This window comes from Poseidonocella sedimentorum (genome assembly GCF_900116005.1).
Taxonomy (GTDB): Bacteria; Pseudomonadota; Alphaproteobacteria; order Rhodobacterales; family Rhodobacteraceae; genus Poseidonocella; species Poseidonocella sedimentorum.
In genome coordinates this window covers 1-55,244 of the sequence record NZ_FOYI01000013.1, presented here as the reverse complement: position 1 = coordinate 55,244, position 55,244 = coordinate 1, and the positions used below count along the sequence as shown (strand labels likewise).

Below are 55,244 nucleotides of genomic sequence, written 5' to 3'. Positions count from 1 at the left end.
GTGATCTGCGCGAAGGGGCGGCGCGCTTCGGCGATCTGAACTTCACCGTGATCGACACCGCCGGGCTTGAAGACGCCACCGACGACAGCCTTCAGGGCCGGATGCGCAAGCTCACCGAACGGGCCGTGGACATGGCTGATGTCTGCCTCTTCATGATCGACGCGCGCGCCGGGCTCACCTCGACGGACCGCGAGCTCGCCGAGCTGCTGCGCCGCCGGTCGGGCAATGTCCTTCTGGCCGCGAACAAATCCGAGGGCCGCGCCGCGGATGCGGGGATCCTTGAGGCCTATGAGCTTGGTCTGGGCGAGCCGCTGCGCATTTCCGCCGAACATGGCGAGGGGATGGGCGAGCTTTTCGCCGCGCTCGCGCCGCTGGCCGATGCCTTCGCCGAAGCCCGCGCCGACGAGGTCGCGCCGGAGGTGGACGTGGATGTCTCGGACGAGGACGGCGAGGATGGCGAGGCCGCCGCCACCCGCCAGCCAACGGTGGACCGTCCGCTGCAGGTCGCGGTCATCGGCCGGCCCAACGCGGGGAAATCCACGCTGATCAACAAGATCATCGGGCAGGATCGTCTGCTTACCGGGCCCGAGGCGGGCATCACCCGCGACGCGATTTCGCTGGCCGTCGACTGGAACGGCACGCCCTGCCGGGTGTTTGACACCGCGGGCATGCGCAAGCGCGCCAAGATTCAGGACAAGGTCGAGAAGCTTTCGGTCTCCGACGGGCTGCGCGCGGTCAAATTCGCCGAGGTGGTGGTGCTGCTGCTCGACGCGGCGATCCCCTTCGAGCAACAGGATTTGCGCATCGCCGACCTCGCCGAGCGTGAGGGGCGTGCGGTCGTGGTGGCGCTCAACAAGTGGGATCTCGAGACCGACAAGCAGGCCAAGATCCGCGAGCTGCGCGAGAGTTTTGAACGGCTCCTGCCGCAATTGCGCGGCGCGCCTCTGGTGACCGTCTCGGCCCGCACGGGCAAGGGGCTCGACCACCTGCACGCGGCGATCGTCAAGGCCTATGACGTCTGGAACCGCCGCGTCTCCACCGCCCGGCTCAACCGCTGGCTCAGCGGCATGCTGGAGGCCCACCCGCCCCCCGCGCCGCAGGGCCGCCGCATCAAGCTGCGCTACATGACGCAGGTCAAGAGCCGCCCGCCGGGCTTCGTTGTCATGTGCAGCCACCCCGACAAGATGCCCGACGCCTATTCGCGCTACCTCGTCAACGGGCTGCGCGAGGATTTCGACCTCCCCGGCACGCCCATCCGCCTCTACATGCGCGGGCAGGGCAGCGAAAACCCGTTCAAGGGCCGCAAGAAACCGGGGCCGTCGAAACTGCGCAAACATTTGGCGCCCAAGGGAAGATCGGGAAATTGACCTTGCGGTAAAGCCGCGAGCTTGGTTAATGTGTCTCTTATTTTCTAAAGGGCCCGTTGCGGGCCGGAATTTGAGGGACCATTGCGATGTCAATTCGTTCGGCTTCGCGCGCCTATGCGGTGCGCAGCAATGCCAAGGCCTGGTGCAGTCTACTTCCCACGCTGGCGCTGTTCTTCGGCGCCCTGATCGCCGCGATCGCCTGTCGCGCGCAGATTTGGATCCTCGTGCCCGGGGTGGTGCTGACGGCGGTGGCGGGGGTGCGGCTCTACATGCTCCAGCACGATTGCGGCCACGGCTCGTTTTTCGAGAGCCGCCGGCTCAATGACCGGGTCGGGGCGCTGCTCTCGCCGCTGACGCTCACGCCCTACAAGGCCGGGCGCTACAACCACAACCTCCACCACGCCCATATCGGCGACCTCGACGAGCGCGGCGCCTCTGAGATCTACATCATGACACTCGCCGAATTCGAGGCCGCGCCCCTGTGGAAACAGCTGGTCTACCGGCTCTACCGCTCGCCCGTCACGCTCTTTCTGGTGGGCCCGACGCTGCTCTATCTCATCCGCTTCCGCTGGCCGCGCAACGTGATGAAATCGGGCCTCGGCGATATCGTGCTGCACAACCTGTTGCTCGCGGCGCTCCTCGGCGGGCTGGTGCTTGCCTTCGGCTGGATCGCGTTGCCGATCTGGGGGGCGGCGCTGGTGCTGGCCGGCTCCTTCGGCGGGCTCATTCCCTACGTGCAGCACAATTTCGAAACGGTCTACTGGGCGGCGCATCAAGAGCGCGATTTCGAAGCCGCGGCGCTGGAGGGTTCGGCGGTGATCGATCTCGGGCCGGTCTTCGATCTGGCAACCGCCAACATCGCCTACCACGACCTGCACCACCTCAACGCCTCGATCCCGAGCTACGAGCTCAAGCGCTGCCACCGGGCGCTCCGGGCCGAACTCGATCCGGTTTACATCGGCTGGCGCGATGTGGTGGGCTGTTTCCGTTGGAAACTCTGGGACGAAACCAGCCGCCGCATGACCCGCTTCCCGCCGCTTTTCCAAAGCCTACGCCGCGCCGCGCCGGTCTGAAGGGGCGCGCGCGACCGAGGGTGCAGTCAGGCGCAAGCGCGCCTGACCCGCCCCGCTGTGCCTAAAACGGCCAGACCGATGACCAGCAGAGGCAGGGACGCGGGCAAGGGCACCGGCGCGGGGGTGAAGGTCACGGTCGCATCGAAATTGGTGAACACCAGTTCGGTATCGGGGTCATGCGCTGCGTCCGGGAAGTCGAGCCCGCCGTGGTCGGGGGCGCCGTTCCAGACGATGAGCCCGATGCCAAGGAAACCCGCGGGTGCGGTATCGTGCTCCGTGTCGGAGCTAAAGACCGGAATCCTGAGCCCCACCTCCCACCAGTACCGGTCGGAAGACCAGCGCAGAGAGCTGTCCACCCCGATCTCCTCGTCACCGTCGGAGGGGATGAGGATGAACGGCCGGAGCACGGGGGTAAAACCGGCGTAGCCCGGCGTGCTGTCGAATTGGAACTCGAGGGCAAACTCATAGCCGCTATCGATTGTCGAGTCCCATGGGCTTTGCGGGAAGTCGTTGATGAAGGGCGGATCGGTGGTCAGGTCATTGACCAGCGTGCCTGTGAGGTTGATCGAAACCGAGCTTCCGCCGCCTAAATCCAGACGGTCAAGAGGGAACGAGTACAGCAGCTCGCGCGCCTCCAGCGTCCCGTTCGTGTAAAAGCGAAGCGACAGATCGAAATCCCCGCCATCGTCTTCATCGTCATCATCGTCGTCGTCGTCGTCGTCATCCCCGCCGCCTCCGGAAGAAGAGGGTGAGACTCCGCCGCTCGAAAGGGCCGTGACATCGAGGGGGGATAGAGGCGCGGCCTGGGCCATGGGCGCTACTGTCATACCGAGGCAAATCAGTGCGATAGCGTATGATAAAACGGATTTTTCCATGATCGTACTCCTTCTCCTTGGGATCCTGAAAACAGTCGTGCCGAGCGAGAATAGATTGACCGTAGAATGCACCTCTATTGACGTAGGGTCAAATCTCGGGATCCGCGGACAGCGACCGCCGGCGCGAATTTCGTTGAAATTCTGCGCATTGCGCGGCGTTTCCGTGGGCGCGCTTCCGGATGGTGGAGGGCAGTTCCGCGTTGATCAGGGGCGAGTGGCGGGTCCGCTGTGGCTACCGCAGATTTGGACCTTGCAACGTGCCCCGCTCCTGCGCTATTTGCGCCGGGATCGGGTGATTAGCTCAGTTGGTAGAGCGCTTCGTTTACACCGAAGATGTCGGGAGTTCGAGTCTCTCATCACCCACCATCCCCGTCACAGCATCAGCGCCAGCGCGACCCAGCCGCCGCACTCCGTGAGGAGCTGCACCGCGCCAAGCACGTCGCCGGTCTGCCCGCCGATGCGGCGGCGGGCGAGGCGCGCGGTGGTGAAGACGATGAGGGCCATCGGGGCCAGCGCGGCGACCATTGCGGGCCCGGCGAACAGGATCAGCAGTGCGCAAAGCGCAAGGCCCGGAAGCAGAGCGCGCGCGCCGCTCCCGGCCGCGCTGTGGCCCAGCCCGTCCGCCCGCGCGGGCGGCAGCCAGGTCATCGCGCCGAGCATGAAGAGCCGGCTGGCGCAGGCCAGCGCGAGGAAGGGCGCGATCGTGGCGCGGTCCCCGAGCGCGGCGATGCTCGTGCCCATCAGGGCGAGCACGAGGACCAGCGCGAGGACGCCGTAGCTGCCGATCCGGCTGTCGCGCATGATCTCAAGGCAGTGGGCGCGATCCCGCCCGCCGCCGATTCCGTCGGCGAAATCGGCCAGCCCGTCATGGTGCAGCCCGCCGGTGAGCAGCGCGCCGGCCAGAAGCGCGGCTAGGGCGGCCATGCCCGGTGTGCCGCCGAGCGCCAGCATCAGAGCAAATCCCGCCCAGGTCCCGAGCCCGACGACAAGCCCCGCGAGCGGATAGGCCCACCGCGCCGCCGCGAGGCTGGGCGCCGGCTCCGCCAGCTGCCCCGAGGGCAGGCGCGTCAGTAGCATCAGCGCCAGTCGCAGCTCGGCCACGCGCTGACGCAGGGCGCTCATGCCTCCGCGCTCTCCGCGCCGGCGACCCCGGCCTGGGCGAAGGTCGCCATGCCGTTGTGACAGGCCAGCGCGCCGCGCAGGATGTTGAGCGCCAGCGCCGCGCCCGTGCCCTCGCCAAGTGCCATGTCGAAATTGAGGATCGCGGTCTTGCCCAGGGCATCGAGCAACCGCGCGTGGCCCGGCTCGGCGCTCAGGTGGCCGACGAGGCAATGGGCGAGAAGCGCCGGATCAGCCGCGTGCAGCGGCGCCACGGCGGCCGAACAGATGTAGCCGTCGAGCAACACCGGAATGCGCGCCGCCCGCGCCGCCAGAACCGCGCCGCAGATCGCCGCCTGCTCCCGCCCGCCAAGCGCCGCCAGAACCTGAATCGGCGAAAGGCCCGCGTGCCGCGCGACCGCGCGGGAGACGACCTCGGCCTTGTGCTGCCGCCCCTCGGCGTCGCTCCCGGTGCCCGGGCCGACCCAGTCGGCGGCGTCCAGCCCGAAAAGCGCGTGGCACAGCGCAGCGGAGATCGTCGAGTTGCCGATCCCCATCTCGCCCAGCAGCAGCACATCGGCGTTGGGATCCACGGCGTCCGCCCCCCGGCGCATGGCGTCCAGACAGTCGGCCTCGCTCATCGCGGGCGCCTCTGTGATGTCGGCGGTGGGAGTGTCGAGATCGAGCGCGATCACGGTGAGCGCCGCGCCTGAAAGGCCGCACAGCTGGTTGATCGCCGCGCCGCCGGCCTCGAAATTTGCGACCATCTGCGCCGTGACCTCCTGCGGGAACGGGTTGACGCCCTGAGCGCAGACCCCGTGGTTTCCCGCGAAAACAAGAGCTTGCGCCGTGTCGATCACGGGGCGACCCGTCTCGCGCCACCCGGCAAGGAAGCTCGCGAGCGCCTCAAGCTGCCCCAGAGAGCCCGGCGGTTTGGTCAGCGTCATCTGGCGCGCGGCGGCCGCCTCGGCGGAAGCCCGGTCGAAGGCGGGTAGCGTTTCGGCCCAGCCGGCGATGGCGTCGAGCGAGGAAAATTCAGGGCAGGATGGCATTCGGTTTCACTTTCACTGGGTAGCCCGCGACGGTCAGATAGACCTCGTCACAGGCGGCGGCGATGATCTGGTTCACCCGGCCCGCCGCGTCGCGGAACGCACGGGCGAGCGCGTTTTCGGGGACGATCCCGCCGCCGACCTCGTTGGTGACGAAGACAACCGGGGCGTTCAGGCCGGGCAGGGCGCGGGCGATCTCGGCCGCTTCGCCCGCCCAGTCGGCGCCGGCGAACATGCGGTTGCTGAGCCAGAGCGTGAGGCAATCGACGAGCCTCGGCGCCTCGCCATCGCTCTGCCGCAGCGCGGCCAGCAGATCGTCCGGCCGCTCCCATGTTTGCCAAATCGCGCCGCGGCGGGCCTGATGCTCGGCGATCCGCGCGGCCATTTCGGCATCGCCCGCCTCTGCCGTGGCGATGTAGATCGGCGCGGGCCCAAGGCCCAGCGTCAGCCGTTCGGCCAGCGCGCTTTTGCCCGACCGGGCCCCGCCGGTGATGAGGATCGACTTTCCCATGCGAACGTGACAAATCAAAAAGCCGTCCCGATGGAAAGCCCAGAATGCCCGCTGACGCCCCGTCCCCGAAGGTTTCCGAATTGATCCTCGTCCGCCATGCCCCGGCCGATCATGGCGGGCGGCTTTGCGGGCGGATCGATCCGCCGCTGGCCCCGATTGCGGAGGCGCCGCTTGCGCCGGTTCGGGCGGCGCTCGCGGGGGGCGGGGCGTGGTACGCGAGCCCCGCGCTGCGCTGCCGGCAGACGGCGGAGCGGCTTGGGGGGCCGGCCCCGGTGCTCGATGCGCGGCTCTGGGAGCAGGATTTCGGCAGGCATGACGGGCTGCGGTTCGAGGAGATCCCCGATCTGGGGCCTCTGAGCCGGGCCGAGTTGGCCGCGCGGCGGCCTCCCGGTGGTGAGAGCTTTGCCGAAGCAGCCGCCCGGATCGCCCCCGCCCTTGAAGAGATCGCCGGGGCCGGGCCCCGCGCCGTTGTCGTCGCCCATGCCGGGACCGTGCGCGCCGCGCTGGCTGTGGTGACCGGCGCGCCCGCCGCGCTCGCCTTCGAGATCGCGCCCCTGTCGCTGACGCGGCTGCGGCGGATTGGCGGCGCGTGGTCGATTTCCTGCGTGAACTGGGTGGCACCGTGACAGCGGCGCACACGGTTCGGGTGGCCGGCCATTTCGGCGAGTGGCTACAGGGGCGGCTTGGCCCGCAGGGGCCTGTCGTGCTGATCACGCTGCCTTGCGCGGCGCTCGGCGTCCGGGCCGAGGCCCTGGGGCCGGGAGATTTTTCGCTTGAGCAATATCCGCCTGCTTTGCTGCCGGAGGCGCGTGCGGCGGCGTTTTTGCGGGCGCTCGGCGGGCCGGTTTCGGGGCGCTACCGGCTGGAGGCCGAGATGCCCCCCGGCGGCGGGGCCGGGGCCTCGACGGCGGCGCTTCTCGCGCTGGCCGGCGCGGCCGGGCATCCGTGCGACGCGGCTCTGGCCGGCCCCTGCGTGGCCACCGAGGGGGCAAGCGATCCGCTGATGCTGCCGCGCCCCGATGCGGTGCTCTGGGCGCCGCGCGAGGGCCACGCTCTGGGCGCGCTGCCGACTCCGCCACGCTGCGAGATTCTGGGCGGTTTCTGGGGGCCGCCGCTGCGCACCGCGCCGCAAGACGCCGCCTTTCCCGACGTGGCTGACCTGATCGACGCGTGGCGCGGGTCCGGGGATCTCGCCGAGTTCGCGGCCCTCGCGAGCCAGTCCGCCGCCCGGACCACTGCTCTGCGCGGCCCCGAGGACGACCCGACGCCTGCGCTCTGCGCCGCGCTCGGCGCGCTTGGCCATTTGCGGGCCCATACCGGATCGGCGCGCGGGCTGATCTTCCCGCCGGGTGCCGTGCCCGAGGGGGCCGAAGCGCGGCTGGCAGAGGCCGGGTTCGAGGGGGTTTTGCGCTTCGAGACGGGCGCGGCATGAGCTTTGCCGCCGCCATGCTCCTCGCCCTGGCGATCGAACTCGCCATTGGCTGGCCCGATGCGCTATATCGGCGGATCGGGCATCCGGTCACCTGGATCGGCGCGCTGATCTCAGCGCTGGAGGGGCGGCTCAACCGGGGCGCGCCAAGCGTCCGCAACGCGCGCGGGATATTGGCTCTCGTGGTGGTGGTCCTCGCGACCGGCCTGCCGGCGCTCGTGATCGGACTTGCACTGCCCTCCGGCCCGCTCGGCGTGGTCCTGACCGGCCTCCTTGCCTGGCCCTTCCTCGCCCTCCGCTCGCTTCACTCTCACCTCCGCGCGGTGGACCGCCCGCTTTCGCGCGGCGACATCCCGGGCGCGCGTCAGGCCGTTTCGATGATCGTGGGCCGCGAGACCGCCGCGCTCGGTGAGGAGGGAATCGCCCGCGCCGCGCTGGAGAGCCTTGCGGAAAACACCTCCGACGGGATCGTTGCCCCGCTCTTCTGGGGCGCGCTTCTCGGGCTGCCGGGCATCGCACTCTACAAGGCGATCAACACCGCCGATTCCATGATCGGCCACCGCAGCGCGCGCTACGCGCAGTTCGGCCGGGCGGCGGCGCGGCTTGACGATCTGGTCAATCTCCTCCCGGCGCGGCTCAGCGGCATCGCCTTTGCGCTCGTGAGCGCCCGCCCGCTTGGCGCGCTCCGGACCATGCGCCGCGACGCGCCGCAGCACCGTTCGCCCAACGCCGGTTGGCCCGAGGCGGCGATGGCCGCCGGGCTCGGGGTGCGGCTTTCGGGGCCGCGCGAATATGGCGGGCAGCGCAGCGACGAGCCCTGGCTCAACCCCGGCGCGCCCGATCCCCTGGCCCCCGATCTCGCGCGGGGGCTTGCGCTCTACCGCCGGGCGATGGTTCTTGTCGCCCTGGGGCTGTTGGGCCTCGCGGCGATCTGAAGGGGCGGGATGATGCGCGATCATGGCGGTGATCTGGAGCGGGCGATGGCGCGGTTCGGCGGGGCGCCGGGCGACTGGCTGGACCTCTCGACGGGGATCAATCCGCGCCCCTATCCGCTGCCTGCCTTTCAGGGGTCGGACTGGGCGGCGCTGCCCTCTGCGGCGGCGCTTGACGCGCTCGAAGAGACGGCCCGCGCGGCCTATGGCTGCCCCGGTGCGGCGGTGGCTCTGGCGGGGGCGCAGGCGGCGATTCAACTCGTCCCCTGGCTCCGCCCCCCGGGCCGCGCCCGCGTCCTCGCCCCGACCTACAACGAACACGCCGCCGCTCTGCGCGCGGCTGGCTGGGAGGTCTCGGAGGTCTCCAGCTTGAGCGATCTTGCCGGGGCCGATCTGGCGGTGGTGGTCAATCCCAACAACCCCGACGGGCGGGCCTTTGCGCCGGATGATCTTCTGGCGCTGCGCCGCGCGGTGGGCTTGCTCGTGGTCGATGAAAGCTTTGCCGACCCGACGCCGGAGATATCGCTCGGCCGGTGGGTTGACGGCGGCACGGAGGACCTGCTCCTGCTGCGGTCCTTCGGCAAGTTCTACGGGCTTGCGGGCCTGCGGCTCGGCTTCGCCCTGTGCGGTGCGGACATGGCGAACCGGCTGCGCGAGCGGGCGGGGCCTTGGTCGGTGAACGGCCCGGCGCTGCGCGCGGGACAGGCTGCGCTGGCGGATCGGGCCTGGGAGGCCGAGACAACCGCGCGGCTGCTGCGGGATGCGGGCCGGCTGGACCGGTTGGCGGAGGCAGCGGGCTGGCGGGGCGTCGGCGGCACGGCGCTCTTCCGGACCTATGAGACTGGTGGGGCGCAGGCCGCTCAGGATCGGCTCGCCGCGGCCCATATCTGGAGCCGCATCTTTCCCTATTCGCCAAGCTGGATTCGGCTCGGACTGCCCGGCGATGCGGCGGGTTGGGCCCGGCTGGAGGCGGCGTTAGCGGGCCGCTGAGAGGAGCCCCTTCACGTCCAGATGCGCCTCCATGTGATCGGCGAGCGCGTCGAGCGTCTCTTCCACAGTCGCGTCATAGGACAGGCCCGAGGCCTCCGCGCCCAGCCCAGAGAGCCACGCCGCGCGGAACCCGTCATCGCGGAACATCCCGTGCAGATAGCTGCCGCAGACGCGCCCGTCCGCGCGGGTGGCGCCCTCGGGGCGACCCGCCACCCGGGCAAAGGGCCGGGCGCGGTCGGGCCCCTCGCTCCGCCCGATGTGGATCTCGTAGCCGGCAAAGGCCGCGCCGCTTGCCACATGCACCGCGCGGGTCTCGGTGAGGCGCTTGTCCCCGGTCATGACCGTCTCGATATCGAGCAGACCGAGACCGGGATCGGAGCCCGGCGCGCCCTCGATGCCGTCCGGGTCCGCCACCACGCGGCCCAGCATCTGGTAGCCGCCGCAGATCCCGAGCACGTGCCCCCCCCGCCGGATGTGGGCGTGGAGGTCCACGTCCCAGCCTTGCGCGCGCAGGAAGGCCAGATCGCCACGGGTCGATTTGCTGCCCGGCAGGATCACCACATCGGCATCCCCGGGGATCGCGCGGCCCGGCTCCAGCATCGTGAGCCGCACGCCGGGCTCCATGGCGAGCGGGTCGAGATCGTCGAAATTGGCGATGCGCGAGAGGCGCAGGCAGACGATATGAAGCCCGTCGCCGCGCGCGCCGCTGGAGATGTCGAGCGCGTCTTCGGCGGGCAGGCGGGCAGCGCCATCGAACCACGGCAGCACCCCGTAGCCGCGCCAGCGCGTGCGCGCCTCGAGCATCTTGTAGCCATCGTCGAAGAGCGACGGATCGCCACGGAACCGGTTGATGATAAAGCCCACAATCTGGGCGGCGTCGTCAATGTCGAGCACGGCTTTGGTGCCGACGATCTGGGCGATCACACCGCCCCGGTCGATGTCGCCCGCGAGGATCACGGGCACGTTCGCGGCCCGTGCGAAGCCCATGTTGGCGATATCGCCCGCGCGCAGGTTGATCTCCGCCGGGCTGCCCGCGCCTTCGACCAGCACCAGATCGTGGGAGGCTTTCAGCCGCTCGAAACTCTCCAGCACCGCGCCCATAAGCTGCGGCTTGAGCGCCGCGTAGTCCCGCGCGCGCACCGATGTGAGCCGTTTGCCCTGCACCACCACCTGTGCGCCCGTGTCGGTCTCGGGCTTGAGCAACACCGGGTTCATGTCGGTGTGCGGCGCGCGCCCGCAGGCCAGCGCCTGCAACGCCTGCGCCCGCCCGATCTCGCCGCCATCGGCGGTCACGGCGGCATTGTTGGACATGTTTTGCGGCTTGAACGGCGCGACCTTGAGCCCCCGCCGCCGCGCCGCGCGGCAAAGCCCGGCCACGAGCATGGACTTGCCGACGTTGGAGCCGGTCCCCTGAATCATCAATGCGTTATGCTGGAACATGATCTTTAAATCTGAGGCCGTGGGTGGTATATGATAGGGTGTAGCCGACGTAGAGACGCAAGGAGGATGGCATGAGTGTTCGCACGTATAACCGGTTCATGACCGTGTCATCCATCATCGCCGCCGCGTCCCTCTGTGTTGTCATCGTCTCGATCTTCATCTGAGTCGTTGCCCCCTTGGGCGAAGAAGAACGCCGCTCCGACGATAAGCCCGAGGTGCAGGTTTCCAAAAATCGCGTGAAAGGCGGCCGTGAGCCGCGTGATCGTTCCGGGGCAGGGGCGAAAGTCGCCGTAGCCGAGGGTCGAGAAGGTCACGGCCGAGAAATAGATCGCGTCGCTCGGCCGGAAGGGCTCGGGGCAGGTGCCCGTGAGGGTGATGCCTGCATTGCGGTAGAAGACCGCGAAGGCGAGGATCGTCAACGCGATGGAGATCAGCGTATCGCGCGCCAGCCGGGCGGGCGAGGGCCGGAAGTGCCGCGAGGTGAGGTAGATCACGCCGACCACCACCACGAGGAAATAGACCACCACCAGAACGATGAGCGCCGGCCCCGCGACGCGCTCGGTCAGGAGCGGCGCCCCATATTGCGCGGCGATCGCCTCGGCGAGGAGCAGGGCGATGAGCAGGATCGCGAAATAGCTGAAGAGATTGCGCCATTTGCTGCCCGGCTTCGTTCCGGGCACACGGCCCCAGACCCATCGCCCCAGCCGCCGCATCGCTCAGAATTCCACGCCCAGCTGCGCCTTCACCCCGTCACGGAACGGGTGTTTGACGAGGCTCATCTCGGTCACAAGATCGGCCGCTTCGATCAGCTCGGGCTTGGCGTTGCGCCCGGTGAGGACCACGTGGGTCATCTCCGGTTTCTGCTCCAGCAGGAAGTCCACCACCTCGTCGATGTCGAGATAATCATAGCGCAGCGCGATGTTGATCTCGTCCAGCAGGACGAACCGGATTTTGGGGTCGAGGATTTGCTGCTTGGCGATCCGCCAGCCGTTCTGCGCCGCCGCGATGTCGCGCTCGCGGTCCTGCGTCTCCCAGGTGAAGCCCTCGCCCGAGACGAAGAACCGGCACTCGTCGGCGAAGCGTTCGGTGAGGAATGCGCGCTCGCCGGTCATCCAGTTGCCCTTGATGAACTGCACCACCGCGCAAGGCATCTGGTGGGCGATGCAGCGCATGATCATCCCGAAACCCGAGGACGATTTGCCCTTGCCCGCGCCGGTATGGACGATGATCAGCCCCTTTTCCTCGGTCTTGGTGGCCATCATCTTGTCGCGTGCGGCCTTGATGCGCTTCATCTTTTCGGCGTGGCGTTGGGCGCTCTCGTCGGGGGTATCGGTCATCGGTGGTCTCCCGTGCTTGACAAGCTTCCTCGATCCGGCGCATTTCGCATTGAGCTGGTGCCTGTGTAAACAGGTGAAAAGGGAATGCGCAGCCGGGGCCCCCCGGTGAGGCGCAGCCGCCCCCGCGACCGTAACCGGAGAGGCCGCCTCATGCCACTGACCCACCGGGGTTGGGAAGGCAGGACGGCCGATAGAGCGCACCCTCGCGCGCTCTGGGATCCGCAAGCCGGGAGACCTGCCAGCGACAAGACGACGTAACCGGACGGGGTGTGCCGGTGTCGGGAGGCAGCGCGACCGCCCGCCATCTTTTCCCCTGTCCCCCAGCCGCTGGGGTGTGTGAACGATGAAGGATACCGCCGATCGGGCCGACTGGGCCGAGCTGCTGATCTGCAGGACCTGCCGCCGTGGGGGCGAGGTCTGTGCCGATGGGCGCCGCCCGGGCGAGGTGCTGCACGAGGCGCTTTCCGGGCAGGCCTTGCCCGAAGGGCTGACCCTGCGCGCCGTCGAGTGCCTGCAGAACTGCGAGGGCGGCTGCACCGTTGCCCTGCGCGGGGCGGACCGCTGGACCTATGTCTACGGCAATCTGCACGAGGCCGACCACGCCGAGATGCTCGCCGACGGCGCCGCCCGCTACCTCGCCACGCCCGACGGGCTGATCCCGTGGCGCGAGCGCCCCGACCATTTCAAGAAGAACTGCATCGCCCGAATCCCGCCGCTGGAGGCCGCAAAATGAGCACGCTCGAAAAACTCCCCGTCACCGTCATCACCGGGTTTCTCGGCTCGGGCAAGACCACGCTGGTCCGCCATCTGATGACCAACCCCGGCGGCAAGCGCCTTGCGGTGGTGGTCAACGAGTTCGGCGATGTCGGCGTCGATGGCGAGATCCTCAAGGGCTGCGCGATCCCCGAATGCCCGGCGGAGAACATCATGGAGCTCGCCAACGGCTGCATCTGCTGCACCGTGGCCGATGATTTCATCCCCACGATCGAGGCGCTCATGGCGCTCGATCCGCGGCCCGATCACATCCTGATCGAAACCTCGGGGCTGGCGCTGCCCAAGCCGCTCCTGAAGGCGTTTGATTGGCCCGATATCCGCTCGCGGATCACCGTCGATGGCGTCATCGCGCTGGCCGATGCCGAGGCCGTGGCGGCGGGGCGGTTCGCCCCCAATGTCGCCGCCGTCGACGCCCAGCGGGAGGCCGACGACTCGCTCGATCACGAGACGCCGCTCAGCGAGGTCTTCGAGGACCAGATCGCCTGCGCCGATATCATCCTGCTGACCAAGCCCGACCTTGCCGGACCCGAAGGCGTCGCCAAGGCCCGCGCGGTCATCGCCGCCGAGGCGCCGCGCCCGCTGCCGGTGGTCGAGGTCGCCGAAGGCGTGGTCGATCCGCGCGTGATCCTCGGGCTGGAGGCCGCCGCCGAAGACGACATGGACGCGCGCCCGAGCCACCACGACGACCCCCACGACCACGATCACGAGGATTTCGAGAGCATCGTCGTCGAGCTGCCCGAACTGGCCGATCCGGCCGAGCTTGTCGCCCGGATCGAGGAGCTGGCGACCGCCCAGAACATCCTGCGGGTCAAGGGATACGCCGCAGTGGCGGGCAAGCCCATGCGCCTTCTGGTTCAGGCCGTTGGTGCGCGGGTGCGGCATCAGTATGACCGCCCGTGGAAACCAGATGAGGCGCGCCGGGGCCGAGTCGTCGTCATCGCCGAGCATGACGACATCAGCCGCGCGGCCATCGAAGCCGTGCTGATCCCGCGCGCAGAGGCCGCCGAGTAAGCCCATGCATGTCATCTTCCGCGAAAGCCACGGGCTGGAAGAGACGGCAACGCCCACCGACCTGGCCCAGAGCCCGGCGGATCTGGTGGTGTTGTCCTTCTCCGACAGTGACCTCGGCGCTTTCGCGGCGGGGTGGCATCGCGGTGGCGGGGCCGGGGCGATGCCGAGCCTGCGGCTGGCCAATCTCGCGGCGCTCAAACACCCGCTCTCGGTCGATACCTATGTCGAGCAAACGCTGGAGGGCGCGCAGGGCATCCTGATCCGGCTGATCGGCGGCGTGCCCTACTGGGCCTATGGTTTGCAACAGGTGGAGGCGCTCGCGCGGGAGCGGGGCATCGCGCTCGCGGTCCTGCCCGCGGACGGGCGGCCGGATGCGCGTCTGGATGAGGTCTCCACCCTCCCGGTCTCGACCCTGCGGCGCCTACAATCGCTTTGCGACACGGGCGGCGAGGTGGCGGCGCAGGCCGCGCTGGCGCAGCTCGCGCTCGCCGCCGGGCTCTATGCCGGGCCCGTCGCCGGGGCCAAATCCCTACCGTCCCACGGCGTTTGGGATCCGGCCTCTGGCGTGCGGTCCGCGCTGCCGGATCGCGCTGGGGATGCCCGCCCGACCGTGGCCGTGACCTTCTACCGCTCCTACGTGACCGCCGCCGATCTTGACCCGATCCGGGCGTTGTTTCGCGCATTGGAGGCGCGCGGTTTCGCGCCCATCGGCCTTTTCGCCCCCTCGCTCAAGGCGCCCGAGGCCGCGGCGTGGCTGTCCGAGACCCTGACCGCGCTCAACCCCGCCGCCATCGTCAACGCGACAGCCTTTTCCGGACAGGGGCGGGGGGGGACCTCCCCGCTCGACGCGCCCGGTGTGCCGGTTTTCCAAGTCGCGCTCTCGACGGCCTCGCGGGAGGCATGGGACGGCTCCGAGCGCGGGCTCTCCCCGGGCGATCTGGCGATGCACGTGGTCCTGCCCGAGGTGGACGGGCGGCTCTTCGGCGGCGCGGTTTCCTTCAAGGAGCCGGGCCCGCGAGATCCCGATCTGCAATTCGCGCGCACCGCCCACAGGGCCGAGCCGGACCGCATCACCGCCGTGGCGGGCCGGGTCGCCGCATGGCACCGGCTGGCCCAAACCGATGCGGCGGCGCGGCGGGTGGTGCTTGTCCTCTCGACTTACCCGGGCAAGGGCTGGAACATGGCCCATGCGGTCGGCCTCGACGCGCTCGCCTCCGCCGAGGCGATCCTCGAGGACCTCGCGGGCGCGGGCTACACGGTCGAGCCGGGCGCGCCGCTTGACGCCGCTCTGACCGAGGCGCAATTGCGCTGGCCGCTCGCCGACTATCTCGCCGCACTGGATGGCCTGCCCGAGACGCTCCGCCGGGACCTCGCAGAGACTTGGGGCGCGCCCGAGGACGACCCCGCCTTCGCGGATGGGGCGATGACCCTGCCGGTCCTGAGGCGCGGGAATATCCTCGTCGCGCTCCAGCCCGAACGCGGCACCCCCGCCGTCCGGGACGATGAGTACCACGACCTCTCGCGCACCCCGCGCCACGGCTATGTCGCCTTTTACCTCTGGCTCCGCGCCCAGGCCGACGCGCTGGTCCACATCGGCGCGCATGGGACGCTCGAATGGCTGCCGGGCAAATCGGTGGCCCTGTCGGAACGCTGCTGGCCCGAGGCGCTGAGCGGGGCCATGCCCGTCCTCTACCCCTTCATCGTCAACGATCCCGGCGAGGCGGCGCAGGCCAAACGGCGCATCGGCGCGGTCACTCTGGGCCATGTGCCGCCGCCGCTGGTCGCGAGCGGGATGCCGGAACGGCTGCACCGGCTGGAGGCGCTGCTCGACGAGTTCTCCAACGCCGACGGGCTCGACCCAAGGCGGCGCGACCGGCTCCAGTCCGACATCCGCGACGAGGCGCAGGCGCTCGGGGTCGAGGACGATCTCGGCCTTGAGCGCGCGGAATGCAGCGCCGAGGCGATCACCCGGATCGACCGTTTCGTCTGCGACGTGAAGGAAAGCCAGTTCGGCGAGGGGCTGCATGTCTGGGGCCGCGCCTCCACCGCCGGCTTTGCGCCCGAGGAGAGCGGAGAGGCCGAACGGCTGGCCCTGCTCGATGCGCTCGATGGGCGACGGATCGCGCCGGGCCCCTCGGGCTCGCCCAACCGCGGGCGGCGCGACGTCTTGCCCACGGGCCGCAACCTCTTCACCACCGATCCGCGATCGGTCCCCACCCGCGCGGCCCATGCCCAAGGCGTCCGCTTGGCAGAGGATCTGCTCCGGCGGCACTTGCAAGAGGAGGGCGACTGGCCACGCGGCGTGGTCGTCGATCTCTGGGGCTCGGCGACCATGCGCACGGCGGGCGAGGAATTCGCCATGGCGCTGCATCTGCTTGGGGTGAAACCGGTCTGGGACGCGGGCAGCGAGCGCGTTTCGGGGATCGAGGTGATCCCGCTGGCCGAGCTCGACCGGCCCCGCATCGATGCGACCTTGCGCGTCTCGGGCCTCTTCCGCGATGTCTTCCCGACCCTCACTGCGCTCTACGCGCAGGCGGTCCGCGTTCTGGCCGAGCGCGACGAGGCGCCGGATTTCAACCCCTTCGCCGGGCGGGCCCACCCCGCGCGCGTCTTCGGGCCGAAACCTGGGCAGTTCGGCCTCGGGATGGGCGATGCGGCGGAGTCCTATGGCGACGAGGGGCGCCGCGCCGCCGGGGAGGCCTGGCTCGCGGCCAGCGCCCATGCGCTCGACGGCGATCACGCGCAGCACGCGCCGGAGGCGATCGCGGCGCAGGTGGCGGGGGCGCAGGCGTTCGTGCATCCGCAGGACCTGCCGGAGACAGACCTTCTGCTCGCCGCCGACTACCCCGCCCATGTGGCCGGGTTCGCCGCGGCGCAGGCGGTCACCGGGGGCCAAGCGCGGCTCTATCACCTCGACAACACGGACCCCGCCACCCCGCGCACGCGGGAGCTGACCGAGGAGCTGTCGCGCATCGTTCAGGCCCGGGCGGCGCATCCGGGCTGGATCGCGGGCATGCGGCGGCACGGGTTCCGGGGCGCGGCGGAAATTGCGGCGACGCTCGACCACATGGCGGCGTTTGCGCATCTGGCCGGGGCGGTCCCGGCGCATCTGTTTGACCTCTATCACGCGGCGACGCTCGGCGACGCGGAGGTGACCGCGTTCATGCAGGCCGCCAACCCCGAGGCGCTGGAGGCCATGCGCGCGCGCTTCGCGGCGCTGCACGCGGCGGGCCTCTGGGTCACGCGGCGCAACTCGATTCAGGCCACGCTGGAGGCGCGGTCATGAGCGGCGCGGTCAAGGGCTGGTGCCCCGGCGCGCGGCGCCCCATGGCGGCGGCGGACGGGCTCGTCGTCCGGGTGCGGCCGTTTCTGAACACGCTCAGCGGCGCGCAGGCCGCGGGGCTCGCCGATCTGGCCGAGCGGTTCGGCAACGGGATGCTGGAGCTGACCTCGCGGGCCAACCTCCAGATCCGCGGCGTCGCCGACGCCGAGCACGCGGGCCTGCTGGACGGTCTCGCCGCGCTCGGGCTTCTCGATCCGGATGGGGAGGCCGAGGCGCGGCGCAACCTGATCCTCTCGCCGTTTCACGGGGGGGCTGACCTCTGGGATCAGGCGGAGATTGCCGCGCGGCTTGGCGCGCTGCTTGAGCGGGCGCCGGCTATGCCCTCCAAGTTCGGCTTCCTCGTCGATGCGGGCCCCGAGGGGCGGCATCTGGCCGGGGTGAGCGGCGATATCCGCATCGAGGCCGGACCGGCCGGGCTCCTCCTCAGGGCGGACGGGGCCGAGGGTGGCCGCGTCTTCGAGGGCATTGAGGCGGTCTGTCAGGGCGCTATCGCAATGGCCGAGTGGTTTGCCGAAAGCGGCGGGATCGGCGCGGATGGGCGCGGGCGGATGCGGCGGCATCTGGAGGCGGGGGCAGTGCTGCCGCCCGAGCTTGCGGGAACGGAGTTGCCCTTCCCGGCGGCGGATGTGGCGCGCCCGGGTCCCCGGGCCGGGGGCCTGCTGCTCGGAGCTGGTTTCGGGCTGATCCCGGGGGGCGCTTTGCGCGCGCTGCTCGCCGTCTGCCCGGTGGGCCAGACCCTGCGGATCACGCCCTGGCGCATGCTCTTCCTGCCCGGCCTTGCCGAGCGTCCCGATCTGCCCGAGAGCCTCATCGCCGCGCCGGGCGATCCGCGCCTGCGCGTCAGCGCCTGCACCGGCGCTCCGGGCTGCGGGCAGGCCGAGGTCGAGACCCGCGCGCTCGCCAGCCATCTGGCCGCCGGGCTGGCCCCGGGTACGACGCTGCATGTCTCGGGCTGCGCCAAGGGGTGCGCGCGCCCCGGCCCGGCGGATCTCACGCTGGTGGGCCGCGCGGGGCGCTTCGACCTTGTCAGGGGCGGCGCGCCGTGGGATGAGCCCGACCGACAGGGGCTTTCGCCCGGGGACATTGACGAGGCCATCAGGACCTGACCATGCCGTATGCCTATGAAACCGACGGGGCCGCGATCTATCGCCAGTCCTTCGCGACAATCCGGGCCGAAGCCGATCTGGGGCGGTTTGCCCCCGACGAGGAGCAGGTCACAGTCCGGATGATCCATGCCGCCGGGCTTGTGGGGCTCGAGGCACATGTGCGGTTTTCCGATGGCATGGTCGCCGCAGCACGGGCCGCGCTGGAGGCCGGCGCGCCGATCCTGTGCGATGCGCGGATGGTCAGCGAAGGGATCACGCGCGCGCGCCTGCCGCAGGGAAATGAGGTGATCTGCACGCTGCATGACCCGTCCGTCCCGCCGCTTGCGCGCGAGATGGCGAACACCCGCTCCGCCGCCGCGCTGGAGCTCTGGCGTCCGCATCTGGCCGGCGCGCTCGTTGCCATCGGCAACGCGCCCACCGCGCTCTTCCACCTGCTGAACATGCTCGAAGACCCCGATTGCCCGCGCCCGGCGGCGATCATCGGCTGCCCGGTCGGCTTCGTCGGCGCGATGGAGAGCAAGGACGCGCTCTGGGCGGCCCAACCCGTCCCGAGCCTCATCGTCGAAGGGCGGCTTGGCGGGAGCGCCATCACGGTCGCCGCCGTCAATGCCATCGCGAGCCGCGCCGAATGAGCGGCGTGCTCTATGGCGTGGGCCTCGGGCCGGGGGATCCCGATCTGATGAGCGTCCGGGCGGACCGGCTCGTGCGCGGCGCGCGCCACGTGGCGTTCTTCCGCAAGGCGGGCCGGGCGGGGCAGGCGCGGGGCATCGTCGAGGGGATGCTGCGCGAGGACGCCGTCGAATTCCCGATGGAATATCCGGTCACGACTGAGATCCCGCTGACCGATCCGCGCTACAACGCCTGGCTTTCGGGCTTCTATGCGGACTGCTGCGCCCATATCCGCGCGCTGATCGAGGCGGGCGAGGACGTGGTCGTTCTCTGCGAGGGCGATCCGTTTTTCTATGGCTCCTTCATGCATATCTACGGCCGGCTCCACGGGGTCGTCCCGGTTGAGGTCGTCCCGGCGATCACCGGCATGTCGGCGGCCTGGACCGCGACGGGCCTTCCGGTCACCTGGGGCGATGACCGATTGACGGTGTTGATGGGCACGCTGCCCGAGGATGCGCTTGTCATGGCGATGTCGAGCGCGGATGCGGTGGTCGTGATGAAGTTGGGGCGCAACCTTGAAAAGGTCGCCTCGGCATTGCGCAAGGCGGGCAAGCATGACCGCGCCTGGCTTGTGGAATATGCCAGCATGTCGGGGCAACGGGTGCGCCGGCTGAGCGAGGCGGATGGCGTCGAGGCGCCGTATTTTTCGATCATCGTGGTGCACGGGCAGGGGCGCCGGCCGTGAGCGGGACGCTGGTCATCGCCGGGCTCGGACCGGGGAGCGACGCGCTCGTGACGCCCGAGGTCAGCGCCGCGCTGGCCGAGGCGACGGACGTGGTGGGCTACATTCCTTACGTTGCGCGCGTGCCCGACCGGGCCGGGCTGCGCCGCCATGCCTCCGACAACCGGGTGGAGCTTGACCGGTCCAGACATGCGCTTGCGATGGCCGCCGAGGGGCGGCGCGTGGTCGTGGTGAGCTCGGGCGATCCGGGGGTCTTCGCCATGGCCTCGGCCGTCTTCGAGGCGCTGGAAGCGGGGCCCGAGGGCTGGCGCGGGATCGAGATTCGCGTGCTGCCGGGCATCACCGCCATGCTCGCGGCGGCGGCGGCGGCGGGCGCGCCACTGGGGCATGACTTCTGCGCCATCAATCTGTCAGACAACCTCAAACCCTGGGCGCTCATCGAAAAGCGCCTGCGCCTCGCGGTGGAGGGTGATTTCGCGATGGGGTTCTACAACCCGCGTTCCAAGGCGCGGCCCGAGGGATTTACCCGCGTGCTCGACGTGTTGCGCGAGACGTGCGAGCCGGAGCGGCTGATGATCTTCGCCCGCGCGGTTTCGACCCCGGATCAGGCGCTTCGGATCACCGCCCTCAAGGACGCGGCCCCGGAGATGGCCGACATGCGCACGGTGGTGCTCGTCGGCTCCTCGCTCACCCGTCTCATTGCGCGCGAGGGGCAGGCGCCGCTGGTCTATACCCCGCGGTCTGCGCCCGAAGGGCGGTCCGAATGAGCGAGCCAGTCCAACACCGCCTCAATGCTGAACACCTCCCGCCGCGGCGTGATGACCGGGCGCGAGACCATGATCACGGGCAGGTGGAGCGCCCGCGCCGCGGCGATCTTGGCATAGGCCCCCGCGCCGCCCGCGTTCTTGGATACGACCATCTCGATGCGGTGGTCCCTGAGCAGGGCCAGATCGCCCGCCTCGGTGAAGGGCCCGCGCGAGATCAGGACCTTGGCCTTCGGCACGGGCAGCGGCCCGTCCGGCGGATCGACAAGCCGGAGCAGGTAGTCATGCTGCGGCCGCGCGGCAAAGGCGCCGAGCTGGAGCCGGCCGATCGCGAGCATGATCCGCGCGGGGCGCTCCGGCAGGGCCGCGACCGCGCCTTCCATATCCGCCACCTCGCGCCAGTCATCCCCGGCCTGTGCCCCCCACGGCGCGCGGGTCAGCGCGATCAGGGGCGTGCCGCTGGTCGCGCTGGCGGCCACCGCGTTGGCGCTCATCTGCGCGGCGAAGGGGTGGGTCGCATCGACAAGATGGGTGATGCCGTGCTGCGCGATATATGCCACCAGACCCGCCACGCCGCCGAACCCTCCGCTGCGCATCGGCAAGGGCTGGCGAAGCGGGCGCTCGACCCGGCCGGCGAGCGAGAATATCCCATCGATCCCAGCGGCATGGAGCGCGCGGCAGAGCGCGGTCGCCTCGGTGGTGCCGCCGAGCACGAGAAGGTTGGGGCGCATGGCTGAAGCTCCCTGGCTCACCATTGTCGGTCTGGGCGAAGATGGCCCGGATGGGCTGCCGCCTGCAAGCCGATCCGCGCTGGAGCAGGCCGAGGTGATCATCGGCCCGCCGCGTCATCTGGGGCTCTTGCCCGCCAGCGGGGCGGAGCGGATCGACTGGCCGGTGCCCTTCGCCGAGGGGATGCCGATCCTGCTCGGCCTGCGGGGGCGGCGGGCGGTTGCGCTGGTCTCCGGCGATCCGTTCTGGTTCGGTGCGGGCCGCGTCATCGCCGAGGCGCTGGAGCCGGGCGAGTGGCGCGCGCTGCCCGGCCCCTCGACGTTCTCCCTCGTGGCCAGCCGGTTGGGCTGGGGGCTTGAGCGCTGCACCTGCCTTGGCCTGCACGCCGCTCCGCTTACCCGCCTGCGCCCGCATCTGGCGCCGGGCCAGCGGCTGATCGTGCTGCTGCGCGACGGGTCTGCCCTTGTGGAGCTGGCGCGCTACCTGACCGGTCTCGGCTTCGGCGCGAGCCTCTGCCATGTCTTCGAGGCGCTCGGTGGGCCGCGTGAGGCGCGGACATCGCGCCCCGCGGAGGCCCTGCTGACCGAGGTGGACTTCGCCCATCCCGTCTGCGCCGCGTTGGAGCTCTCGGAGGGCGCCGCCCTGCCGCTCACGCCCGGCCTGCCAGACGCGGCGTTCGAGACAGACGGCCAGATCACCAAGAGCCCGATCCGCGCCCTGACCCTCGCGGCCCTTGCCCCGCGCGCGGGGGAGCGGCTCTGGGACATCGGCGGCGGCTCCGGCTCCGTCGCGATCGAATGGCTCCGCGCCCATCCCGCCTGCGACGCGGTGAGCTTCGAGCCGCGCCCCGACCGCGCCGCCCGGATCCGCGCCAATGCGCTGGCCCACGGGGTGGACCGGCTGCGCGTGATCGAGGGCCGGGCCCCCGAGGCGCTGAAAGCGGTGCCGCCGCCAGATGCGGTCTTTATCGGCGGCGGGCTGTCGCAGGACCTGCTCGAGGTTTTGCGGCTGACGCTCAGCCCGGGCACGCGGCTCGTGACCAATGCGGTCACGCTGGAGAGCGAGGCGCTGCTCGCGGCGTGGCAGGAGACGCTCGGCGGGGAGCTGCTGCGCATCGAGGTCGCCCGCGCCGCGCCGCTCGGGCGCAAACGCGGCTGGAAATCGGCCTATCCGGTGGTGCAATGGAGTGTGGTGCTATGATCGTCGCGGGGTTCGGGTTTCGCAAGAAAGCGACGGTGGAGAGCCTGCGTTCGGCGCTCCGGCTGGCGGCCGGGGAGCACAAGGTTTTCGCGCTCGCGAGCCATGCGGAGAAGGACGGTGCGCTGGTCGAGGCGCTGGCCGACGAGCTCGGCCTGCCGCACCTGCGGATCGCCGGCTCGGTCGTGGTCGCGCAACCCGTGGAGACGCAATCGAGCTGTTCCGAGGCCGCCTACGGTACCGGGAGCGTGGCCGAGGCGCTGGCGCTCGCCGGGGCCGGGGCAGGGGCCAAACTGCTCGGCCCACGAGAAGTCTCGGAAGACCGCGCGGCGACCTGCGCATTGGCGAAAGGAGAGGCCTCATGACCGTCCATTTCATCGGCGCGGGCCCCGGTGCGCCGGATCTCATCACCCTGCGCGCGCGCGATCTCATCGCGGCGTGTCCGGTCTGCCTCTATGCGGGCTCGCTCGTGCCCGAGGCGATCCTCGATCACTGCCCCGAGGGCGCACGCATCGTGAACACCGCGCCGATGGACCTTGATGCGATCATGGCGGAAATCGCGCGGGCCGAGGCAGAGGGCAAGGACATCGCGCGGCTGCATTCGGGCGATCTTTCCGTCTGGTCCGCCATGGGCGAACAGATCCGGCGGCTTGACGCTTTGGGAATCGGCTACACCGTGACCCCGGGCGTGCCGGCCTTCGCCGCCGCCGCCGCCGCACTCGGTGGCGAGCTGACACTGCCCGGCGTTGCGCAATCGGTGGTCCTGACCCGCACATCCGGCCGCGCCACCGCGATGCCCGAGGGCGAGACACTGGCCAATTTCGGCGCCACCGGCGCGACGCTGGCGCTGCACCTGTCGATCCAGAACCTGCCCCGCGTGGTGGCTGAGCTGGTCCCGCACTACGGCGCGGACTGCCCCGTCGCGGTGGTCTATCGCGCGAGTTGGCCCGATGAGCGCATCCTACGCGCGACGCTGGGGACGATCGAGGCCGCGATGGACGAGGGGATCAGCCGCACGGCGCTGATATTCGTGGGTCGCGCGCTGGCCGCCGAGGGGTTTGACGAAAGTCGCCTCTACGCGCCGGACTACGACCGTCGCTATCGCCCGCAAACCGCCGCGAGCCCGTGGCACGGATGGGAGTCGCAAGATGGCTGACGCGCCCGGTCTTCTCATCGCCGCGCCCGCCTCGGGCACCGGCAAAACCACCGTGATGCTCGGGCTCCTGCGCGCGCTCGCCGGCGACGGGCTCGCCGTGCAGCCCTTCAAGAGCGGGCCCGATTACATCGATCCGGCCTTTCACCGCGCGGCCTCGGGGCGGGCGTCCTTCAACCTCGACAGCTGGGCCATGTCGCCCGCGCTGCTCGATGCCATCGCGGCGGAGGCCGCGGGGGCGGACATCTGCATCGCCGAGGGCTCGATGGGGCTCTACGACGGGGTCGCGACGCGGGGGCTCTCCGGCTTCGGCTCCAGCGCCGAGACGGCGCGGCGCATGGGCTGGCCGGTGGTGCTCGTTCTCGACGTGGGCGGGCAGGCGCAATCGGCCGCGGCCACGGCGCTCGGCTTCGCGCGTTACATGCCCGATCTGCCCTTCGCCGGCGTGATCCTCAACCGAGTCGCGAGCCCGCGGCACGAGCGGCTGATCCGCACCGGCATGGAGGCTGCCGGGATCACGGTGCTCGGCGCGCTGCCGCGGCGTGGGGATCTCGCGTTGCCCGAGCGGCATCTGGGGCTGGTGCAGGCGGTCGAACATTCCGACCTCGACGCGGCGATCGTGGGCTACGCGGACTTCCTGCGCGCCCATGTGGATCTCGCCGCGCTGCGGGCGGCGGCGCGGGGCAAGGCCATACCGGCGCCGGGCGCGCTGCCCCACCCCCCGGCACAACGGATCGCATTGGCACAAGATGCAGCGTTTTCATTCACTTACCCGCATCTCTTAAAGGGATGGCGCGCGGCCGGGGCTGAAATCCTGCCCTTCTCGCCGCTGGCGGACGAGCCCCCCGATCCATCGGCTGATCTGGTCTGGCTGCCCGGGGGCTATCCGGAACTGCACGCAGGCGCGCTTTCCACTGCAAGAACGTTCCGCAAGGCATTGCAAAACCACGCGGAAACCAGACCCGTGCATGGCGAATGTGGCGGCTACATGGCGCTTGGCGCGGGGCTGGTGGACAAGGCCGGGCAACGCCATGAGATGGCGGGGCTTCTGGGGTTGGAGACAAGCTACGAGACGCGGAAGTTCCACCTCGGCTACCGCCGGGCGGTGCTCAAGGCGCCGATGCCGGGGCGCGATGCGGGCGCCGCGCTCCGCGGCCATGAGTTCCACTATTCGACCATCCTTGCCGAGCCGGACGCGCCGTTGGCGGAGGTCTTCGACGCCGATGGCGCGCCGGTTCCCGAGACCGGATCGCGCCGCGGCCATGTGACCGGTACCTTCTTTCACCTCATCGCAGAGGAGCCCGCATGAGCGGATTCGTGAGCTTCGTGGGCTCCGGCCCTGGCGATCCGGACTTGCTGACGCTCAAGGCCGTGGACCGGCTCGGGCGCGCCGACGCGGTCCTGTTTGACGATCTGTCCTCCGGCCCGATCCTTGCCCATGCGCGCGACGGCGCCGATCTCGTGGGGGTTGGCAAACGCGCCGGGCGGCCGTCGCCGAAACAGCATCACGTGAGCCGCCTTCTGGTCGACTACGCCAAAACCGGGCAGCGCGTGGTGCGGTTGAAATCGGGCGATGGCGGGCTTTTCGGGCGGCTCGAAGAGGAGCTCCTCGCGCTGCGCGAGGCCGGCATCGCCTATGAGATCATTCCCGGCATTCCCTCCGCTTGCGCGGCGGCGGCGGCGGCGGGCATCCCGCTCACCCGCCGGCTCACCGCGCGGCGCGTGCAGTTCGTGACCGGCCATGACGCTGAAGGGGGCCTGCCGCCCGACATCGACCTTGACGCGCTCGCCGATCCCTCGGCCTGCACGGTGATCTACATGGGCAAGCGGACGTTCCCCGCGCTGCTTTCGGCGCTCCGGGACCGGGGGCTGAGCGGCGAGACGCCCGCCATCCTCGCCGAGGCGGTGGGGACCGAGGAGCAGCAGATCACGCGCGGCACCGTCTCCGGAATCGCGGCGCAGCTTGCGGCCGATGTCGGGAGCAAACCGGCGCTGATCCTCTACGGGCCGCTGGCGGAGGGCAATGCGGATGGATGAGCTCTGGCTCGTGGGCGTCGGCATGGGCGCGCTCGCGCACCTGACGCTGGAGGGCCGGCGCGCGCTGCGTGAGGCGGGGCTGATTTTGCTGCCGCACAAGGGCGCGGAAAAGGGGCGGCTGGCCGAGCTCCGGCGCGAGATCCTGATCGGCTGCGGTGCCACGGCTCCGGTTGCCGAATTCGACATGCCCGAGCGCGATCCGGCGCTGCCCTATCTGGAGCGGGTGGCGCGCTGGCACGACGAGATCGCCGCGCGTTGGCAGCGGGCCGTTGATGCCTCCGGCGCGCCGAATGGGCCGGTGGCGCTCATGGTCTGGGGCGATCCGAGCCTCTATGACAGCACGTTGCGCATTGCCCGGCGGCTCGACCCTGCGCCGTCGCTCCGGGCGATCCCCGGGATCACCGCGCTACAGGCGCTGACGGCGGCCCATGCCATCCCGCTCAACGAGGTCAACGGACCCGTGACCATCACCACCGGGCGCCAGTTGCGCGATCACGGCTGGCCAGATGGCGCGCGGCGGGTGGCGGTCATGCTCGACGGCGCCTGTTCCTTCGACCGGCTGTATGGTCGGGGGCTGGAGATCTGGTGGGGCGCCAATCTCGGCCTGCCCGAGGAGACACTGGACGCCGGGCCGCTCGATGCGGCGGGCCCGCGGATCGTTGCCCTGCGCGAGGCGTTGCGCGGCGAGCAGGGATGGATCATGGATACCTACCTGCTCGGTTTTCCCGACTGAGTTGGGGCCTACTTGAGATTGGCGCGCGCTCGGTTCTCGATCGTGACCGACGCGGCAATCGGCGCGCCATTCACCGCAAGGCCGCTGTGATCGTTGGCATTGAGCGAGACGGTGATGTCGACCTCGCCCTGCGGCAACCCGTCGAGATGGACCCAGTTTCCATAGACCCGCCCGAGCTTGACGCCATTGGCGTAGACATGGGCATGGCCCTCGCCGCTTGCATTGGCGCGGCTGGCGTTTTGCGGGGCGAAGGTGAAATTCTCGGTGATGAGTTTCAAATTCCAACCGTTTGAGGGGTCAGGGAATATCTCCAGATCCAGGGTCGGCCGCCCGGCGGGCGCAACCTCGATCAGCGCGCCGTGGTCGTGGCTCGCATGAGGGGCCTGTGCGGCGGCGCCGTGATGGGCGGGATCGCCGTGATCATGGCCGTCGAAGGTGATGCCGTAGCCGGCGGCGAGGGTAAAGCCGAGGCCGCCGCCGAAGATCAGACCAATGGCGAAAAGGGGAAGGGCGCGGTTCATCGCACTGTCTCCGAATAGGGGGTGCGCGGGGCGGAGCCGCCCCGCTGATGGCGTCAGGCCTGTTGCCCGAGCCCTGCGTCATCGGCGCTTTCGCGGGCCCAGAAATAGCCCGAAAAGACACCCAGAAGCGCCCAGGCGGCCATGCCGACACCAAGCGCCCGCGCGGCGAAGAGCGCGCCGATTTCGGTGGGCACGGGGCCAGTGAAGACATCGGGCTCCGGTGCGCCGATGAGATGCGGGGCCAGAAGCAGAACCGCAGCGGCGAGCCATGCGGGCAGACCGCGCCCGAAGCCGATGAGCCACATGGCGGCCGCGGCGGCGGCGACTGTCGCGGCCCACCAGATCTGGCGCGCCCCCACATCGGCCGCGGCGACGCCGGGCACTTCGGGCGCGAGGGTAAAGCCCGGCGCGAGATGCGCCGCGACGAACCCTGCGAGCCCCCAGAGCAGGCCGCTCCGGCCATTGATCGGCGCGCCGCGCGATTGGGCGAGGGCCATGAGCCCCACGAGGATCATCGCGTAGCCGCTGTAGATCAGCATGGTGAAGACGATGCTCAACCCGTCGCGTACCGGCTCGAAGCCGGGCAGATCCTGCAGGGCGGAGACGGGCTCGGCACCGAAATGGACGAGGGCCCCGGATTCATAGAGCTCGGCGTGGAGCAGAACCGGTTGGACAAAGACGAGCTGTAGCAGGGCGGCGATCAGCCCTGCTGCGCTCCCAGCGAACAACGCGCTGGTCAACAATTTCGAAAGCATTGGATCAGTGGCAGGGGAAGCCGGTGGCGTGGCGCACGTCATGCGCCGCGTCATGCAGCGCGGAGGCCTGCACGTGGCCGGTCAGGGCGACGATTCCGATGCCGATCGCCGCGACCATGAAGATGGCGGCAAGGCCCTCACGGGCCGATGATGTTTCAGAACGAACGGCGGTTGCCACGGTCATGTCAGTCACTCCTTTTCCTCGCACCCGAGGTCGGTTTCCAAGGTGGCCGGCAGGTCTCCTGACTTGCGGGTCAACGCGTCTGGCTGGCCTTCCCGGATCGCTCCAGTGGCATCGTCAGCCAGCGCTCGCCGCTCACAGTTGCGGGGGCAGTTGCAGGTTTGGCCGGAGGGGTCCTCGCGCGCCGCACTGCATTCCCTTTTACGCCCGGGCGCATCCTTGGGGGTGCGCCGCGGGACCGAACACCTCTTCACCTGTGCCAGAGCGCGGGCGGGCGCGTCAATCGATTTCGTCATACGGCACCGGCTCGCATGTGGAATGCTGCGCGCCGGTGAGTATTTTTGAAGAGAAGAAGCGGGGAGCGGCGGGCTGTCCCCGCGCCGTCGGGGCTCAGGTGCCGAGGCAGTAGCGCATGATGGCTTTCTGGGCGTGGAGGCGGTTTTCGGCTTCGTCGAAGATCACCGAGTGGGGCCCATCCATGACGGCGCTGGTCGCCTCCTCGCCGCGGTGGGCGGGCAGGCAGTGCATGAACAGCGCGTCGGGTTTGGCGTGGGCCATGAGCGCTTCGTTGACCTGGTAGCCGCGCAGCAGGTTGTGGCGGCGTTCCTTGGTCGACTGGCTGTCGTGCATCGAGACCCAGGTGTCGGTCACGACGAGGTCGGCGCCTTCGACGGCGGCGACGGGATCGCGTTCGATGGTCACGCTCACCCCGGCGTCACGGGCGAGGCCGATGAAGTCGTCTTCGGGATCGAGCGCGGTCGGGCCGGAGAAGGTGATGTCGAAGCCGAAGCGGGCGGCGGCGTGCAGGAATGAAGAGAAGACGTTGTTGCCATCTCCGCACCAGGTCACGCGGCGGCCGCGGATCGGGCCGCGGTGCTCTTCGTAGGTGAGGATGTCGGCCATGATCTGGCAGGGGTGGGTGCGGTCGGTCAGGCCGTTGATCACCGGGACGGTGGCGTGGTCGGCCAGTTCGAGCAGGACGGATTCGTCAAATGTCCGGATCATGATGAGGTCGACATAGCGCGAGAGCACGCGGGCGGTGTCGGCGATGGTTTCGCCGTGGCCGAGCTGCATGTCGTTGCCCGAGAGCACCATGGTCTGGCCGCCCATCTGGCGCACGCCGACGTCGAAGGAGACGCGGGTCCGGGTCGAGGGTTTCTCGAAGATCAGAGCGACCATCTGGCCGGCGAGCGGTTGGGTGTCGTCGGGAGCGCCCTTGGGCCGGCCGGCGCGGGCGGATTTCATGGCGCGGGCCTGGTCGATCATGTCGCGCAGGGCGGAGGTATCGGTTTTGTGGATGTCGAGGAAATGGGGCATGGCGGGGCCTCTTGACTGGGGGAGGGCGGGGGCGCGGCCCCCGGACCCCCGGAGTATTTGCGAAGAGAAGAAGATCGGGTCGGGTTGGGACTCAGGGTGTTGGCGATCTCATGCGGCGGTGGCGCGGAGGTTGGTTGCGGCGCGGTCGAGGCGGGTTACGGCCTCGGCGATCTCGTCTTCGGAGATGGTGAGCGGGGGAAGGAGGCGCAGGACGTTGCCGGCGGCCGGGACGGTGATGAGCTCGGCGTCGTAGCCGGCGGCGAGCACGTCGGTGTTGGGAAGGCGGCAGGTGAGGCCGAGCATGAGGCCGGAGCCGCGGACACCGTCGAAGACATCCGGGTGTGCGGCGATGAGGCCTTCGAGTTTCTGGCGCAGGAGGCCGGCCTTCCGGTTGACCGCGTCGAGGAAGGCCGGGTCGGCCACGTGGTCGATGACTGCGCAGCCGACGGCGCAGGCGAGCGGGTTGCCGCCATAGGTGGAGCCGTGGGTTCCGGCGGTCATCTGGGCGGCGGCCGATTCGGTGGCGAGCACGGCGCCGAGGGGGAAGCCGCCGCCGATGCCTTTGGCGACCATCATGATGTCGGGCGTGATGCCGGCCCATTCGTGGGCGAAGAGGCGGCCCGTCCGGCCCATGCCGCATTGCACTTCGTCGAGGATGAGGAGGATGCCGTGGCTGTCGCACAGGGCGCGGAGGCGTTTCAGGTCGGCCTCTGGGAGGGGACGGATGCCGCCTTCGCCCTGAATCGGCTCGACGAGGATTGCCGCCGTGGTCTCGTCGATGGCGGCTTCCATGGCGTCGATATCGCCCCAGGGGAAATGGGCGAAACCGGGCAGGAGCGGACCGAAGCCCTCGGTCATCTTGGGCGATCCCGCAGCGGCGATGCCCGCCGAGGAGCGGCCGTGAAACGCGCCTTCGAAGGTGAAGATGACGCTGCGCGCGGGGTCGGTTTCGGCGAAGTGCTTGCGGGCCATCTTGACGGCGAGTTCGCAGGATTCGGTGCCGGAGTTGGTGAAGAAAACCGTGTCGGCGAAGGTCAGGTCGACGAGTTTGCGGGCGAGCGCCTCCTGCTGCGGGATGCGGTAGAGGTTGGAGACGTGCCAGAGCGCGCCGGCCTGCTCGGTGAGGGCGGCGACGAGGGCCGGGTGGGCATGGCCGAGCGCGTTGACCGCGATGCCCGCGCCAAGGTCGAGGAAGCGGCGCCCGTCTGCCTCGATCAGCCAGCTTCCTTCGCCCTTGATGAATTCAAGGGGCGCGCGGTTGTAGGTCGGCAAAACGGCAGGGATCATCGGGTTTCCTCTGGTCGGAGGCCTCATCCGGGGGCCGTGCGGTCCCGGTACGGGGCACAGGCTGAGTGCATGAGGCGGGCGGTCAAGTCAATATTGGGGCTGGGGGCGGGCCGGTTGTTGCGGCCCGATGCAAAGCGGCTGCGCGCGGGTCAGGCGCGGGCGAGCTGTCGTCGGAGGAGCTTTGCAATCATTGTCATGCCCCGTGTCTTACCGCCGGGGCACCGGTTTGAAAAGCCCCCGATCTTCCCGGCTCAGGCCTTCAGCCGGTAGCCGCGGTGGATCATGCTCCAGGCGAGGGTGCAGATCGCGAGGCAGGCGCCGATGCAGACCGCGAGGCCAAGCCATGGGTTGGCATCCGCCTGGCCGATGACGCCGTAGCGCACGCCGTCGATGAGGTAGTAGAACGGGTTGAAATGGGTGATTTCCCGCAGCACGGGGGGCAGGGCGTTGACCGAGTAGAACGTCCCCGAGAGGAAGGCGAGCGGGGTGATGATGAAATTGGTGATCGCGGCCATCTGGTCGAATTTCTGGGCGTAGATCCCCGCGACCATGCCGAGCCCGCCGACGAAGATCGCGCCCAGCAGGACGAAGGACAGGGCAAAAAGCGGATGGGCGAGGCCGATCCCCAGCGTGAGCGCGAGGCCCAGCCAGATCGCCACCGCCACGGCGCCGCCGCGCACGATGGCGCCCGCAAGATAGCCCAGAACCAGCTCGATCGCGCTCAGGGGGGGCATCAGCGTGTCGACGATATTGCCCTGGACCTTGGAGATGACGATCGACGACGAGGTGTTGGCGAAGGCGTTCTGAATCACCGTCATCATCAGGATCCCCGGCGCGATGAAATGGGTAAACGGCACGCCCATCACATCACCGCGGCGCGGCCCGATGGCGATTGAGAAGATCAGCAAGAAGAGCCCGGCGGTCACGAGCGGGGCGAGCAATGTCTGGGTCCAGACGGCCAGAAAGCGCTGGATCTCCCGCCGGGCGAGCGTCTGCAATCCGAGCCAGTTCCAGCGGCCGAACCGCCGCGTGCCAATCTCATTGCCGAGGGTGCCATCATACATCTTGTCGTCTCCTTGCGTCACGCGCCTTGTAACTCAGCCAGCGCTGCATAGAATAGGGGTCTTGTGAAATGCCCGGACTGGCCTTCTGCGGGAATGGCCGGTTTTCGAAACGTGGGGAAAGACATGTCCTGGACCGATGAGCGCGTCGAATTGCTGAAGAAGATGTGGGGGGAAGGGCAGTCGGCAAGTCAGATCGCCAAAGAACTCGGTGGGGTTACGCGGAATGCCGTGATCGGCAAGGTGCACCGGCTGGGCCTCAGCAACCGCACCAGCGGCGCGAGCCCGGCGGCCAAGCCCGCCAAGGAGGCCGATAAGGCGCAAGAGCCCGCCAAGCCCGCCGCGGCGCGCAAGTCGGCCGCGCCGCAGCCCGAGGCCGAAGCGCCCAAGCCCCAGCCCGTGACGACGACGCCCGCGCGCAAGCAGATCATCCCCGCCGGGCAGCCGCTTCCGCCGCAGCCCTCGGCCAATGAGATTGATCCGGCGGCTCTGGCCAAGGTCAACGAGGTCGAGAAGAAAGCTAAGAAGCTCTCGCTGATGGAGCTCACCGAGCGGACCTGCAAATGGCCCGTGGGCGATCCGGCGACGGAGGATTTCTGGTTCTGTGGTCTGCCGGTCCAACCCGGCAAACCCTATTGCGAGGCGCATGTGGGCGTCGCGTTCCAGCCCATGAGCACGCGCCGCGACCGTCGCCGCTGAGCCGTCGAGGCCGGCCTGATCCGGTGCCCCGCCCGATCCCGCGCCTCACGCCCGGGAACCCGGGGCGGGGTGGCGCGCGTTTGTCTCAGAGGTGTGTGAGATAGAGGTGCGGCGTGGACTGGTCGGAGATGTTCTTTCAAGGGTGGTCCGGGATCGTCCGGATCTTGGTGGTGGGCACGCTCGCCTATGCCTTTCTCGTCGTCTCTCTGCGGGTGTCGGGCAAGCGCACCCTGGCCAAGCTGAACGCCTTTGACCTTGTCATCACGGTGGCCTTTGGCTCCACTCTCGCCTCGATCCTGCTCAGCGAGGATATCGCGCTCGCCGAAGGGGCGGTGGCGCTTCTCCTGTTGATCGCGCTGCAATTCTCGGTGGCTGTCCTTTCCCTGCGCTCAACGCGCTTCGCCCGGCTGGTCCGGTCCGAGCCGACGCTGCTGGTGCGGGACGGGGTCGTCCTCAGCGGTGCGATGCGGCGGGCGCGGGTGACGCGCGAAGAGCTCGAGACCGTGGCCCGGCGTGATGGCAAGACCGATCTCGATACCGTCGCGGCATTGGTGCTGGAATCGGATGGATCCTTCTCGGTTCTGACCGGGGAGGCGCCCCGGAATATGGGGTAAAATAATACCTTTATTGCAAGGCATTGATTTTCAACACTTAATCCATATTCCCGCCCCTTGACTGCGCGTAGGGCTTGTTTATAACCCGCCCATCGCATGACAGGGTGCGCGCGCCGCGTCTGCCCGATCCGTAAAGAAAGTAGAGCCCGAAATGAAAACCTTCTCTGCAACGCCGGCAGATGTGGACAAGAAGTGGATCCTGATCGACGCCGAGGGCGTTGTTCTGGGCCGTCTTGCCTCCATCGTGGCCATGCGCCTGCGCGGCAAGCACAAAGCCTCCTTCACGCCCCATATCGACATGGGCGACAACGTGATCATCATCAACGCCGACAAGATCCAGCTGACCGGCAAGAAACGTGATGAGAACTTTTACTGGCACACCGGCCACCCCGGCGGCATCAAGTCGCGCACCAAGGAGCAGATCCTTGAGGGGGCGCACCCCGAGCGCGTGGTGACGCAGGCGGTCAAGCGCATGCTGCCGGGCAACCGGCTGTCGCGCGTCCAGATGACCAACCTGCGCGTCTATGCCGGCACCGAGCATCCGCATGAGGCGCAGCAGCCCGAAGTGCTGGATGTCAAATCCATGAACAAGAAAAACACCCGGGTGGCGAAATAATGGCTGACCAGATCAATTCCCTCGAAGAGCTCGCCTCCGTCGCCGAAGGCACGGATGCGGTTGTCACCGAGATGGCCGAACCCCGCGATCCCGTCCGCGACGAGCTGGGCCGGTCCTATGCGACCGGCAAGCGGAAGGACGCGGTTGCCCGTGTCTGGATCAAGCCGGGCTCCGGCAAGGTCACCGTCAACGGCAAGGAGCTCAACAGCTACTTCGCCCGCCCGGTGCTTCAGATGATCCTGCGTCAGCCGTTCCAGGTTGCCGGTGTCGAAGACCAGTTCGACGTGACCGCGACGGTCAAGGGCGGCGGTCTCTCCGGTCAGGCCGGTGCGGTCAAGCACGGCATCTCCAAGGCGCTGCAGCTGTATGATCCCAGCCTGCGCTCGCCGCTCAAGGCGGCCGGCTTCCTCACCCGCGACAGCCGCGTGGTCGAGCGGAAGAAATACGGTAAGCGCAAGGCGCGCCGGAGCTTCCAGTTCTCCAAGCGCTGATCCCAGCGACATATGCCATCAAGGGCCGCGCCATGTTGCGCGGCCTTTTTCGTCCGCGAGCCTTGGCGCACTCGGCGCGCGCGCGTCAGTCTTCCGATTTCGAGGCCATCCGCCGCCGGCGTTTGCGCATCCGTCGCAAGCGGCGGAAGATGCCGCCGGTATCGCGGTTGACGTCGATCAGGAGCGGGCAGGCCAGCCGCCGAAGCACCGGATCGGCCTCGGCGCTTTTCCACAGATCGGCCAGCAGGTTCTTGTCCAGATCGCCCTTGAGCAGCGAAAACCGCGTGAGCCCGTAGGGCAGGCGCTGGCTCGCGCTCTGGAGGGTCTGGAACGGCTGATCCGGCGCGCGCGTCGAATGCAGCCGCTCGTTTTCATAGAGCTTGATCGTGTTAAAAAAGACGCTGAGCTCGGTGGCCGAGATCCGTTGCGCCTCGGTCCAGCCGAAGACCTTGAAGCTCATCAGCGCGGAGTAGAGCCAGCGTTTGGGCAGCGCGCGCAGCAGGAACGCGTGATGATCGGTCCAGAAGCTGCGGAACGTGTCGCGGGCCTCATCGGGCGGGTCCGTCCGGCGCGAGGTGGCGATGACCAGCCCGTGCAGCGCCAGCGCCTCGGACTGTCCGGCGAATTCCGCGCGCAGCTCTTCGAGCTTGGCCGCGGCCGACATCAGGTGCGGGCCCGGGGGCGCCACGTCTTGCGGGATCTGCCGGGCGAGGACCGCCTCCAGTCCTTCCGCCAGCGCCGCACGCAAGACCCCCTCGACGCCCTCATAGGGCCGGGCGTATTTGCCTTGGGTCTCCCGCGCGCGCACGAGGTGGTCGAAGCCGCCGGAATAGGTGAATTTACCGCGCTCCCCGGTCACGCGCGGCCGCCTCAGTCGGCGTCCACGAGGCCGAGGCCGCGCAGGTAGACGCCGATGCCGGTTTCCAGAAGGTCCTCCGGCGGGAAGGGGCTCTGGTTGCCCGGCGAGTTGCGGGCAAAAAGCTCCACCACGCCATGCGACAGCGCCCAGATATGGGCCGAAAACATCGACGGCGGCGGGCGTTTTTCCGGCGGGATGTGTTCCGAAAGATCCCCCGCGGCCTTTTCGAGGACCGCCCAGGCGCGCGTGGCGAGCGTCGACAGATCCGGGTCGCGGTTAACCGACACGCCGCTTTCGAACATCGCGATGTAGTAGCCGGGATACTTGCGCGCAAAGGCGAGATAGGCCCGCCCCGTCGCCTCGAAGGCCGCAAGCGCCGAGGGTTGCCCGGATTGATAGGCGTGCTCCATCAGATCGCCGAAGATCGCATACCCCTGCCGCGCGGCCTCGGCGATCAGGTCTTCGCGCCCGTCGAAATGGCGATAGACCGCCGCCGGGGTCACGCCCGCCTGCTTGGCCGCCTCCGACAATGTGAAGCCCATGGGCCCCTTCGCCTCGATCAGATCGAGAGCCGCATCGACGAGGGCTTGGCGCAGATTGCCATGATGGTACCCGCGTTTACCCATCCCAGATGCCGGGGCCTCCGCAGATGATCGGATCGGGGCTGCCGACGGCCGCCACATCCTTGCGCTCATAGTCGATCTGGCTGAGGACGGTCCGGATCGCCGAGAGCCGCGCGCGGCGTTTGTCATCGCTGCGCAGGATGGTCCACGGCGCGATCTCGGTGTGGCTGCGCTCGAAGGTCTCGGCGATGGCGGCCGAATATTCCTCCCATTTGCGCAGGCCCTCCACGTCGATCCAGCTCAGTTTCCACTGTTTGAGCGGGTCTTTCTCGCGGTCGAGAAAGCGCTTGAGCTGCTCGGCCCGCCCAACGTTGAGCCAGAGCTTGACCAGCATGATCCCGTCATCGACCAACATCTTCTCGAACTCGCGGACCTGCGCGAAGAACTGTTCCCGCTGGCCATGGGTGCAGAAGCCGAACACATGCTCGACCACCGCGCGATTGTACCAGGAGCGGTCAAAAAAGACGATGTCGCCCGCGGCGGGCAGGTGGTGCGCGTAGCGCTGGAAATACCACTGCGTGGCTTCGGTCTCGGTCGGCTTGGACAGCGCGACAACGCGGGCCTTGCGCGGGTTGAGGTTCTCGCGGAAGCGCTTGATCGTCCCGCCCTTGCCGGCCGCGTCGCGCCCCTCGAAGAGGATCGCGAGCCGTGTGCCGGTCTGGCGCGCCCAGCTCTGCATCTTGACCAGCTCGATCTGCAGCGCCTCCATCTCGCGCTCATAGCTCTTGCGGCCCATCCGTTTCGAATAGGGGTAGGTCGGGTTCAGAATCTCGCCCTTCTCGGCCGCCTCCAGCGCGCTGCGGATCGCGTCCGGCGCCTCGTTGTCGAAATAGGCGGAGATTTCGCCGTCGAAGGGTTTGTTCATCTGCCTCGGTCCCTTTCGTTGCCTGTCAATATGGGGGCATCATGGCGTCAACGCAATCCGGCGCGCGCCACGGCCCGGTCGATCGCGGCCCGCGCGGCGGCGGGATCGGCGTGATGCGGCATGTGCCCCACGCCGGGCAGGACCTGCAGCCGCGCGCCCGGGGCCCGCTCGGCCAGACGGCGCGAATGGATCGCGAGCGGGACGATGGTGTCGGCATCGCCATGGATCAGCTCGATGGGCAAGGTGAGCGCCGGATAGCGCGGGGCCATCAGTTCGATTTCCGGCAAGAGCCCGTTCACCTGCTGGGCATTGGCGCGCAGGCTCTCGGGGCGCAGCGAGAGGGGCGCGCCCACATGGGCAAGATAGCCCGGCGGCGGCGATTGTGGCGCGAAGATATCGGCCACCGTCTCCTCCAGCCGTGAGGGCGGAGCGAGCGCCGAGAGGAGCGGGACCGCCACCGCCCCGCCAAGCGCCGAGGCGTTGATCCGGTAGAGCGCGCCGAGCCCGCCGTCCCAAGGGTGTGACGGCGCGGCGAAGAGCGCGAGACCCGCGACCCGCTCCGGCGCCTCCAGCGCCCAGGCGAGCGCCACCGCCCCGCCGTAGGAGTGGCCCACCACAACCGCCCGCTCCACCCCGAGCGCGCGCGCGGCGGCATCGAGCAGGCGGGCCTGATCGGCGGCACTCTCATGGTCGGTGTTGAGCGCACCGGTCGTGCCGGGCAGCCGGTCGGTCCAGCCTAGCCCGGGCCGGTCAAAGGCGATGACCCGGTAATCCCGCGCCAGATCCTCCACCAGCGAGAAGGTAAAATCGCGCGCATTGCCCGACGCGCCGTGGATCAGGATGATCGTGGGGCCTGTCCCCGCCACATGCGCATGCACCGTGGTCTCGCCGATCCGGAGCAGCTCGCCGGTTGGCGGAAAGGCCTCTTCCGCGCGCTCCGTCCGGCTTGCGTTCACCGTGGTGCAGGCCCCCGCAAGCGCCGCCAGAACGGCCGCCGCAATCGCTCCGATCCATCGTCGCACGTCTGAAACCTCGCTCGCTGCCGTGAGAGTCGCTGCGTCGTGACCTAGCCGTGGCTCGCCCGCAGGCAAGCCCGGACAAAGCGCCCGCCGCTAGCGGCGCAGATCCGTCCGGCTCTGCCCGATCCGCGCCATGTCAAACGGCGTGGTGAGGTAGATCTCGCTGATCCAGTTGCCATAGAGCAGATGCGCATGGCTCCGCCACCGGTTCTTTGGCGGGCGGCTCGGATCATCGTCGGGAAAGAAGTTGCACGGCACATTGATCGGCGCCCCGGCCGCCAGATCGCGCTCATATTCCTCGCGCAGCGTCGTGCTGTCATATTCGAAATGGTTGAAGACATAGAGCGCCCGATGCGCCGGATCCTCCACCAGACAGGGGCCGACCTCGTCTGATCCCAGAAGCGTCTCAAGCTCGGGGATCGCGTCGATCTCATCTTGCCGCATCTCGGTCCAGCGCGAGACGGGGATGACGAAATCATCGGAAAACCCCCGCAGATAGGGCGAGGCGGGCACGAGGTTATGATGCCGGAAACAGCCGAAGGCTTTGACCGTCAGCGCGTGTTTCTGCAAGCCGCGGAAGTGATAGGCCATCGCCATCCCGCCCCAGCAGACGCCGATGGTGGAATGCACGTTGGTCTGGGTCCACTGGAACACCTCGCGCAGCTCCTCCCAATAGGTCACCTCGTCAAACGGCAGATGCTCGATCGGCGCGCCAGTGATGATGAGCCCGTCGAACTTCTCGTCGCGGACCTCGCGAAACGTGCGGTAGAAGGCCTCCATATGTTCGGCAGCGGTGTTCTTGGTCTCGTGCTCGCTCATCCGGATGAGCTGCAGGTCGATCTGCAAGGGCGTCGCGCCGATCAGCCGGGCGAACTGCGTCTCCGTCTGGATCTTCTTGGGCATGAGGTTGAGAAGCCCGATGCGGATGGGCCGGATGTCCTGATGCGCCGCCTGCGCCTCGGCCATGACCATGACGCCCTCTTCGGTCAGGACGTCAAAGGCGGGCAGGTCGGCGGGGATCTTGATCGGCATGGGCTGTCATCCTTTCTGGAAGACCGCAAATAGCGCCTCTCGCGCGGCTTTTCCAGAGCCAGACGACACGGCATCCGCCCGCCTCGCGCGACCCTCTACTCGGTCAGACCCGCCCGCCCCACGCGCGCCCGCCGCCGGGCCGGCCCCGCACGGGGCTGGCACGGCTTGTGTCGTGAGCGCCGGAACGGCGCTCTCCGCTTTGAAACAGCATGGCTCAGCGCGCGGGCAGGGCACCCGCGACAACCTCGTTGAAATCCGCCTCGTCGCGCACATCCGCGAGGTCTTCCGCCGCCACCGTGATCCCCCAGTTCTGCGCCATCCGCGCATAGAGCGGCTCGCGATGCGCCATCGCCCGCGCGTAGGTCCAGCGGATGAAGACGTCGGGGTCCACCTCCGCGCCGCTCAGCCCGCTTTCGGCCAGATACCGCTCCCAGCAGTCGGTCAGGAAACTCTCGCGGTAGCACATCGGCTTGGGCGCGCGGTCGAACCGGCGGATCAGGTCATCAGTGTGGGCCTCGCTGCCCTTGATCCAGATCATCAGCGTTGTGGCGCTGAGCGTCGAGAGAACCTCGTCGCCCGGATCTTCCGGGTCCACCCATTCGCAGATCGACCCGCCGGTATCGCAGACGAAATGCGGATAGCCGTAGAGCGCTTCGGCCCGGTCGATGAAATAGGGCGTGTCGAGAAGCGCGCGGATTTCCGCGTGGCGAAACTGCGCCTGGCGCCGCCGGAACTCATCGATCGGCACGCCGCCTTTCTCCACCGCGCCGGGCTTGCCCAGATAGGTTGAGACGGGCGAAAGGTTCTCGAAGGTGATGTTGGAGCCGATGTAGATCGAATCCGTCCGCAGCAGCTCCCGCAGGAAGGGGACCTTCATCGCCTCGCGCTTGGCATTGTCGGCGATGTATTCGCCCATGTAGCGCGTCCCGATGCGGTAATCGATCGAGTAGTGAAACCACTCGCCGCTCTGGCGAAGCATGTCCGACAGATGCGTCTTTCCAAGGCCCGACATCGCAAAGAAGAGCGCGCGTTTTTTCGGCGCCGCGCGCCACGCGGCGGCGGTGGGGTAGAGCAACCTGCTCATCGGCCCGCCAGCGCCCGCGCCACGGCCGGCGCGAAATAGGTGAGCACCCCGTCACAGCCGGCGCGCTTGAAGGCGATGAGGCTCTCCAGCATTGCCTTGTCGCCATCAATCCAGCCCTGCGCGGCCGCTCCTGCGATCATGCTGTATTCGCCCGAGACCTGATAGGCGAAGGTCGGCACGCCGAAGCTGCTTTTCACCCGCCTGCAGATGTCGAGATAGAGCATCCCCGGCTTGACCATCACCATGTCCGCGCCTTCGCCAAGGTCCCGCGCCACCAGCCGCAACGCCTCATCGGAATTGGCCGGATCCATCTGGTAGCTCTTCTTGTCACCCTTGAGCGCGCCCGAGGCGCCGACCGCATCGCGGAACGGCCCGTAGAATGCCGAGGCATATTTCGCGGCATAGGACAGGATCGTCACGCCGGTGAATCCGCCCTCCTCCAGCGCGGCCCGGATCGCGCCGATCCGCCCGTCCATCATGTCTGAGGGTCCGATGATATCCGCCCCCGCCTCGGCCTGCGCCACCGCCATCTTGACCAGCGCCTCGACCGTCCGGTCATTCACGATGACGCCATCCTCGACGAAGCCGTCATGGCCATGGATGTTGTAGGGATCGAGCGCCACGTCGGTCATGATCGCCAGATCCGGCACCGCGGCCTTGATCGCACGGGTCGCGCGGTTGCTGAGGTTCCGGGGATTCCAGGCCTCCGCGCAATCCTCGGTCTTGAGCGCGGGATCGGTGTAGGGAAAGAGACAGACCGCCGGGATGCCGAGGTCCGCGGCCTCGCGCGCCGCCTCCACGATCCGGTCCACCGAGCGGCGATAAACGCCCGGCATCGAGGGGATCTCCTCCTCGATCCCGTCGCCATCGCGCACAAAGAGCGGCCAGATCAGGTCATCCACCGTCAGCGCCGTCTCCCGCACCAGCGCGCGCAATTGGGCAGAGCCGCGCGTGCGGCGCAACCGGGCGGTGGGGAAGGGGGCAGTGATCGGCGGCATGGCAGTCTCCTGTTCTGCTCCTCACGTGCACGAAAGCGCCGGCGATCTCAAGTCTGGGCAAGCGCGCGCGCCCGCGATAAGAGGGGGCAACCCTCGCGTTGCGGATCCGCCTCTCTTGAACTTTTTCGACACCGTGCTTGACCTCATCGACATGCGCAGCTTCTCCAGCCTCTGGTTCTGGATCGTGCTGGCCTGGGTCTGGACCCGGGCGACCTTCCGCGTGCTCGGCGTGCCGATCGATATCCTCGCCGAGGCGGAGCGGGGAGATCCCCATGCGGTCGATGACGTGGACGGGCTGGGCGAGATGGCCGCGCGGCGGCTGGTGGCGCGCCACGCGGCGATGTCGCTGTGGGAGCTGGCGGCGCTCGCCTTTGTCTTCACCGTCCTCGTGCTGCTCGCCTGGCTCTACCGGATCGAGCTGGCCCAGGCGCTGGTCTGCCTTGCCGTACCCTTGGCGGTGGTCCACTGGCTGACCCTGCGCAGCGCCCGCCGCGTGGTGGCCGCCGCGCAGCAGGGCGAAACGCTGCGCCGGACAATCAGCGCCTTGCGGCTGCGGATTCAGGCTGTCGCGGTGGTCGCGATCTTCGTCACGACCCTCTACGGGATGCAGCAGAATCTGTCGATCCGCCCCTTCGGCGGTTGACTTCCCCGGCCCGCACCGTAAGCCCCCCGGCATGGCTTCCCCTTCTCATATCACCGTCGGCGGCGCGCCCGAAGGTTTCGACGCGCAGCTGATCCTGCGAGAGCTGGCCGAGCGCGGCCCGGTTCTCCATGTCGCCCGCGACGACAAACGCATGGCCGCGATGCGCAGCGCGCTGCGGTTCTGGGCGCCGGACACGCCCGTGATCGACTTCCCGGCCTGGGACTGTCTGTCCTATGACCGGGTCTCGCCCAATGCCGACATCTCGGCGCAGCGCATGGCCACGCTGGCCGCGCTCGCCCACGGGATGCCCGAACGCTTCGTCCTGCTCACCACGCTGAACGCCGCGACCCAGAGGGTGCCGGCGCGCGAGGTCCTGCGCGAGGCGGCCTTTGCCGCGCGGGTCGGCGACCGGATCGACGAGGGCGAGCTTCGGTCCTTCCTCGTGCGCATGGGCTTCACCCAGTCGCCCACGGTGATGGAGCCGGGCGATTATGCCGTGCGCGGCGGCATCATCGACATTTACCCGCCCGGCGATCTCGGGCCCGTCCGGCTCGATCTGTTCGGCGATGTGCTCGACGGCGCGCGCCGGTTCGATCCCGGCACGCAGCGCACCACCGAAAAGCTCGACGTGGTCGAGCTTGCGCCGGTCTCCGAGGTGATCCTCGACGACGCGGCGATCACGCGGTTCCGCCAGAATTACCGGATCGAGTTCGGCGCGGCCGGCACCGACGATCCGCTCTACGAGGCGGTGAGCGCGGGGCGCAAATACTCCGGGATCGAACACTGGCTGCCCTTCTTCCACGAGCGCCTCGAGACGCTCTTCGACTATGTGCCGCAGGCGAGCATCACGCTCGATGATCAGCTCACCCCCTCCCGCCTTGCGCGGTGGGACGCGGTGACGGACCAGTATGAGACTCGCCGTCATGCGCTGACCCAGAAGGGCCGGCTCGACAGCGTCTACAAGCCAGTGCCCCCCGGCCAGCTCTATCTTGACGATCCCGCCTGGGAGGACGCCGTGGCCGAGCGCCGGCTGCTGCGCCTGTCGCCCTTGCCACAGGCCTCCGGGCCCGGGGTCATCGATGCCGGCGGGCGGATCGGCCGCAATTTCTCGCCAGAGCGCCAGCAGGAAAATCTGAGCCTTTTCGGGGCTTTGTCGGATCACATTCGCGCAAAGCTTCAAGTCGGTCCGGTGCTCGTCGCTTCCTATTCCGAAGGCGCGCGCGAGCGTCTCACCGGCCTGATCGAGGACGAGGGGCTGTCCGAGGTCATCCCCGTCACCGACGGTCGCCGGCTTGGCAAATCCGGGCTCTACCTCGCGGTCTGGGCGCTTGAGGCCGGGTTCGAAACGCCGGAGATGACCGTCATTTCCGAGCAGGACGTGCTCGGCGACCGGCTGATCCGCGCGCCCCGCCGCAAGCGCCGGGCGGAGAATTTCCTGACCGAGGCCCAGAGCCTCAGCCCCGGCGATCTGGTGGTCCATGTGGATCACGGCATCGGGCGCTATCACGGGCTTGAGGTCATCACCGCGGCGGGCGCGGCGCATGAGTGCCTCGCGCTCGAATACGCCGAAAACGCGCGGCTCTACCTGCCGGTGGAAAACATCGAGCTTCTGTCGAAATACGGCCACGAAGAGGGGTTGCTGGACCGGCTCGGCGGCGGGGCGTGGCAGGCCAAGAAGGCGCGGCTCAAGGAGCGTATCCGCGAGATGGCGGAAAAGCTCATCCGCGTGGCGGCCGAGCGCGCGCTGCGCAAGGCGCCTGTGCTGGAGCCGCCGCCGCAGGCCTGGGAGGCCTTCTCCGCGCGCTTCCCCTATCAGGAGACCGACGACCAGATCAGCGCGATCGAGGATGTCGTGACCGACCTCACCAGCGGCCAACCGATGGACCGGCTCATCTGCGGCGATGTGGGCTTCGGCAAGACCGAGGTGGCCCTCCGGGCGGCCTTCGTTGCGGCGATGTCCGGGGTGCAGGTGGCGATCATCGCCCCCACGACCCTGCTCGCGCGGCAGCACTTCAAGAGCTTTGCCGATCGCTTCCGCGGCTTTCCGCTCGAGGTGCGCCAACTGTCCCGCTTCGTTCCGGCCGCGGAGGCCGCCAAGACCCGTGACGGGCTCGCGCGGGGCACGGTGGACATCGTCGTGGGCACCCACGCGCTCCTGGCCAAGAGCGTCCGGTTCCAGAACCTCGGCCTGCTGATCATCGACGAGGAGCAGCATTTCGGCGTCGCCCACAAGGAGCGCCTCAAACAGATGCGCAGCGAGATCCACGTGCTCACGCTGACCGCAACGCCGATCCCGCGCACGCTGCAGCTCTCGCTCACCGGGGTTCGGGACCTCTCGATCATCGGCACGCCGCCGGTCGACCGGCTGGCGATCCGCACCTTCGTCAGCGAGTTCGACGCGATCACCATCCGCGAGGCGCTCCTGCGCGAGCACTATCGCGGCGGGCAGAGTTTCTACGTGGTGCCGCGCATCTCGGACCTGCCGGAGATCGAGGAGTTCCTGAAGGAACAGCTGCCGGAACTCACCTATGTGGTCGCCCATGGCCAGATGGCGCCGGGCGAACTCGATGACCGGATGAACGCGTTCTACGACGGGAAATACGACATCCTGCTGGCCACGACCATCGTCGAGAGCGGGCTCGATATCCCCACGGCCAACACCATGGTGGTGCATCGCGCGGACATGTTCGGGCTGGCGCAGCTCTACCAGATCCGCGGCCGGGTGGGGCGCTCCAAGACCCGCGCCTATGCCTATCTCACGACCAAACCGCGCGCCAAGATGACGGCGACGGCGGAGAAGCGGTTGCGCGTATTGGGCTCGCTCGACTCGCTCGGGGCGGGCTTTACCCTCGCGAGCCAGGATCTCGACATTCGCGGGGCCGGGAACCTCTTGGGCGAGGAACAGTCGGGCCAGATGCGCGACGTGGGCTATGAACTTTACCAATCCATGCTCGAAGAGGCGATCGCCAAGATCCGGTCGGGCCAGATGGAAGGGCTCTCGGAGGCCGATGACCAGTGGGCGCCGCAGATCAACCTCGGCGTGCCGGTGCTCATCCCGGAAGACTATGTGCCCGATCTCGACGTGCGTCTCGGGCTCTACCGGCGGCTCTCGTCGCTGACCACCAAGGTCGAGCTGGAGGGCTTTGCCGCCGAGTTGATCGACCGGTTCGGCAAGTTGCCGCGCGAGGTGAACACCCTGCTGCTGGTGGTGCGGATCAAGGCGATGTGCAAGCGCGCAGGGATTTCCCAGCTCGACGCGGGGCCCAAGGGCGCGACGATCCGCTTCCACAACGACAAGTTCGCCAGCCCCGAGGGGCTCGTGGAGTTCATCAAGGCGCAGAACGGGCTCGCCAAGGTCAAGGACAACAAGATCGTCGTGCGGCGGGATTGGAAAACCGAGGCCGACAAGATCAAGGGCGCCTTCGCGGTCGCGCGCGATCTGGCGGAAAAGGTCATTGCCATCAAGAAAGCCGCAAAGGCAGGGTGACTCGGCCGCGCCGCCCGGCTGGGGAGCGGCTCGGCAGAGGGTCTTGCAGGGTAAATGTTCGCCAATGGCGGCCGCGGGGCCCGAGCCTGCGGGTCAAAACCTTCACCCATCTTCGAAAACGCGCAGTTGACGTAGGGGCGGGTTAAGCGCTTTGAATTGCGGAATCGGGCCTGTTTTGTAAATAATTTACATCATGATCCGAAAAAACTGCTCATTAAATTACAAAATAAGTGAGTATTCTTAAATAGGTGGTCAGTTTTTCACAAATATCGGTTAATGTGCCCTTACGTACTGTGCGGACCGGAAGAGGAGGGGCGCGCAGCACAGTTTGAGGAGGACAGCCATGATGACCGAAGACCTGCTGGCGGCAGAACCGTCACCCGTGCATGAGCGCCAGGCGCCGCATGTGGACGCGCCGACCTATGCGCGGATGTATCGCCAGTCCGTGACCGATCCCGAGGCATTCTGGGGGCAAGAGGGCAAGCGGATCGATTGGATTCGGCCCTATACCCGGGTCAAGAACACCTCTTTCGAGCCCGGCAATGTCGATATCCGCTGGTTCGAAGACGGGACGCTCAACGTCTCGGCCAATTGCATCGACCGGCATCTTGAGACTCGCGGCGATCAGGTCGCGATCATCTGGGAGCCTGATGATCCGGAGAAGGACGCAGCCCAGCACATCACCTATCGCGAGCTGCACCGGAACGTGTGCAAGATGGCCAACGTGCTCAAGGGGCTCGGGGTGGAGAAGGGCGACCGCGTCGTCATCTACCTGCCGATGATCCCCGAGGCGGCTTATGCGATGCTCGCCTGTGCACGGATCGGCGCGATCCATTCCATCGTGTTCGCCGGGTTCTCCCCCGATGCGCTCGGCGCGCGGATCAACGGCTGCGGCGCCAAGCTCGTCATCACCGCCGATTACGCGCCGCGCGGCGGCCGCGAGACCAAGCTCAAATCCAACACCGACACCGCGCTGCTGCATTGTGACGATCACGTGCAATGCCTCGTCGTCAAGCGGACCGGGGCCCAGACCACCTGGACCGCGCAGGATCATGATTGCAACGCGTTGATGGCGGAGGCTTCGGCGGAGTGTCCGGCCGAAGAGATCGGCGCCGAGGATCCGCTCTTCATCCTCTACACCTCCGGCTCGACCGGCCAGCCCAAGGGCGTGGTCCACAGCTCGGGTGGCTATCTCGTCTATGCGGCGATGACGCACCAGATCACCTTCGACTATCACGACGGCGATATCTACTGGTGCACCGCGGATGTCGGCTGGGTCACTGGCCACAGCTACATCGTCTATGGCCCGCTCGCCAATGGCGGCACGACGGTGATGTTCGAGGGCGTGCCGACCTACCCCGACGCGGGGCGGTTCTGGGAGGTCTGCGACAAGCACAAGGTCACGCAGTTCTACACCGCGCCGACAGCGATCCGCGCGCTGATGGGGGCGGGCAAGGAATGGGTCGAGAAATACGATCTGTCGAGCTTGCGCATTCTCGGATCGGTCGGTGAGCCGATCAACCCCGAGGCATGGAACTGGTACAACGATGTCGTCGGCAAGGGCCGCTGCCCGATCGTCGACACCTTCTGGCAGACCGAGACGGGCGGGCACATGCTCACCCCGCTGCCGGGCGCGACCAAGCTCAAGCCGGGCGCGGCGCAGCAGCCGTTCTTTGGCGTGCAGCCGGTGGTGCTGGAGCCCACGAGCGGCGAAGTGATCGAGGGCAACGGCGTTGAGGGCGTGCTCTGCATCAAGGACAGCTGGCCGGGGCAGATGCGCACCGTCTGGGGCGATCACGAGCGCTTCGAGAAGACCTATTTCTCCGACTACAAGGGCTACTATTTCTCGGGCGACGGCTGCCGCCGCGACGAGGATGGCGACTATTGGATTACCGGCCGGGTCGATGACGTGATCAACGTCTCGGGCCACCGGATGGGAACGGCCGAGGTCGAGAGCGCGCTGGTGGCCCATGAGAAGGTCGCCGAGGCGGCGGTCGTGGGCTATCCGCATGAGATCAAGGGCCAGGGGATCTATGCCTATGTGACGCTGATGGACGGGGAAGAGCCGTCGGACGCGCTGCGCAAGGAGCTGGAGGTCTGGGTCCGGTCCGAGATCGGGCCGATCGCCAAGCCGGACCTCATCCAGTGGGCGCCGGGCCTGCCCAAGACGCGCTCGGGCAAGATCATGCGCCGCATTCTCCGCAAGATCGCCGAGGATGATTTCGGCGCCCTGGGCGATACCTCGACGCTGGCCGATCCTTCGGTGGTCGATGACCTCATCGCCAACCGCATGAACCGGGCAGACGCGTGATGGACGGGGCCGCAACAGCCACCCCGGCGCCGGTCATCATCCTGCTCGGGCCTCCGGGCGCGGGCAAGGGGACGCAGGCGCGCATGCTTCAGGAGCGGCACGGGTTCGTGCAGCTTTCCACCGGTGATCTTTTGCGCGCCGCGGTTGCGGCGAGCACGGAGGCGGGCCGGCGCGCCAAGGCGGTCATGGACGCGGGCGGGCTGGTGAGCGATGACATCGTCATCTCGATCCTGCGCGACCGGCTGATCGAGCCCGACTGCGCCGGCGGCGTGATCCTCGACGGGTTTCCGCGCACCACCGTGCAGGCCGAGGCGCTGGACGAGCTGCTCGCGCGCTCGGGCCAGCAGATCAACGCCGCAATCAGCCTTGAGGTGGACGATGCGGCGATGGTCGAGCGGATCACCGGGCGCTTCACCTGCGCCAAGTGCGGCGAGGGCTATCACGAGCGCTTCAAACCCACGGCCCAGCCCGGCGTTTGCGACACCTGCGGCGGGACGGACATGAAGCGCCGCGCCGATGACACCGCCGAGACCGTGGTGGACCGGCTGGCCGCCTACCGCGCCCAGACCGCGCCGCTCGTCAGCTACTACGAAACTGCCGGAGCACTCAGCCGCGTCGCGGCCATGGGAGAGATCGACGAGGTCGCATCCCGGCTGAACTCCCTCGTTGCGAGGGCCACCGCCTAGTGGCCCCGTGCAAGACCCGGCCCGGCACAGCGTCGCCCGGGCCCCACCAGTGAAAGAGGAGGAATTTCCATGTCCCAAGATGACGGCCCCAACAATGCCTATTGGCAGGCCAACCTGCGTCTCATTTACATCAGCCTGGCGATCTGGGCGCTTGTGTCCTTCGGGTTCGGGATCGTCCTGCGCCCGATGCTCTCGGGCATCGCCTTGGGCGGTGCGGATATCGGCTTCTGGTTCGCCCAGCAGGGCTCGATCCTCGTCTTCCTGGCGCTGATCTTCTTCTATGCCTGGCGGATGAACCGGCTCGATCGTGAACACGGCGTCGACGAGGATTGAACCCATGGATCAGTTTACACTCAACCTGCTCTTTGTCGGCGCGTCCTTCGCGCTCTACATCGGCATCGCGATCTGGGCCCGCGCGGGCTCCACATCGGAATTCTACGCCGCCGGGCGCGGCGTCCACCCGGTCACCAACGGGATGGCCACTGCGGCTGACTGGATGTCCGCGGCGTCCTTCATCTCGATGGCGGGGCTCATCGCCTTCACCGGCTATGACAACTCCTCCTTCCTCATGGGCTGGACCGGCGGCTACGTGCTGCTCGCGCTCCTGCTCGCGCCCTACCTGCGCAAATTCGGCAAGTTCACCGTCTCCGAGTTCATCGGCGATCGGTTCTACAGCCCGACCGCGCGTCTGGTGGCGGTGATCTGCCTGCTCGTGGCCTCCATCACCTACGTGATCGGCCAGATGCAGGGGGTGGGGATCGCCTTCGGCCGCTTCCTGGAAATCGATGCGTTCTGGGGCCTGCTGATCGGCTCCTGCGTGGTGTTTGCCTATGCGGTGTTCGGCGGCATGAAGGGCGTGACCTACACCCAGGTGGCGCAATACTGCGTGCTCATCACCGCCTACACCATCCCGGCGGTCTTCATCTCGCTCCAGCTCACCGGCAATCCGATCCCGGCGCTCGGCCTGTTTGGCGATCACACCGCCTCGGGCGAGCCGCTGCTGACCAAGCTCAACCAGATCGTGACGGACCTCGGCTTTGCCGAATACACCGCCGCGCATGGCTCGACCATCAACATGGTGCTCTTCACCCTGTCGCTGATGATCGGCACGGCCGGTCTGCCCCACGTGATCATGCGGTTCTTCACCGTGCCGCGGGTGGCCGATGCGCGCTGGTCGGCAGGCTGGACACTGGTGTTCATCGCGCTGCTCTACCTCACGGCCCCCGCCGTGGGCGCGATGGCGCGGCTCAACATCTCCGAGCTGATGTGGCCCAATGGCACGGATGGCGAGGCGGTATCGGTCGAGCAGATCGAGACCGATCCGGAGTATGGCTGGATGGCGACGTGGCAGAAGACCGGCCTTCTGGGCTGGGAAGACAAGAACGGCGACGGCAAGATCCAGTACTACAATGATGCCAATGCCGATCTTCAGGCGCGGGCCGCGGAAAACGGTTGGGAAGGCAACGAGCTCACCAACTTCAACCGCGACATCCTCGTGCTGGCAAACCCCGAGATCGCAAGCCTTCCGGGCTGGGTGATCGGGCTCGTGGCAGCGGGCGGCCTCGCGGCGGCACTCTCCACGGCGGCGGGCCTGCTGCTGGCGATCTCCTCGGCGGTCTCGCATGACCTGCTCAAGGGCCAGCTCACGCCAGACATGTCGGAGAAATCCGAACTGATGGCGGCGCGCATTTCCATGGCGGCGGCGATTGTCGTGGCGGTGCTTCTGGGGCTCAACCCCCCGGGCTTCGCGGCGCAAACGGTGGCGCTGGCCTTCGGGCTCGCGGCGGCCTCGATCTTCCCGGCGCTGATGATGGGGATCTTCTCGACCCGCATCAACAACACCGGCGCGGTCTCGGGCATGCTGGCGGGTCTTCTGGTCACGCTGCTCTATATCTTCCTGCACAAGGGATGGTTCTTCATCCCCGACACCAACGCCTTCACCGATGACAACCCACTCCTCGGGCCCGTCAAGTCCACCTCCTTCGGCGCCATCGGCGCGGCGGTGAACTTTGCTGTGGCTTACGTTGTCTCGGGCATGACGAAGGAAACCCCGCAGGAGATCAAGGACCTCGTGCAAAGCGTGCGCATCCCCCGCGGCGCCGGCACGGCGGTCGAAGGCCACTGACGGCCCTCGGAGGACCCGCCCGCTCCCGGGCGGATCCTCCCCCTCCCAAAGCAACGCCCCCCGCGCGCATCCAATGCGGGCGGGGGGCCGCTTCGATAGGTCAGTCCCATGTCCCTTCCCGCAGAGCTCATCCCCTTTCTCGCCTCGGTGCACCCCTATGACAGCCTGCCGGCCAAGGCGCTCGGCGCGCTGGCGGCGGCCTGCGAGCGCTGCGATGCCGCTACGGGCGAGACCGTCTTTGCCTGCGGCGCGGCAGTCCCCGGCCTTTTCGTGATCGTCAGCGGCACGGTGGAGATCACCGACCAGTCCGGCATCCAGCTGTCGATCCTCGGCCCCCGAAATTCCTTCGGCGAACGCGCGCTTCTGCGCCGCGAAACCGCCAGCCGGACGGCCCGCGCGAGTGAGCCCACGGTGATGATCCTCGTCCCCGAAGCGCAGTTCCACGCCCTCATCGCCGAGCACGCTCCCGTCGCGCGGTTCTTTGACCGCCGACGCCCCGCGCCCGTCGGGGGCCAGTCGCTCCACACGCTGCCCGTGGGCCATCTGATGAGCCGCGCGCCCGAGACCTGCCCGCCCGCAACACCGATCCGCGATGCCGCCGCGCGGATGCGCCGCGCGCATATCTCCTCGATCTGCGTCGCCGACGAGGCCGGGTTTCACGGCATCGTCACCCTGCGCGACATGAACGGTCGGGTCATCGTCGACGGGGTTGATCCCACGGATCCGGTCTCGCGCATCATGACCGCCGCGCCGCTGACCCTCGGGCCGCGCGCGCTGGTGACGGATGTGCTGCATCTCATGGTCGAGCAGCGGATCGGCCATATCCCGATCGTCGAGGATGGCCGGCTTCTGGGCATCGTCACCCAGACCGATCTCACCCGCGCGCAGGCGCTCTCCTCGGCCGAGATCGTCGAGCGCGTCGCGAGGGCCGCGACGCCCGACGAGATGGCGCGCGCCACCGCCGACATCCCGCGCCTTCTGGTGCAGCTTGTCGACACCGGCAATCGCCACGAGACCGTCACCCGCCTCATCACCGATATCGCCGACACCGCGACGCGCCGCCTTCTGGCGCTGGCCGAGGCCGAGCTCGGCCCCGCGCCCGCGTCTTATCTCTGGCTCGCCTGCGGCTCGCAGGGGCGACAAGAGCAGACGGGCGTCTCGGATCAGGACAATTGCCTCATTCTGGACGACAGCGTCTCGGAGGCGGACCGTCCCTATTTCGCCACGCTCGCCCGCTTCGTGAGCGACGGGCTCGACCGCTGCGGCTACGTTTTCTGCCCCGGCGACATGATGGCGACCAACCCGCGCTGGTGCCAACCGCTGGCCACATGGCGCGGCTATTTCGATGCCTGGATCGCCCGGCCGAGCCCCGAGGCCCAGATGCTCGCCTCCGTGATGTTCGATCTTCGGCCCATCGGCGGCGAGATGCGCCTCTTTGACCAGCTTCAGGAAGAGACCCTGCGCAAAGCGTCGGCCAACTCGATCTTCGCGGCCCACATGATCTCCAACGCGCTCAAGCATCACCCGCCGCTCGGCCTTCTGCGCGGGCTCGCCACGATCCGCTCGGGCGAGCACCGCAACGCACTGGACCTCAAGCACAACGGCGTGGTGCCGGTGGTGGATCTGGGCCGCGCCTATGCGCTCCAGGGCCAGCTCCGCTCGGTCAACACCCGTGCCCGGCTCGAAGCTGCGATGGCGGCGGGCGTGCTCTCGGGCTCGGGCGGCTCGGACCTGCTCAGCGCCTACGATCTCATCGCCACCACCCGCCTCAGGCATCAGGCCGCGCAGATCCGCGCCGGCCAGCGCCCGGGCAATTTCCTCAATCCCGCCGATCTCTCCGACTTCGAGCGCAGCCACCTGCGTGATGCCTTCGTCGTCGTGAAGACGATGCAATCGGCTTTGGGGTCGGGCAAAGCCACGTTAGGATAAGGTCATGTTCATCGAACTCATCGCCACGGTTGTCGCCGGGATCGCCTGCGCCGGGATCATGATGCTGCTCAACCACGCCACCGGGCGGCGCCTGCCGCGCTGGCTCATTCCCGTCGCGGCGGGGCTGGGCATGATCGGCATGACGATCTCCAACGAATACACCTGGTTCGACCGGACGTCCGCGCGCCTGCCGGAGGGTGTCGAGATCGCGCTCAATGTCGAGGAGCGGAGCTGGCTGCGCCCCTGGACCATGGCCCGCCCCTATACCAAACGCTTCGTTGCGGTGGATCGCGCTGGCGTCCGGAGCCATCCCGGCCTGCCCGAGCAGCGCCTCGCCGATCTCTACTTCTTCGGCCGCTGGTCGCCGGTCAACCGCGCGCCCATGCTCTACGATTGCGACGGCGCCCGTGCCGCGCTCCTGATCGACGGGGCGGAATTCGCCGCCGATGGCTCGGTCGCGGCGGACTGGGGCGCGGTGCCGCCGGGCGATCCGATCCTCGCGCTGGTCTGCGGCGCCTGAGATGGGCGGGCGCGGGCTTCTGGGCCTCGGGCTGCGACTGCGGGTCTTTCTGTTCTTCGTGCTGCTGGCGCTCGGCGCGCTGGCCTTGGCCGGCGGCGCGCTCTACCTCGGCTGGTCGCGGCTCGATCCGCCGGGCCCTTCCGCGCCCTTCATGACCGCGTTCCTCATCTTTGCCTTCGCCAACACCGGGCTCGTGCTCGGGGTCTGGCTGCTCTTCGACGAAAACGTGGCCCGCCCGATCGACCGTCTTGCCGCCGCCCTGCGCCTGCGCGCGCACGCGGATCTCGAGGCCAGCGTTCAGGCGGGCGCCGCGCCATATCTGGGCGATCTCGCCCCCGCCGCCGAGGCCCTCGCGCGCCGGATTGGCGGGGCGAAGTCCGCGAGCGCGGACGGGGCGGAAGACGGCGGAGAGGCCGAATCCCTGCGGTCGGATCGCGAACAGCTCACGGCGCTTCTGACCGAGATCCCGATCGCCACAATCCTGCTCAATCCCGCCGAGCAGATCATTCTCTACGATGCCCAGGCCGCCGAGGTCCTGTCGCGAATCGCGCCGCCGCGCCTGCGCGCACCGGTGTCGGATTATTTCGATATGGGCAGCCTGCGCGACGCGATGCGCCGGCTGGAGCAGGGCGCGGGCGAAACCATCCTGACCCTCTTCGATACCGCACGAAGCCAGGGGTTTCAGGCCCGCATGAAACAGCTCCGCCGCGGCGGGCACATGATCTTCATCGAGGTCCAGTCCGAGCCCGACGCCGACGGGCTCTCCGCCCGCCCTCTCGTCTTCGATTTCACGCTGCACGACACCGCGCAGAGCCGCGAGATCGAGGATACCCCGCTGATGGACCTCTGCTTTGTGCCCTTCGACACCGAGACCACCGGGCTCTCGGTCGCGCGCGACGCCGTCGTTCAGCTCTCCGCGCTGCGGGTCCTCAAGGGGCGCATCGTCGAGGGCGAGGTGTTCGACAGCTACGTCAACCCCGGCCGGCCCATCCCCCCGGCCTCGACCCGCATCCACAAGATCACCGACGCGCTGGTCGCGGGCGCCCCCCCGATGCCCGATGTCGCGCGCGCCTTCCATCATTTCGCCCGCGAGTCGGTGCTGGTCGCCCATAACGCGCCCTTCGACATCGGCCTGCTCCGCCGCGACGCCGCCGAGGCGGGGCTCACTTGGCCGCACCCGGTGCTCGACACGGTGCTGCTCTCGGCGGTGGTGTTCGGAACGACGGAAAGCCACACGCTCGACGCCCTCTGCGCCCGTCTTTCGATCGACATCCCCGAGGGCCGCCGTCACACCGCCCTCGGCGACGCCGACGCTACCGCCCGCGCCCTGGTCAAACTCCTGCCCCTGGTCGCTGCCCGCGGCATCACCACCTTCGGCGCGCTCATCGCCGAAACCCGCAAACACGGCCGCCTCCTGCGCGACCTCAACGACTGAGTGCAATAGGCGCAAAATCCTATTTTTGTCAGTTGGTTAAAATGGATTTACAGGCCGTTGAAGAGAGCGGGGTTGGGTCTCTCGCCAAGCTGCGACCTCCATCGCAAAGACAGAGTGTCGACACAGAGGAAAACCAGCCGAATGCCAAATAATTAACGCAAGGCGTCGCAAAGGTTAAAAAGTCGTTAAGTTTCGCGCGAAAAATATTGCGTGATCTGAAGCTGGGTTCAATAACTTCCGTGAAGCGTTCGCGGGTAAGGTTTGGTAGCCGTATAGTAAGCTCTGTCTCTTTTAAACCGACAATTTTCAACTCGCTGCATGAATATAAGGGGCCCTCCTGGATGGGCGGCTCTTATGAATTTTTCGCGCGTTTGCTTGATATAAATGCATTCAAGAAGATTGTCTTATGGAAAGAGCTCTGCCTGCCGACCTTAGAACTCTCACGAGCTTTCGGTTCTTCGCCGCTTTCTGGGTGTTTCTATTTCATCTCAGGTCGCGAATAGAATATGATCAGAACTGGTTCTGGAGCGTGATTGAAAACGGGGCGAGGGGCGTCGATTTCTTTTTTGTCCTGTCTGGCTTCGTGATCTTTCATGTCTATGAACCCAAAATTTCAGACGGAACCTTCTCATTTCGCCGCTACGTCGTGAAACGTTTCGCGCGAATTTACCCTTTGCACGCAGTTATGCTGCTCGTGTTTGTCGCGCTGTCCATCCTGCGGGGAAGCGGGGCAGATGGAATTTTTGCGTCAGTCTTGCTGTTCCATGCCTGGGGGGTAACTGACGGTCTCGTGCTGAATGGTCCGAGTTGGACATTATCCGCGGAGATGTTCGCGTATCTTCTGTTCGGCGTACTGGTCAATCGCAGTCCCGGGACCTCGGCCATCGTCGCGGCTCTATGTGTGAGCGCGATCGCTGCGCATTTCATCGCACTGGGCGTTGGAAAATCAGCGTTCATTCATCTCACTTGGGATTACGGTATCGTCAGGATCGTCCCGTCATTCATCCTCGGTATGCTGTTGCGCAGACTCACCCCAATTGTTCCAGCGGCATTCGCTGCCATCATGGGGTTTGCCGGGATAGTAGCTCTGTTGATACTCGCCAGCGCACCAGCTGGTTATGAGGTGTTCTTACCTTTTTCGCTTTTGATTATTTCTGGCGCCAAGCTCTCGGATCGGAGAAACCTGCCAACCAACAGCAAGCTTTTTGTTTACTTGGGGGAGATCTCTTATTCGACCTACATGATCCATATCTTTGTCATTGCTGTGTGGTTTGATTACTTGCCAAAACTGGGGATAGCGCCATTGCCATGGCCTGCGATCTGCGTGATGGTTCTCGCTTGTTCAGTTGCAAGCTATCATGTGATCGAACTTCCTGCGCGGCGTTGGATAAACGGTTTGGGGAGAAACAGGTCGGTAAATCTGGGGTTAACGCAGTGAAATAGGCTGGGGTCAGGACTCATAGCCAATAAATGACGATTGCTGCGAGAGCGATGGCCGAGAGGAAGACCTTGGGGCAGCGATCATACCGGGTTGCGACGCGCCGCCAATCCTTGAGCCTGCCGAACATGATCTCAATCCTGTTGCGTCGCTTGTATCGACGCTGATCGTATTTCACGGGCGTCTTGCGTTGCTTTCGACCCGGGATGCAGGGCCTTATCCCTTTGTCTTTCAAAGCGTCTCTGAACCAGTCGGCGTCATAGCCACGGTCTCCGAGCAGCCAGTCTACATTCGGCAGGCTGCTCAGCAGTGCCCGCGCGCCGATGTAGTCGCTGACCTGACCAGCGGT

55 protein-coding genes, 1 tRNA gene and 2 riboswitches (1 of these 58 running past the window's edge) are annotated in these 55,244 nt (G+C 68.0%); of the genes, 34 read left to right on the top strand and 22 right to left on the bottom strand.

Going from position 1 to position 55,244, the window contains the following annotated elements:
* Both der and BM353_RS14645 read left to right on the top strand, forming a co-directional pair.
* Positions 1-1,367 carry the 3' portion of a ribosome biogenesis GTPase Der gene (gene der / locus BM353_RS14650; RefSeq protein WP_092082171.1) on the top strand. The gene continues 112 nt to the left of window position 1, outside the view, so the window shows 1,367 of its 1,479 coding nt (coding positions 113-1,479); its start codon lies beyond the left edge, outside the window; it ends in the stop codon at positions 1,365-1,367.
* Between the two features lie 86 nt (positions 1,368-1,453).
* Positions 1,454-2,440: a fatty acid desaturase gene (locus tag BM353_RS14645; RefSeq protein ID WP_092082169.1), complete on the top strand. Its 987-nt coding sequence runs from the start codon at positions 1,454-1,456 to the stop codon at positions 2,438-2,440.
* A gap of 26 nt (positions 2,441-2,466) precedes the next feature.
* Here BM353_RS14645 and BM353_RS14640 read toward each other — a convergent pair whose 3' ends face one another.
* Positions 2,467-3,267, bottom strand: a complete 801-nt coding sequence (locus tag BM353_RS14640) for a VPLPA-CTERM sorting domain-containing protein (RefSeq protein WP_143104177.1) — start codon at positions 3,265-3,267, stop codon at positions 2,467-2,469.
* Positions 3,268-3,605: 338 nt separating this feature from the next.
* Here BM353_RS14640 and BM353_RS14635 point away from each other — a divergent pair.
* Positions 3,606-3,681: transfer RNA gene (locus BM353_RS14635), tRNA-Val, on the top strand.
* A gap of 6 nt (positions 3,682-3,687) precedes the next feature.
* On the opposite strand, the gene cobS is transcribed toward BM353_RS14635, so the two are convergent.
* Genes cobS through cobU form a run of 3 tightly spaced genes read right to left on the bottom strand, consistent with a single transcriptional unit; the run spans position 3,688 to position 5,973 of the window.
* On the bottom strand, positions 3,688-4,437 hold the full coding sequence (cobS, locus tag BM353_RS14630; RefSeq protein WP_092082165.1) for an adenosylcobinamide-GDP ribazoletransferase: 750 nt from the start codon (positions 4,435-4,437) through the stop codon (positions 3,688-3,690).
* Positions 4,434-5,465 carry a nicotinate-nucleotide--dimethylbenzimidazole phosphoribosyltransferase gene (gene cobT / locus BM353_RS14625; RefSeq protein WP_092082163.1) on the bottom strand — a complete coding sequence of 344 codons (1,032 nt, stop codon included), beginning with the start codon at positions 5,463-5,465 and terminating at the stop codon, positions 4,434-4,436. The genes cobS and cobT overlap by 4 nt, the downstream gene beginning before the upstream one ends.
* Positions 5,449-5,973 carry a bifunctional adenosylcobinamide kinase/adenosylcobinamide-phosphate guanylyltransferase gene (gene cobU, locus BM353_RS14620; protein ID WP_092082161.1) on the bottom strand — a complete coding sequence of 175 codons (525 nt, stop codon included), beginning with the start codon at positions 5,971-5,973 and terminating at the stop codon, positions 5,449-5,451. Before cobU ends, cobT begins: the two co-directional genes overlap by 17 nt.
* A 44-nt stretch (positions 5,974-6,017) precedes the next feature.
* Between cobU and BM353_RS14615 the strand changes: the two genes are divergently transcribed.
* The 4 genes from BM353_RS14615 to cobD are packed head-to-tail and all read left to right on the top strand — an operon-like array spanning position 6,018 to position 9,324.
* A complete protein-coding gene (locus BM353_RS14615; protein WP_092082159.1) occupies positions 6,018-6,599 on the top strand; it encodes a histidine phosphatase family protein in 582 nt (193 codons plus the stop codon).
* Positions 6,596-7,405 (top strand): propanediol utilization protein, encoded by an 810-nt coding sequence (locus BM353_RS14610; protein WP_245759670.1) that lies wholly within the window; start codon positions 6,596-6,598, stop codon positions 7,403-7,405. The genes BM353_RS14615 and BM353_RS14610 overlap by 4 nt, the downstream gene beginning before the upstream one ends.
* The gene (gene cbiB / locus BM353_RS14605; protein ID WP_092082157.1) at positions 7,402-8,337 is read left to right on the top strand and encodes an adenosylcobinamide-phosphate synthase CbiB; all 936 of its coding nucleotides are present in this window, start codon (positions 7,402-7,404) and stop codon (positions 8,335-8,337) included. Before BM353_RS14610 ends, cbiB begins: the two co-directional genes overlap by 4 nt.
* Before the next feature lie 12 nt (positions 8,338-8,349).
* A complete protein-coding gene (cobD, locus tag BM353_RS14600) occupies positions 8,350-9,324 on the top strand; it encodes a threonine-phosphate decarboxylase CobD (protein WP_092082224.1) in 975 nt (324 codons plus the stop codon).
* Here cobD and BM353_RS14595 read toward each other — a convergent pair.
* The 3 genes from BM353_RS14595 to cobO all read right to left on the bottom strand — a co-directional run bounded on the left by BM353_RS14595 (position 9,310) and on the right by cobO (position 12,101).
* On the bottom strand, positions 9,310-10,764 hold the full coding sequence (locus BM353_RS14595; RefSeq protein WP_092082155.1) for a cobyric acid synthase: 1,455 nt from the start codon (positions 10,762-10,764) through the stop codon (positions 9,310-9,312). The two genes, cobD and BM353_RS14595, sit on opposite strands and share 15 nt — an antisense overlap.
* A gap of 107 nt (positions 10,765-10,871) precedes the next feature.
* The gene (locus tag BM353_RS14590) at positions 10,872-11,477 is read right to left on the bottom strand and encodes a potassium channel family protein (protein ID WP_092082154.1); all 606 of its coding nucleotides are present in this window, start codon (positions 11,475-11,477) and stop codon (positions 10,872-10,874) included.
* Positions 11,478-11,480: 3 nt separating this feature from the next.
* A complete protein-coding gene (gene cobO / locus BM353_RS14585) occupies positions 11,481-12,101 on the bottom strand; it encodes a cob(I)yrinic acid a,c-diamide adenosyltransferase (protein ID WP_092082152.1) in 621 nt (206 codons plus the stop codon).
* A gap of 38 nt (positions 12,102-12,139) precedes the next feature.
* Positions 12,140-12,358, top strand: a riboswitch (cobalamin riboswitch).
* Positions 12,359-12,444: 86 nt separating this feature from the next.
* Here cobO and BM353_RS14580 point away from each other — a divergent pair.
* From BM353_RS14580 to cobJ, 7 genes are read left to right on the top strand one after another with little or no spacing between them, the layout of a single operon-like run.
* Positions 12,445-12,834, top strand: coding sequence for a DUF1636 family protein (locus BM353_RS14580; protein WP_092082150.1), 390 nt, complete (start codon positions 12,445-12,447; stop codon positions 12,832-12,834).
* A complete protein-coding gene (cobW, locus tag BM353_RS14575) occupies positions 12,831-13,886 on the top strand; it encodes a cobalamin biosynthesis protein CobW (RefSeq protein ID WP_092082148.1) in 1,056 nt (351 codons plus the stop codon). Before BM353_RS14580 ends, cobW begins: the two co-directional genes overlap by 4 nt.
* Positions 13,887-13,890: 4 nt before the next feature.
* On the top strand, positions 13,891-17,172 hold the full coding sequence (gene cobN, locus BM353_RS14570; protein ID WP_092082146.1) for a cobaltochelatase subunit CobN: 3,282 nt from the start codon (positions 13,891-13,893) through the stop codon (positions 17,170-17,172).
* The gene (cobG, locus tag BM353_RS14565) at positions 17,169-18,335 is read left to right on the top strand and encodes a precorrin-3B synthase (protein WP_092082144.1); all 1,167 of its coding nucleotides are present in this window, start codon (positions 17,169-17,171) and stop codon (positions 18,333-18,335) included. Before cobN ends, cobG begins: the two co-directional genes overlap by 4 nt.
* A gap of 2 nt (positions 18,336-18,337) precedes the next feature.
* Entirely contained in the window at positions 18,338-18,967 is a 630-nt protein-coding gene (locus BM353_RS14560; protein WP_092082142.1) for a precorrin-8X methylmutase, read from the top strand.
* The gene (locus tag BM353_RS14555) at positions 18,964-19,689 is read left to right on the top strand and encodes a precorrin-2 C(20)-methyltransferase (RefSeq protein ID WP_092082140.1); all 726 of its coding nucleotides are present in this window, start codon (positions 18,964-18,966) and stop codon (positions 19,687-19,689) included. Before BM353_RS14560 ends, BM353_RS14555 begins: the two co-directional genes overlap by 4 nt.
* Positions 19,686-20,453, top strand: a complete 768-nt coding sequence (gene cobJ / locus BM353_RS14550; protein WP_092082138.1) for a precorrin-3B C(17)-methyltransferase — start codon at positions 19,686-19,688, stop codon at positions 20,451-20,453. The genes BM353_RS14555 and cobJ overlap by 4 nt, the downstream gene beginning before the upstream one ends.
* Here cobJ and BM353_RS14545 read toward each other — a convergent pair.
* Entirely contained in the window at positions 20,414-21,181 is a 768-nt protein-coding gene (locus BM353_RS14545; RefSeq protein ID WP_092082136.1) for a cobalt-precorrin-6A reductase, read from the bottom strand. The genes cobJ and BM353_RS14545 overlap by 40 nt on opposite strands.
* Between BM353_RS14545 and cbiE the strand changes: the two genes are divergently transcribed.
* From cbiE to cobF, 6 genes are read left to right on the top strand one after another with little or no spacing between them, the layout of a single operon-like run.
* On the top strand, positions 21,180-22,379 hold the full coding sequence (gene cbiE, locus BM353_RS14540; protein WP_092082134.1) for a precorrin-6y C5,15-methyltransferase (decarboxylating) subunit CbiE: 1,200 nt from the start codon (positions 21,180-21,182) through the stop codon (positions 22,377-22,379). The genes BM353_RS14545 and cbiE overlap by 2 nt on opposite strands.
* Positions 22,376-22,741 (top strand): cobalamin biosynthesis protein, encoded by a 366-nt coding sequence (locus BM353_RS14535; RefSeq protein WP_092082132.1) that lies wholly within the window; start codon positions 22,376-22,378, stop codon positions 22,739-22,741. Before cbiE ends, BM353_RS14535 begins: the two co-directional genes overlap by 4 nt.
* Positions 22,738-23,532 (top strand): precorrin-4 C(11)-methyltransferase, encoded by a 795-nt coding sequence (cobM, locus tag BM353_RS14530; protein WP_092082130.1) that lies wholly within the window; start codon positions 22,738-22,740, stop codon positions 23,530-23,532. The genes BM353_RS14535 and cobM overlap by 4 nt, the downstream gene beginning before the upstream one ends.
* Complete coding sequence (locus BM353_RS14525; protein WP_092082128.1) at positions 23,525-24,838, top strand: cobyrinic acid a,c-diamide synthase CobB; 1,314 nt, start codon at positions 23,525-23,527, stop codon at positions 24,836-24,838. The genes cobM and BM353_RS14525 overlap by 8 nt, the downstream gene beginning before the upstream one ends.
* Positions 24,835-25,566: a uroporphyrinogen-III C-methyltransferase gene (gene cobA / locus BM353_RS14520; protein WP_092082126.1), complete on the top strand. Its 732-nt coding sequence runs from the start codon at positions 24,835-24,837 to the stop codon at positions 25,564-25,566. The genes BM353_RS14525 and cobA overlap by 4 nt, the downstream gene beginning before the upstream one ends.
* Positions 25,559-26,299 carry a precorrin-6A synthase (deacetylating) gene (gene cobF / locus BM353_RS14515; RefSeq protein ID WP_092082124.1) on the top strand — a complete coding sequence of 247 codons (741 nt, stop codon included), beginning with the start codon at positions 25,559-25,561 and terminating at the stop codon, positions 26,297-26,299. Before cobA ends, cobF begins: the two co-directional genes overlap by 8 nt.
* Positions 26,300-26,307: 8 nt before the next feature.
* On the opposite strand, the gene BM353_RS14510 is transcribed toward cobF, so the two are convergent.
* From BM353_RS14510 to BM353_RS14485, 6 genes are all read right to left on the bottom strand, one after another.
* The gene (locus BM353_RS14510; protein ID WP_092082122.1) at positions 26,308-26,820 is read right to left on the bottom strand and encodes a hypothetical protein; all 513 of its coding nucleotides are present in this window, start codon (positions 26,818-26,820) and stop codon (positions 26,308-26,310) included.
* Positions 26,821-26,873: 53 nt separating this feature from the next.
* Positions 26,874-27,575 (bottom strand): CbtA family protein, encoded by a 702-nt coding sequence (locus BM353_RS14505; RefSeq protein WP_092082120.1) that lies wholly within the window; start codon positions 27,573-27,575, stop codon positions 26,874-26,876.
* A 4-nt stretch (positions 27,576-27,579) separates the two neighbouring features.
* Complete coding sequence (locus BM353_RS14500; protein ID WP_092082118.1) at positions 27,580-27,759, bottom strand: CbtB domain-containing protein; 180 nt, start codon at positions 27,757-27,759, stop codon at positions 27,580-27,582.
* Between the two features lie 31 nt (positions 27,760-27,790).
* A riboswitch (cobalamin riboswitch) is annotated at positions 27,791-28,014 on the bottom strand.
* A 132-nt stretch (positions 28,015-28,146) separates the two neighbouring features.
* Positions 28,147-29,073, bottom strand: a complete 927-nt coding sequence (gene argF / locus BM353_RS14495) for an ornithine carbamoyltransferase (RefSeq protein ID WP_092082116.1) — start codon at positions 29,071-29,073, stop codon at positions 28,147-28,149.
* A 108-nt stretch (positions 29,074-29,181) separates the two neighbouring features.
* Entirely contained in the window at positions 29,182-30,360 is a 1,179-nt protein-coding gene (locus tag BM353_RS14490) for an aspartate aminotransferase family protein (protein ID WP_092082114.1), read from the bottom strand.
* A gap of 251 nt (positions 30,361-30,611) precedes the next feature.
* A complete protein-coding gene (locus tag BM353_RS14485; protein ID WP_092082222.1) occupies positions 30,612-31,424 on the bottom strand; it encodes an ABC transporter permease in 813 nt (270 codons plus the stop codon).
* Between the two features lie 123 nt (positions 31,425-31,547).
* On the opposite strand from BM353_RS14485, the gene BM353_RS14480 reads away from it, so the two are divergent.
* The 4 genes from BM353_RS14480 (at position 31,548) to rpsI (ending at position 33,841) form a co-directional block, all read left to right on the top strand.
* The gene (locus BM353_RS14480) at positions 31,548-32,120 is read left to right on the top strand and encodes a GcrA family cell cycle regulator (protein WP_092082220.1); all 573 of its coding nucleotides are present in this window, start codon (positions 31,548-31,550) and stop codon (positions 32,118-32,120) included.
* Positions 32,121-32,248: 128 nt separating this feature from the next.
* On the top strand, positions 32,249-32,734 hold the full coding sequence (locus tag BM353_RS14475; protein ID WP_177220566.1) for a DUF421 domain-containing protein: 486 nt from the start codon (positions 32,249-32,251) through the stop codon (positions 32,732-32,734).
* A gap of 151 nt (positions 32,735-32,885) precedes the next feature.
* Positions 32,886-33,350 (top strand): 50S ribosomal protein L13, encoded by a 465-nt coding sequence (rplM, locus tag BM353_RS14470; RefSeq protein WP_092082110.1) that lies wholly within the window; start codon positions 32,886-32,888, stop codon positions 33,348-33,350.
* Positions 33,350-33,841, top strand: a complete 492-nt coding sequence (rpsI, locus tag BM353_RS14465; protein ID WP_092082108.1) for a 30S ribosomal protein S9 — start codon at positions 33,350-33,352, stop codon at positions 33,839-33,841. The genes rplM and rpsI overlap by 1 nt, the downstream gene beginning before the upstream one ends.
* An 85-nt stretch (positions 33,842-33,926) precedes the next feature.
* Here rpsI and BM353_RS14460 read toward each other — a convergent pair whose 3' ends face one another.
* The 7 genes from BM353_RS14460 to hemB form a co-directional block, all read right to left on the bottom strand.
* Positions 33,927-34,700, bottom strand: coding sequence for a hypothetical protein (locus tag BM353_RS14460; RefSeq protein ID WP_092082106.1), 774 nt, complete (start codon positions 34,698-34,700; stop codon positions 33,927-33,929).
* 11 nt (positions 34,701-34,711) lie between these two features.
* The gene (locus BM353_RS14455; RefSeq protein WP_092082104.1) at positions 34,712-35,326 is read right to left on the bottom strand and encodes a TetR/AcrR family transcriptional regulator; all 615 of its coding nucleotides are present in this window, start codon (positions 35,324-35,326) and stop codon (positions 34,712-34,714) included.
* Complete coding sequence (gene ppk2 / locus BM353_RS14450) at positions 35,319-36,188, bottom strand: polyphosphate kinase 2 (protein WP_092082102.1); 870 nt, start codon at positions 36,186-36,188, stop codon at positions 35,319-35,321. Before ppk2 ends, BM353_RS14455 begins: the two co-directional genes overlap by 8 nt.
* Positions 36,189-36,235: 47 nt before the next feature.
* Positions 36,236-37,210, bottom strand: coding sequence for an alpha/beta fold hydrolase (locus tag BM353_RS14445; RefSeq protein WP_245759669.1), 975 nt, complete (start codon positions 37,208-37,210; stop codon positions 36,236-36,238).
* Positions 37,211-37,300: 90 nt separating this feature from the next.
* Positions 37,301-38,239, bottom strand: coding sequence for a homoserine O-acetyltransferase MetA (gene metA, locus BM353_RS14440; protein WP_092082100.1), 939 nt, complete (start codon positions 38,237-38,239; stop codon positions 37,301-37,303).
* Between the two features lie 214 nt (positions 38,240-38,453).
* The gene (locus BM353_RS14435) at positions 38,454-39,314 is read right to left on the bottom strand and encodes an ATPase (RefSeq protein WP_092082216.1); all 861 of its coding nucleotides are present in this window, start codon (positions 39,312-39,314) and stop codon (positions 38,454-38,456) included.
* 5 nt (positions 39,315-39,319) lie between these two features.
* The gene (hemB, locus tag BM353_RS14430; RefSeq protein WP_092082098.1) at positions 39,320-40,321 is read right to left on the bottom strand and encodes a porphobilinogen synthase; all 1,002 of its coding nucleotides are present in this window, start codon (positions 40,319-40,321) and stop codon (positions 39,320-39,322) included.
* Positions 40,322-40,436: 115 nt separating this feature from the next.
* On the opposite strand from hemB, the gene BM353_RS14425 reads away from it, so the two are divergent.
* The 10 genes from BM353_RS14425 to BM353_RS14380 all read left to right on the top strand — a co-directional run bounded on the left by BM353_RS14425 (position 40,437) and on the right by BM353_RS14380 (position 54,895).
* Complete coding sequence (locus tag BM353_RS14425; RefSeq protein WP_092082096.1) at positions 40,437-40,964, top strand: hypothetical protein; 528 nt, start codon at positions 40,437-40,439, stop codon at positions 40,962-40,964.
* Between the two features lie 31 nt (positions 40,965-40,995).
* On the top strand, positions 40,996-44,451 hold the full coding sequence (mfd, locus tag BM353_RS14420) for a transcription-repair coupling factor (protein WP_092082094.1): 3,456 nt from the start codon (positions 40,996-40,998) through the stop codon (positions 44,449-44,451).
* 346 nt (positions 44,452-44,797) lie between these two features.
* Complete coding sequence (gene acs, locus BM353_RS14415; protein ID WP_092082214.1) at positions 44,798-46,762, top strand: acetate--CoA ligase; 1,965 nt, start codon at positions 44,798-44,800, stop codon at positions 46,760-46,762.
* Positions 46,762-47,448, top strand: a complete 687-nt coding sequence (locus BM353_RS14410; RefSeq protein ID WP_092082092.1) for an adenylate kinase — start codon at positions 46,762-46,764, stop codon at positions 47,446-47,448. The genes acs and BM353_RS14410 overlap by 1 nt, the downstream gene beginning before the upstream one ends.
* Positions 47,449-47,517: 69 nt before the next feature.
* Positions 47,518-47,781, top strand: a complete 264-nt coding sequence (locus tag BM353_RS14405) for a DUF4212 domain-containing protein (protein ID WP_092082090.1) — start codon at positions 47,518-47,520, stop codon at positions 47,779-47,781.
* 4 nt (positions 47,782-47,785) lie between these two features.
* Positions 47,786-49,573 (top strand): sodium:solute symporter family protein, encoded by a 1,788-nt coding sequence (locus BM353_RS14400; protein ID WP_092082088.1) that lies wholly within the window; start codon positions 47,786-47,788, stop codon positions 49,571-49,573.
* Between the two features lie 108 nt (positions 49,574-49,681).
* Positions 49,682-51,502, top strand: coding sequence for a DUF294 nucleotidyltransferase-like domain-containing protein (locus BM353_RS14395; protein ID WP_092082086.1), 1,821 nt, complete (start codon positions 49,682-49,684; stop codon positions 51,500-51,502).
* A 4-nt stretch (positions 51,503-51,506) separates the two neighbouring features.
* A complete protein-coding gene (locus tag BM353_RS14390; protein WP_092082084.1) occupies positions 51,507-52,022 on the top strand; it encodes a hypothetical protein in 516 nt (171 codons plus the stop codon).
* 1 nt (position 52,023) lies between these two features.
* Positions 52,024-53,457 carry a 3'-5' exonuclease gene (locus BM353_RS14385; RefSeq protein WP_092082082.1) on the top strand — a complete coding sequence of 478 codons (1,434 nt, stop codon included), beginning with the start codon at positions 52,024-52,026 and terminating at the stop codon, positions 53,455-53,457.
* A 406-nt stretch (positions 53,458-53,863) separates the two neighbouring features.
* Positions 53,864-54,895 carry an acyltransferase family protein gene (locus BM353_RS14380; protein ID WP_092082080.1) on the top strand — a complete coding sequence of 344 codons (1,032 nt, stop codon included), beginning with the start codon at positions 53,864-53,866 and terminating at the stop codon, positions 54,893-54,895.
* A 19-nt stretch (positions 54,896-54,914) separates the two neighbouring features.
* On the opposite strand, the gene BM353_RS14375 is transcribed toward BM353_RS14380, so the two are convergent.
* On the bottom strand, positions 54,915-55,244 hold a 330-nt coding region (locus tag BM353_RS14375), incomplete at its 5' end, for an IS5 family transposase (RefSeq protein WP_143104176.1).

Excerpts from the sequence above, each read along its gene's own strand:
- rpsI (WP_092082108.1), top strand. The coding sequence starts at position 33,350 with ATGGCTGACCAGATCAATTCCCTCGAAGAGCTCGCCTCCGTCGCCGAA.
- cbiE (WP_092082134.1), top strand. The coding sequence starts at position 21,180 with ATGGCTGAAGCTCCCTGGCTCACCATTGTCGGTCTGGGCGAAGATGGC.
- BM353_RS14545 (WP_092082136.1), bottom strand. The coding sequence starts at position 21,181 with ATGCGCCCCAACCTTCTCGTGCTCGGCGGCACCACCGAGGCGACCGCG.
- BM353_RS14410 (WP_092082092.1), top strand. The coding sequence starts at position 46,762 with ATGGACGGGGCCGCAACAGCCACCCCGGCGCCGGTCATCATCCTGCTC.
- BM353_RS14615 (WP_092082159.1), top strand. The coding sequence starts at position 6,018 with ATGCCCGCTGACGCCCCGTCCCCGAAGGTTTCCGAATTGATCCTCGTC.
- cobS (WP_092082165.1), bottom strand. The coding sequence starts at position 4,437 with ATGAGCGCCCTGCGTCAGCGCGTGGCCGAGCTGCGACTGGCGCTGATG.
- BM353_RS14500 (WP_092082118.1), bottom strand. The coding sequence starts at position 27,759 with ATGACCGTGGCAACCGCCGTTCGTTCTGAAACATCATCGGCCCGTGAG.
- acs (WP_092082214.1), top strand. The coding sequence starts at position 44,798 with ATGACCGAAGACCTGCTGGCGGCAGAACCGTCACCCGTGCATGAGCGC.
- BM353_RS14390 (WP_092082084.1), top strand. The coding sequence starts at position 51,507 with ATGTTCATCGAACTCATCGCCACGGTTGTCGCCGGGATCGCCTGCGCC.
- BM353_RS14555 (WP_092082140.1), top strand. The coding sequence starts at position 18,964 with ATGAGCGGCGTGCTCTATGGCGTGGGCCTCGGGCCGGGGGATCCCGAT.
- cobM (WP_092082130.1), top strand. The coding sequence starts at position 22,738 with ATGACCGTCCATTTCATCGGCGCGGGCCCCGGTGCGCCGGATCTCATC.
- BM353_RS14380 (WP_092082080.1), top strand. The coding sequence starts at position 53,864 with ATGGAAAGAGCTCTGCCTGCCGACCTTAGAACTCTCACGAGCTTTCGG.
- cobN (WP_092082146.1), top strand. The coding sequence starts at position 13,891 with ATGCATGTCATCTTCCGCGAAAGCCACGGGCTGGAAGAGACGGCAACG.
- cobU (WP_092082161.1), bottom strand. The coding sequence starts at position 5,973 with ATGGGAAAGTCGATCCTCATCACCGGCGGGGCCCGGTCGGGCAAAAGC.
- cobG (WP_092082144.1), top strand. The coding sequence starts at position 17,169 with ATGAGCGGCGCGGTCAAGGGCTGGTGCCCCGGCGCGCGGCGCCCCATG.
- BM353_RS14560 (WP_092082142.1), top strand. The coding sequence starts at position 18,338 with ATGCCGTATGCCTATGAAACCGACGGGGCCGCGATCTATCGCCAGTCC.
- cbiB (WP_092082157.1), top strand. The coding sequence starts at position 7,402 with ATGAGCTTTGCCGCCGCCATGCTCCTCGCCCTGGCGATCGAACTCGCC.
- ppk2 (WP_092082102.1), bottom strand. The coding sequence starts at position 36,188 with ATGAACAAACCCTTCGACGGCGAAATCTCCGCCTATTTCGACAACGAG.
- BM353_RS14590 (WP_092082154.1), bottom strand. The coding sequence starts at position 11,477 with ATGCGGCGGCTGGGGCGATGGGTCTGGGGCCGTGTGCCCGGAACGAAG.
- BM353_RS14480 (WP_092082220.1), top strand. The coding sequence starts at position 31,548 with ATGTCCTGGACCGATGAGCGCGTCGAATTGCTGAAGAAGATGTGGGGG.
- mfd (WP_092082094.1), top strand. The coding sequence starts at position 40,996 with ATGGCTTCCCCTTCTCATATCACCGTCGGCGGCGCGCCCGAAGGTTTC.
- BM353_RS14475 (WP_177220566.1), top strand. The coding sequence starts at position 32,249 with ATGTTCTTTCAAGGGTGGTCCGGGATCGTCCGGATCTTGGTGGTGGGC.
- BM353_RS14395 (WP_092082086.1), top strand. The coding sequence starts at position 49,682 with ATGTCCCTTCCCGCAGAGCTCATCCCCTTTCTCGCCTCGGTGCACCCC.
- BM353_RS14640 (WP_143104177.1), bottom strand. The coding sequence starts at position 3,267 with ATGACAGTAGCGCCCATGGCCCAGGCCGCGCCTCTATCCCCCCTCGAT.
- BM353_RS14595 (WP_092082155.1), bottom strand. The coding sequence starts at position 10,764 with ATGTTCCAGCATAACGCATTGATGATTCAGGGGACCGGCTCCAACGTC.
- BM353_RS14645 (WP_092082169.1), top strand. The coding sequence starts at position 1,454 with ATGTCAATTCGTTCGGCTTCGCGCGCCTATGCGGTGCGCAGCAATGCC.
- metA (WP_092082100.1), bottom strand. The coding sequence starts at position 38,239 with ATGCCGATCAAGATCCCCGCCGACCTGCCCGCCTTTGACGTCCTGACC.
- cobA (WP_092082126.1), top strand. The coding sequence starts at position 24,835 with ATGAGCGGATTCGTGAGCTTCGTGGGCTCCGGCCCTGGCGATCCGGAC.
- rplM (WP_092082110.1), top strand. The coding sequence starts at position 32,886 with ATGAAAACCTTCTCTGCAACGCCGGCAGATGTGGACAAGAAGTGGATC.
- BM353_RS14405 (WP_092082090.1), top strand. The coding sequence starts at position 47,518 with ATGTCCCAAGATGACGGCCCCAACAATGCCTATTGGCAGGCCAACCTG.
- BM353_RS14490 (WP_092082114.1), bottom strand. The coding sequence starts at position 30,360 with ATGATCCCTGCCGTTTTGCCGACCTACAACCGCGCGCCCCTTGAATTC.
- BM353_RS14485 (WP_092082222.1), bottom strand. The coding sequence starts at position 31,424 with ATGTATGATGGCACCCTCGGCAATGAGATTGGCACGCGGCGGTTCGGC.
- cobD (WP_092082224.1), top strand. The coding sequence starts at position 8,350 with ATGCGCGATCATGGCGGTGATCTGGAGCGGGCGATGGCGCGGTTCGGC.
- hemB (WP_092082098.1), bottom strand. The coding sequence starts at position 40,321 with ATGCCGCCGATCACTGCCCCCTTCCCCACCGCCCGGTTGCGCCGCACG.
- argF (WP_092082116.1), bottom strand. The coding sequence starts at position 29,073 with ATGCCCCATTTCCTCGACATCCACAAAACCGATACCTCCGCCCTGCGC.
- cobF (WP_092082124.1), top strand. The coding sequence starts at position 25,559 with ATGGATGAGCTCTGGCTCGTGGGCGTCGGCATGGGCGCGCTCGCGCAC.
- BM353_RS14385 (WP_092082082.1), top strand. The coding sequence starts at position 52,024 with ATGGGCGGGCGCGGGCTTCTGGGCCTCGGGCTGCGACTGCGGGTCTTT.
- BM353_RS14455 (WP_092082104.1), bottom strand. The coding sequence starts at position 35,326 with ATGGGTAAACGCGGGTACCATCATGGCAATCTGCGCCAAGCCCTCGTC.
- BM353_RS14525 (WP_092082128.1), top strand. The coding sequence starts at position 23,525 with ATGGCTGACGCGCCCGGTCTTCTCATCGCCGCGCCCGCCTCGGGCACC.
- BM353_RS14580 (WP_092082150.1), top strand. The coding sequence starts at position 12,445 with ATGAAGGATACCGCCGATCGGGCCGACTGGGCCGAGCTGCTGATCTGC.
- cobW (WP_092082148.1), top strand. The coding sequence starts at position 12,831 with ATGAGCACGCTCGAAAAACTCCCCGTCACCGTCATCACCGGGTTTCTC.
- BM353_RS14400 (WP_092082088.1), top strand. The coding sequence starts at position 47,786 with ATGGATCAGTTTACACTCAACCTGCTCTTTGTCGGCGCGTCCTTCGCG.
- BM353_RS14505 (WP_092082120.1), bottom strand. The coding sequence starts at position 27,575 with ATGCTTTCGAAATTGTTGACCAGCGCGTTGTTCGCTGGGAGCGCAGCA.
- cobT (WP_092082163.1), bottom strand. The coding sequence starts at position 5,465 with ATGCCATCCTGCCCTGAATTTTCCTCGCTCGACGCCATCGCCGGCTGG.
- BM353_RS14535 (WP_092082132.1), top strand. The coding sequence starts at position 22,376 with ATGATCGTCGCGGGGTTCGGGTTTCGCAAGAAAGCGACGGTGGAGAGC.
- cobO (WP_092082152.1), bottom strand. The coding sequence starts at position 12,101 with ATGACCGATACCCCCGACGAGAGCGCCCAACGCCACGCCGAAAAGATG.
- BM353_RS14510 (WP_092082122.1), bottom strand. The coding sequence starts at position 26,820 with ATGAACCGCGCCCTTCCCCTTTTCGCCATTGGTCTGATCTTCGGCGGC.